Below are 55,405 nucleotides of genomic sequence, written 5' to 3' on the forward strand. Positions count from 1 at the left end.
GGGGGGCCGGGCCGGCGCGCGGCCCGCGGCGCCCGCCGGGCGGCGGGCGCTCCCCCCACCTGCCCAGTCTCCGCCCGCCCATCGGGCGGCCGGGTCATGAATCGGCAATGTCAGGCCCCGGCGGCGGCGATGACCTCCGACACCAGCGCGCCCGAGGTGACGCGGCGCACGAACTCCGACTGCCGAAGCTCGCCCCCCATGTACGGGTACGGGTTGCGGTGGACGACCGGGCTGGGCTCGTCGACGAGGGCGGCGAAGTGGATCTCCCTGGCCCCGGTCGCCTCGACGACCCTGCCGGCGTTCCTGGGGGTGATGCCGCCGCCGGGCATGACGACGAGACGGTCGCCGGCCCGCTCGACCAGCGAGGCGATCAGCGGCGCCCCCTCCAGCGCCGTGCTGTCCTGGCCCGAGGTGAGCACCCGGTCGACGCCGAGCGCGACCAGCGTCTCCAGCGCGGCGAAGGGGTCGGCGGCCATGTCGAAGGCCCGGTGGAAGGTGACCGACAGGCCCTCGGCCGCGCCGATGAGCCGCTTGGCCACCTCCTCGTCCACCTCCCCCTGGGGGGTGAGCGCCCCGATGACGACTCCGTGGGCGCCCGCCTCGCGCACGGCCTCGACGTCCCGCTCCATGGCCTCGATCTCGTACCGGTCGAAGACGAAGTCGCCGCCGCGCGGCCGGATGATGACGTGCACCCGGATCGAGGAGACGGCCGCCAGCGTGGCCTCGACCGTGCCGAGGGTCGGCGTGAGGCCGCCCTCGAACAGCGCGGCGCACAGCTCCACCCGCTGCGCCCCGGCCTGCTCGGCCGCCACGGCGCCGGCCGTGCTGTCGATGCAGATCTCGTAGGTCAGACTCATCTCATTCCCCCAAAGCGTGGATCTCGCCGACCGGGACGCCCCCGCCCAGCACCGGTACCGTCGTGAACTCCGCGGCCCCCGTCACGTCGCCCCCGGCCGCGCGGAGCGCGGCGAGCGCGACGGCCGTCGTCGCCCGCGGGCTGCCGTCGATCACCTTCACCGCGGCCGCGTGCCCCGAGGCCAGCGCGACCACGAGCACCCCCTCGGCGCCGCCCTTCGCCACGGCTCCCGGCAGCGCCCGCATGAGCCCGGTGTTCACGTGGCCGGTGCCGCCGACGTACTCGGGGTGCGCCCGCATCGCGTCGGCCACGGCCCGCGGCGCCGTCCCGGGGGCCGCCAGCACGAGGGCCTGGACGGCCCGGGCCAGCCCGGCCAGGGACAGCCCGAACAGCGGCGCGCCGCAGCCGTCGACGGCGACGTGGGCGGCCTTCTCCCCCGAGAGGTCCTCGACGACCGACCGGACCCGCCGCTGCACGGGGTGGCCGGGGTCGAGGTACGACTCCGTGGGCAGGCCGGACGCGACCGCCGCGGCCAGCATGGCGGCGTGCTTGCCCGAGCAGTTCATCCGGTCGCGCGAGGGCCCGAGGCCGGCGCGGATCAGGGCGTGCCTGGCCGGCTCGTCCTCCGGCCAGTCGGGCGGGCAGCCGAGCGCCTCGGCGGTGAGGCCCGCGCCGGCGAGCATCTCGGCCACCAGCCGGACGTGGACGTCCTGCCCCGTGTGGCTCCCGGCCGCGATGGCCAGGCTGCGGCCCTCCAGAGGGGCGCCGTCGAGCAGGCAGGCGAGCGCCTGGAACGGCTTGGCCGACGAGCGGGGCAGCACCGGCGCGGCGACCGCGCCGCGGGCCACGGCCGTGCGGCCGTCCGGCGCGAGCGCGACCGCGCTGCCGTAGTGGACGCTCTCCACGAAGCCGGACCGGACGACTTCGGCGAGCGGGACGAGATCAGCCGGCACCGGCGGTCCTCCTGCGGGGCTGGCGCGCCTCCAGCGCGCGGGCGAGCTTCGACAGCGACGCGTTGACCACCAGGTAGATCAGCGCGACGACGATGTAGGTCTGGATGAGCAGGCCGTTGTAGTTGGCCAGCACCTTGCCGCTGTACAGCAGCTCCGCGTAGCTGACGACGAAGCCGAGCGAGGTGTCCTTGAGCAGCCCGACCGACTGGCTGACGATCGACGGCAGCACGCGGCGCAGGGCCTGCGGGAGCACGACCAGGCGCATCGACTGCCCGTGGGACAGGCCGAGCGCGAGGGCCGCCTCCCCCTGGCCCCGCTCGACCGACAGCACGCCGGCCCGGAAGATCTCGGCGAACGCCGCCGCGTTGGACACCGCCAGCGGCACCACGAGCTTCCAGAACAGCGGCAGGTCGACGCCGTACCGCGGCAGCGCGAACAGCACGAGGTAGACCAGCAGCAGCGCGGGGATCGTCCGCACCACCTCGACGTACGCGCCGGCGGGCAGGCGCGCCCAGCGGCGGTGCGACAGCCGTCCGAGCGCGAGCGCGAGCCCGGCCGCCATGGCGAGCGCGGCCGACACCACGGCGGCGAGCGCCGTCGACCAGAGCCCGCCGAGCAGGTAGCGCCACATGGGCCAGGTCGCGTACGGCTGCCAGCGGTCGGCGGCGAGCTGGCCGTTCGCGGCGAACTGACGGACGGCCAGCGCCACCAGGGCGAGCGCGACCAGTGCCCCCGCGACGGTCGCCACCCGGATCCTGCGGCGGCCGCGCGGCCCCGGCTCGTCGAACAGGAGCGTGCTCGACGGGGCGCTCGCCCGGCGGCGCCCCGGCGCGGCGGTCACCGGGCCACCGCCAGCCGCCGTTCGAGCCGTCCGGTGACGAACCCCGCGACGGCCGCGACGGCCGCGTAGGCGAGGCCGGCGCCCACGAAGATCGGGATCGGCTGGGCCTCCAGCAGGTTGACCCGGTTGGCCGCGGCCGTGAGGTCCACGACGCCCACGGCGGCGACGAGCGAGGTGTTCATGGTGAGCGCGATGAAGATGTTCCCGAGGGGCTGGACGACGGTCCGCAGTGCCTGCGGCAGCACGACGTGGCGCAGCGACTGCCCGAATGTCAGCCCGAGCGCCCGAGCCGCCTCGCCCTGGCCTGCCGAGATCGCGTTGACGCCCGAGCGCAGCGCCTCGGCGATGTAGGCGCCCTCGTACAGGGCGATGACCACCATGGACGTGACGAGCAGGCCGGCCTTGATCCCGATCTCCGGCAGGCCGAAGACGGCGAGCACGAGCAGCACGAGCAGCGGCAGGTTCTGGAAGGCCTCGACGTACGCCGTGCCGGCCGCGCGCAGGACGGGCACCGGGCCGACCCGCATCGCGGTGACCACGACTCCGACGACCGCGGCGCCGGCGAACGACGCCGCGGTCAGCTCGAGCGTCACGACGAGCCCCTGCCAGAACTCGGGCAGGTGATCCAGGATCGCGGACATCAGGAGCCCGGGACCGACCCGATCGCCGGCGGCGTCGGGGCCGCGCCCTGGACGACCGTGCCGAGGGAGTTCTTCCAGATCCGCTGCCACAGGCCCTGGCCCTGGATCTTGGTGAGCCAGTCGTTGACGAACTTCTTGAACTGGTCGTCCCCGTGCTTCAGCCCGATGCCGTACGGGTCGGTGGTGAACGGGCTGCCCACCACCTGGAGCGACGGGTCCTTCTTCGCGTCGGCGACGAGCAGCGTCTCGTCCTGGACGTACGCGACGCCGCGGTCCTGCTTGAGCGCCTGGACGCACTCGGGGTCGCCGCCGAAGGTGACGATCTTCGCCTGCGGCGCGAGCTTCTGGATGGCCGGGATCGCGGGGGTGTTGGCCCCGGCGATCACGGTCTTGCCGTTGAGGTCCGCCGGCGAGGTGATCCCCGTCGTGCCCTTCTTGACCGCGATGCTCAGGCCCGAGGAGTAGTACGGCCCGGCGAAGGCCACCTGCTGCGCCCGCTCGGGGGTGATCGTGTAGGTCTGGAAGACGACGTCGACCGTGCCGTTGCTCAGCAGGGCCTCCCGGGTCTCGGACGCCGAGTTGACGATCTTCACCTTCGGCTGCCCGATGATGTACTTCGCCAGGGCCTTGCCGAGGTCGGCGTCGAAGCCCTCCACCTCGCCGGTCGACGGGTTCTGCTGGGACAGCAGCGGCGCGTCGAGCGAGCCGCCGACGATGAGCTCGCCGCGCTGCTTGATCTTCTCCATCGTCGAGCCGGGGAGGATGTCGGCGGCCGCGGCGACCGGCGCCGCGGCGAGGAGGTCGCCGCCGCCCTTGGTCGCGCCCGGCACGGCGGAGTCCGCCGAGTCCGTCCCGCCACAGGCCGAAAGGCCCACCAGGCCCGCCATCGACACGGCGGCGACGGCGGCCACCCGCTTCATGGACACCATCGTGCCCACCATCCTTTGCGATCAGTGCGTGAGTACCTTGGCCAGGAAGTCCCTGGCCCGATCGGTCGTGGGAGCGTCGAAGAAGGCGTTCGGCTCCCCGGTCTCGACGATCCGGCCGCCGTCCATGAACACCACCCGGTCGGCCGCCCGGCGGGCGAACCCCATCTCGTGGGTGACGACCACCATGGTCATGCCGTCCGCGGCGAGCCGGACCATCACGTCGAGGACCTCGCCGACCATCTCGGGGTCGAGCGCCGAGGTCGGCTCGTCGAACAGCATCACCTTGGGCCGCATGGCCAGCGCCCGGGCGATGGCGGCGCGCTGCTGCTGGCCCCCCGACAGGCGGGCCGGCAGCTTGCCGGCCTGCTCCGCGATGCCCACGCGGGCCAGCAGCTCGCGGGCGTCCCGCTCCGCCTCGGCGCGGCTGACGCCGCGCACCTTCATCGGCGCGAGCACGACGTTCTCCAGCACGGTCTTGTGCTGGAACAGGTTGAAGGACTGGAACACCATGCCCACGTCGGCCCGCAGGCGGGCGAGCGCGCGCCCCTCCGCCGGAACCGGCACGCCGTCGACGAGGATCTCGCCGTCGTCCGCCGTCTCCAGCCGGTTGAGGCAGCGGCACAGCGTGGACTTGCCCGAGCCGGACGGCCCGATCACCACCACCACCTCGCCCCGCGCCACGTCGAGATCGACGTCGTGCAGCACGTGGTGATCACCGAACCATTTGTTCAGTCCTCGTACCCGAATCATCGCCATCTTCCTTCGAAATCGAAGATAAGGCGGACCGTAATAGATGATTCTGGCCCAAGTCAACGCACTAGCGCAGAAAGTCAACTCGTGGTATTCCTCTCCTCATGTCAGGCAAAGAGAGGTTGCCGGTGCGGGGGGCCCAGGGCGACCTCCTGCGCCTGGTCGCCGCCGGCCAGGCCGAGTCGCGGGCCGAGCTCGCCCGTATCTCGGGCCTGGCCGCGTCGAGCGTCTCCCTCCGGGTCGAGGAGCTCATCGGCACCGGGCTCCTCGTGGAGGAGGGGGCCGGCACCTCGCGCGGCGGGCGGCGGCCCCGCCGGCTGCGGCTCAGCCCCAGCGCGGGCGTGCTCGCGGTCGCCGACCTGGGGGCGCACCACGCCCGGCTCGGCCTGCTCGACCTGAGCGGCACCCCGCTCGTCGTCGAGGAGCGGCCCTGCGACATCGCGCTCGGGCCCGAGGCCACGATGGACTGGATCGCGGAGTCGTTCGAGGACCTGCTGCTGCGGCACGGGCCGCCCGGCGTCCCCCTGCGCGGCGTGGGCACCGGCATCCCCGGGCCCGTCGACCCCGCGACCGGCCGCGTCGTCGCGCCCTCCCGGATGCCGGGGTGGAACAACTTCCCGGTCGCCGAGCGGCTCGGCTCGCACTTCGACCTGCCGGTCCTCGTCGAGAACGACGCCAACCTGATGGCGGCCGGCGAGGCGCGCTCCTGGCCGGGCCGCGAGACGCTGATGGTGCTCAAGGCCGGCAGCGGCATCGGCTGCGGGGTGATCGTGAACGGCGCCCTGCACCGCGGCCGGGGCGCGGCGGGCGACATCAGCCACGTCCGGGTCCGCAGTGACTCGTCCGTGACCTGCTCCTGCGGCCACCTCGACTGCCTGGAGGCGTACGCCAGCGGCGCCGCCCTGATGGCCGTCCTGGGCGAGCAGGGCATCGCGGTCGAGCGGCCCGGGGACATCGTCGCGCTGGTGGAGGACGGTGTGCCCGAGGCCACGGCGCTGGTCAGGAACGCGGGCCGGCTCATCGGCGAGGTCCTCACCGTGCTGGTGAACTTCCTGAACCCGGACGCCATCGTGGTCGGCGGCGGCCTGTCCTCGGCCGAGCCGCTGATCTCGGCGATCCGGGCCGCCGTCTACGAGCGCTGCCTGCCGCTCGCGACCCGTGATCTGGAGATCGCCGCCAGCCGCTCCGGGCCCGACGCGGCCCTGCTCGGCGCCGGGGCCCTGCTGCTCGACGCCGTGCTCACCTGAACGCCCACGTGGATTGGACAGCCGTACGTGACCCGACACTGCCTCTTCGACCTCGACGGCACCCTGACCGACCCCGAGACCGGCATCGTCGCCTCGATGCGGCACGCCCTTTCCGCGGTCGGGATGCCGGAGGTGGAGCACGGGCGGCTCCGCTCCCTGATCGGCCCGCCCCTCCAGGACGGCTTCCTCCGGCTCGGCGTCCCGCCGGAGCGTCTCGATGACGCGATGCACGCCTACCGGGAGCGCTACACCGCCGGCGGAATGTACGAGAACGAGGTCATCGCGGGAATCCCCGCCGTGCTGGAGGCTCTCCTCGCCGGCGGCCGGACGCTGGCGGTGGCGACGTCGAAACCGGCCGTCTTCGCGGAGAAGATCCTCGTGCACTTCGGGCTCGACGGCTTCTTCACGTACGTGGCCGGGGCGACGCTCGACGGGTCCCGGCGGCACAAGGCGGACGTGATCCGGCACGCGCTCGGCGTCCTCGGCGCCCCGCCCGAGGACGCCGTCATGATCGGCGACCGCAGGGAGGACGTCGCCGGCGCGGCCGCGTGCGGCGTCCGGAGCGTCGCGGTGACGTGGGGGTTCGGCGAGACGGCCGAGTTCGCCGATCCCGGCCTCATCGCCGTGGTGGACACGCCCGGACGCCTCCTCGAGGTGCTGATGCGGACGGCGGGCGCCCCTCCGGCAGGCTGATCGCCGGAGCCGCAGGGGCGGCCCCGGCGGAAAAACGGTTTCCGGCCGTGCAGACCGGGCCTCTACCGTGGACGCCGTGACGACTCAGGTGATCGTGCTCAACGGCGGATCCAGCGCGGGCAAGTCCGAGATCGTCCGGCACCTGCAGGCCGTCCTGCCGCAGCCGTGGCTCGCCTTCGGGGTCGACTCGCTCCTTGAGGCGATGCCCGAATCCATGCAGGCGTCGGCCGCGGGAATCGAGTTCGCCCCCGACGGCGGAGTGGACGTCGGGCCGCAGTTCATGGCGCTGCAATCGGCGTGGATGGAGGGGGTCGCCGCGACGGCCCGGGCCGGGGCGCCGGTCGTCATCGACGACGTCTTCCTCGGCGGAGCGGCGACCCAGCAGCGGTGGCGGCGCGTTCTCGGCGGGCTGGAGGTCCTGTGGGTCGGCGTCAGGTGTGACAGCGCGGTCGCCGCCGAGCGGGAGAGGGCCCGGGGCGACCGGATCCCGGGAATGGCCGTGACGCAGGCGGCGGTGGTCCACGAAGGCGTGATCTACGACCTGGAGGTGGACACCACGCACACCGAGGCCTCGAAGTGCGCGGAGACCATCGCCGCTCACGTCACGACGTAGGCGAGGCCGCCGTCCGGCTAAGCCACGTGCTGCGCCGGGGCGGCCGCCGCGATGCGTACGGCGTTGGCGGCGGCGTCGTCCGGCTCGCGCTGCGCCGCGAGGTCCGCCTCCACGCCGCGCCGGTAGGCGTCGATCTCGGCGCGGACCCGGTCGTCGTCCCAGCCGAGGACGGGCGCGACCAGCGCCGCCACCTCGGGGGCGGCGGCGAGGCCGCGGTCCCGCTCCTCCATGAACACGCGGGTGCGCCGGACCAGGACGTCCTCGAGGTGCAGCGCGCCCTCGTGCGACGCCGCGTAGACGGCCTCCGCCTTGAGGTAGCCCCCGGCGCCCGGGATCGGCTCGCCCAGCCGCGGATCGTCCGCCACCAGGGCGAGAAGCTCCTCGGCGCAGGAACCGTACCGGCCGAGCAGGTGGTCGACGCGCGCGACGGGCAGCCCCGAGCGCTCGGCGAGCCGCCGCCGGTTGTTCCGCAGCGCCTCGAAGCCGGCGGCGCCGAGGACCGGCACCCGCTCGGTCACCGACTCGGGGACGGCCTCGCCGAGATCGGCCACGGCCACGTCGACGGCGTCCTTGGCCATGACCCGGTAGGTGGTGTACTTGCCGCCCGCGACGATCACCAGGCCGGGCTCCGGGCGGATGACCGCGTGCTCGCGCGACAGCTTCACGGTCTGCGCGGAGCCCGAGCCGGCGAGCAGCGGGCGCAGACCGGCGTACACCCCCTCGATGTCGGCGTCGGTGAGCGGCGTCCGGAGGACGGCGTTGACGTGGTCGAGGATGTAGTCGATGTCGGCCCGGGTCGGCGCCGGCTCGACCTTGTCCAGGTTCCACGGGGTGTCGGTGGTGCCCACGATCCAGTGCGGCCCCCAGGGGATGACGAACAGCACGCTCTTCTCGGTCCGCAGGATCAGCCCGGTGTCGAGCCGGATCCGGTCGCGCGGGACCACGAGGTGCACGCCCTTGGACGCCCGCACGGTGACGCCGTGCGACGCCCCCGCGAGCCGCTGGATCTCGTCCGTCCACACGCCCGTGGCGTTGACCACCTGGCGGGCGCGGACCCGGATCTCGGTGTCGTTCTCCAGGTCGCGCACGACCGCGCCGGTGACCCGGCCGCCCTCGCGCAGGAACCCGGTGACGCGAGTCCGGGTGGTGACGCAGGCGCCGTACTGCGCGGCCGTCCTGGCCACCGTCATCGTGAAGCGGGCGTCGTCCACCTGGGCGTCGTAGTACTGGATGGCGCCGACCAGGGCGTCGCTGCGCAGGCCGGGGGCCGCGCGCAGGGCCCTGCGGTGGCTGAGCTGACGGTGCCGCGGCACCGCCCGGGCGCCGCCGAGCGTGTCGTACAGCAGCACCCCGGCCCCGACGTAGCCGCGCTCCCAGACACGGTGACGGAGCGGGAACAGGAACGGCACCGGGCGGACCAGGTGCGGGGCCAGCCGCGTCACCAGCAGGCCCCGCTCCCTGAGCGCCTCGCGGACCAGCTTGAAGTCGAGCTGCTCCAGGTAGCGCAGCCCGCCGTGGATGAGCTTGCTCGACCGGCTGGAGGTCCCGGCCGCGAGGTCGCGGGCCTCCACCAGCGCGACGGACAGGCCGCGCGAGACCGCGTCGAGCGCGACCCCCGCGCCGACCACGCCGCCGCCGACGACGAGCACGTCGAACTCGTCGTCCGACAGCCTCCGCAGCGCCGCCTCCCGGGCGCCCGGGCCCATGGCTACAGACATGTGGTGTGATCTCCCTTTGTGATCGGCGGGGGGCGCGGAGGCGCGGTCAGTCGACGTCGACCCAGTCGAGGGTCCTGGTGACGGCCTTGCGCCAGCCGGCGTAGCCGCGCTCGCGCTGATCGTCGGTCCACTGGGGCTCCCAGCGGCGGTCCTCGTTCCAGTTCTGCTTGAGGTCGTCGGTGGACTTCCAGAAGCCGACGGCGAGCCCGGCGGCGTACGCGGCGCCGAGGGCGGTGGTCTCGGCCACGACCGGCCGGGACACCGGGACGCCGAGGATGTCGGCCTGGAGCTGCATGCACAGCTCGTTGGCCGTCACGCCGCCGTCCACCCGCAGCACGTCGAGGACGACGCCGGAGTCCTGCTCCATCGCGCCCACGACGTCCTTCGTCTGGTAGCAGATCGACTCGAGCGTGGCCCGGGCCAGGTGGGCGTTGGTGTTGTAGCGGGACAGCCCGACGATCGCGCCGCGTGCGTCCGACCGCCAGTACGGCGCGAACAGCCCGGAGAACGCCGGCACGAAGTAGACGCCGCCGTTGTCCTCGACCTGACGGGCGAGGGCCTCGCTCTGCGCCGCGCCGGAGATGATGCCGAGCTGGTCGCGCAGCCACTGCACGGCCGACCCGGTGACCGCGATCGAGCCCTCCAGCGCGTACACCGGCTTCGACGAGCCGAACTGGTAGCACACCGTGGTCAGCAGGCCGTTCTGCGAGCGGACCAGCTCGGTGCCCGTGTTGAGCAGCAGGAAGTTGCCGGTGCCGTAGGTGTTCTTGGCCGTGCCGGGCTCGAAGCACACCTGGCCGACGGTCGCGGCCTGCTGGTCGCCGAGGTCGCCCGTGAGGGGCACCTCGCCGCCGAGCGGGCCCCCGGGGCGGGTCGCGCCGTACAGGTCGGGGTTGGAGGAGGGCCGGATCTCGGGGAGCATCCGTCGGGGGATGCCGAAGAACGACAGCAGCTCGTCGTCCCAGTCGAGCGTCTCCAGGTCCATCAGCATGGTGCGGCTGGCGTTGGTCGGGTCGGTCACGTGGACGCCGCCGTCGGTGCCGCCCGTGAGGTTCCACAGCAGCCAGGTGTCGGTGTTGCCGAAGATCGCGTCGCCGCGCTCGGCGGCCTCGCGGACCCCGTCGACGTTCTCCAGGATCCACTGGATCTTGCCGCCGGAGAAGTACGTGGCCGGGGGCAGCCCGGCCTTCCGGCGGATCACCTCGCCCTTGCCCTCCCGCTCCAGCGCGGAGGCGATGCGGTCGGTGCGGGTGTCCTGCCAGACGATCGCGTTGTAGTAGGGGCGGCCGGTGCGGCGGTCCCACACGACCGCGGTCTCCCGCTGGTTGGTGATGCCGAGCGCGGCCAGGTCGGACGCGGTGAGGCCCGCCGTCCGCATCGCGGTCTCGATGACGGCCCGGGTGCGCTCCCAGATCTCGGTGGGGTTGTGCTCGACCCATCCCGCCTGCGGCAGGATCTGCTGGTGCTCAAGCTGGTGGCGGGCGATCTCGTTGCCGCCGTGGTCGAAGATCATGAAGCGGGTGCTGGTCGTCCCCTGGTCGACCGCTCCGACGTAGTCAGCCATTCTCGTGTGCCTCTCGTCTCGTGTGGGTGCCGGGCTCCGGCGCGTCGTCCGCCCCGGTGGCGGCCGCCGCTGGGGCTCAGCCGGCCTGGCCGGCGGCGGGCTCGTACGTCGCAGGCTCGGGGGTGCGGCCGGGCTCGGGAGCATCCTCGCGCGGCAGGAAGCGGGCGACCAGGACCTGGTAGAGGCCCGCGCCGATCAGGCCGCCGATCAGCGGGCCGACGATCGGCACCCAGAAGTACAGCCCGCCGTACTGGTCGCGGAACGCCGTGCCGTACCCCGTGATGAAGGACGCCAGGCGGGGGCCGAAGTCGCGGGCCGGGTTGATGGCGTACCCGGCGTCGGTGCCCCACGCCATGCCGATGGCCACGACGAGCAGGCCGACGATGAACGGCGCGAGGTTGGCCAGCGGGGCGGAGTTGCGCTCGTCGGAGATGGCGAAGATCAGGAAGAGCAGGATGGCGGTGCCGATGATCTGGTCGCGCAGGGCGCCCCACTGCGTGACCGGCAGCGCCCCGTTGCCCGGCAGGGTGGAGAACACGCCCTGCGTCTTGACCGTGTGCCCGGGGTCGACCTTGGCCAGGACCTCGCTGTAGTTCCAGCGGACCAGCAGGGCCGCGACGAACGCGCCCGCCGTCTGCGCCAGCGAGTACGGCAGGACCTTCCGCCAGGAGAAGCCCTTGAAGGCGGCCAGGGCGACGGTGACCGCCGGGTTGAGGTGGGCGCCGCTCAGCCGGGCGGCCGTGTAGACGCCGAGGACCACGCCCAGTCCCCAGGCCCAGGCGATGCTGTCGTGGTCCCCGATGCCACCCGCCACCACCTGGGCCACCACACCCACGCCGAACAGGATGAGGACCGCCGTCCCCGCGAACTCGGCCGCCAGCTCGCCGAGCAACTCTCTGCGTCCTTGCGCCATCTCTCCTCCTTCGACCTCGCCCGGCCTCGCCCGTCCTCGCCGTCCCCGCACAGGCGGGACCCGTTCGCTGTGAACTCTCCGGGCTGTCCGGACGCTAAATCCGGTTTCGGATGGCGTCAACGAATGCCTGTCGGCATTGTCGAACACTGGCCACGTTAGACGGGTCGTACTAGGCTCGCGCCTGTGACGCAGGCCACTACTTTCCGCTACGATTCCCCCGTTTTACGGAAGATCTTCGCGCGGCGGCCGGGGGTCCGGTCGGTGGAGTGTCGGCATTGTCGAACACCTTCCGGCGCCGCTAGGATCCCGGTCGTGCCGGGTTCCGTCCAGTCCATCGAGCGCGCGGCCGCGATCCTGCGGCTGCTCGCGCAGGGGTCCGGGCGGCTCGGGCTCAGCGAGATCGCCAACTCCCTCGGGCTGGCCCGCGGCACCGCGCACGGCATCCTGCGCACGCTCCAGCTCGTCGGCTTCGTCGAGCAGGACGACGCGACCGGCAAGTACCAGCTCGGGGCCGCCCTGCTGCACCTCGGCACCAGCTACCTCGACGTCAACGAGCTGCGCTCACGGGCGATCAACTGGGCGGACGCGCTCGCTGCCCGCAGCGGCGAGGCCGTGCGGATCGGCACCCACCTGCAGGGGAAGGTCCTCGTCGTCCACCACGTGTTCCGGCCGGACGACAGCCTCCAGACCCTCGACGTCGGCGTGCTCCTGCCCATGCACGCCACCGCTCTCGGCAAGGTCCTGCTCGCCTACGACGCCAACGCGGCCGCCGCCGTCCAGGACGGCGAGCTGGAGCAGTTCACCCGCCGCACGATCCGTACAACCAAGGAGATGAGCCGTGCCCTCGCCGGCGTCCGCGACTGCGGGTGGGCGGCCGACGTCGACGAGATCGGCATGGGCGAGGCGGGGGTGGCCGCCCCCATCCGCGGGTACGGAGGGCTCGTGGTGGGCGCGATGGGCATCTCCGGCGCCGCCGAACGCATCTGCGACGCCCCCGGACGCCCCCGCCCCGACCTCGTGGGCTATGTGCGCGACGCCGCGCGGGCGGTGTCCCGCGACCTCGGCGCCTCCCGCTGGTAGCCCCCTCCCCCCGTCCGCCCGCATGGAGGTAGGCCACCGTGGCTGAACGCTATGTGATGTCCATCGACCAGGGAACCACCTCGACCCGGTGCATCCTGTTCGACCACCACGGCCGCCTCGTGTCGGTGACGCAGCGTGAGCACAAGCAGCACTTCCCCCGGCCGGGGTGGGTGGAGCACGACGCCGTCGAGATCTGGCGCAACCTGGAGCGGATCGGGCCCGAGGCGCTCGCCCAGGCGGGCATCGGCCCGGACGAGGTGGCGGCGGTCGGCATCGCCAACCAGCGTGAGACCACCGTCCTGTGGGACCGCCGCACCGGCCTGCCCGTCACCCCGGCCGTGGTCTGGCAGGACACCCGCACCGACACGCTGGTCGACGAGCTGTCCCGGCGCCCGGACGCCCACGTGGTGCGGGAGCGCTGCGGCCTGCCCCTGGCGACCTACTTCTCCGCGCCCACCATCCGGTGGCTGCTCGACCACACCCCCGGCCTGCGGGAGCGGGCCGAGCGCGGCGAGGTCCTGTTCGGGACCATGGAGAGCTGGCTCATCTGGAACCTCACCGGCGGCCCGGACGGCGGCGTCCACGTCACCGACGTGACCAACGCCAGCCGGACGCTCCTGATGGACCTGCGCGCCCTCGCCTGGGACGACACGCTGCTCGACTTCTTCGGCGTGCCCAGGGCCATGCTCCCCGAGATCCGCCCGTCCAGCGAGACGTACGGCGTGGCCCGGCGGGTGGTGCCCGGCGTGCGGATCGCCGCCGCCCTCGGCGACCAGCAGGCGGCGCTGTTCGGGCAGACCTGCTTCCACCGCGGCGAGGCCAAGTGCACCTACGGCACCGGCGCGTTCCTCCTGCTCAACACCGGCAACGAGCCGGTCACCTCGACCCACGGCCTGCTCACGACCGTCGGCTACCAGATCGGCGACCAGCCCGCGGTGTACGCGCTGGAGGGGTCGATCGCGATCACCGGGGCGCTCGTCCAGTGGTTCCGCGACCGGCTCGGCATCATCAGCACCGCCCCCGAGATCGAGACCCTGGCCCGGACGGTCGAGGACAACGGCGGCTGCTACATCGTGCCCGCGTTCTCCGGGCTGTTCGCGCCCCACTGGCGCAGCGAGGCCCGGGGCATCATCGTCGGCCTGACCTCCTACATCACCAAGGGGCACCTCGCCCGGGCGGTGCTGGAGGCCACCGGCTGGCAGACCCGCGAGGTGGTCGACGCGATGAACGCCGACGCCGGCATCGCGCTCACCACGCTCAAGGTCGACGGGGGCATGACGGCCGACAACCTGCTCATGCAGTTCATCGCCGACGTGCTCGACGTGCCCGTGGTGCGGCCGATGGTCGCGGAGACCGTCTCCCTCGGCGCGGCGTACGCGGCCGGGCTGGCCGTGGGTTACTGGCCCGACCTGGAGGGCCTCCGGAGCAACTGGCACCGGGCGGCGCAGTGGCTGCCGTCCATGGACGCCGGGCGGCGCGAGGAGGAGTACGACAACTGGCGCCGCGCGGTCGAGCGCACCTTCGACTGGATCAAGCCACCCGCCGGCTGACCAGGGCGCTGGCGGGCGGCCGTGTCATGAGGTGGGGCCGACGCCCGGCTCCGGGTCCGGCATGCCGGACTCGTCGTCGGGGGTCTCCACGTCGGACGGGCCGCCCAGCAGGCCGGGCAGCGCCGGCGCCCCCTTCGCCGGGCCGCCGGCCGGCTCCGGCGTCTCCGGCGCCGGGGTCTCCACGTCTCCGGGACCGCCGACCAGGCCGTCGTCGGGCTGGGGGGTGCGCGGAAGGAGCCCGCCCCCATCGGCCGTTCCGCTGTCCGCGCCGGACCTGCGGGTCACCGCGTCGCTCTCGCCCCGCACGGCGCCCTCGTCCTCCTGGCCCGCGGGCTCGCGTTCGCTCTCGTTCATCACCGTCACCTGCCCCGGCGCACGGCGTCCATCCCTCCTCGCAGAGGGCTTCCGGCGCGGCCGGGTGCGGCCCGCCGCCTGGGGGTAGACGACAGGTGACCCCGCGGGACGCGGCGGCCGTCCGGGACCGCTGTCACGGTCGCGACCTCCGGTCGCGGCGGAGGAGCGGGTCAGGCGGCGGCGCGAGCCAGACGGGAGGGACCGATGAGCCTCGTCCGCGGACCCGGCCGGGGGCCGGCGTGAACCGGCGGCGGCGCGACCTGCTCGACCGCGACCTGGAGTGCGCCGCGGCCGGCCTGATCGCCCACGACTCACGGCTGCGCCCTCTCGACGTGCGGGTCCGCTTCGACGGAGGCGTGGCCCACGTGGACGGCGAGGTGGCGGACGAGCGCCACCTCCCGCTGCTGCGCGAGACGCTCGGACGGCTGGGCGGGGTGCTCGCGGTGTGGGACCGGGTGCGGGTGGGCGGCGCCGAGCCCCGGGTGGTGGACATCGGCTGCGGCGACGTCAAGCAGCACCCCGGCAACATCGGCGTCGACGTGCGCCCGACGCCCTCGGTCGACGTGGTGGCCGACCTGGTCGACGGCGTCCCCCTGGCCGGCGAGTCGCTGGACCAGGTCTTCGCGGTCCACGTCCTGGAGCACCTGCTCGACTTCCTGCCGCTGCTGCGGGAGTGCCACCGGATCCTGCGTCCCGGCGGCGTCCTGCACGTGCTGGCCCCCTGGTGGGGCCACGTCAACGCGGTCGCCGACCCCACCCACGTCCGGCTGATCGACGTGCAGACCTTCAAGCATCTGTGCCGGCCCGACCGGGAGGGGCTGTGCTGGTACCCCCTGCTGGTCACCCGGGACGAGTCGACCGTCTTCGCCGACCTGATCCCGGTGAAGGGCCCCTGGACGCCGGCCGACGACAGGCGGCTGGCCCGCTTCTTCGACTGACGTCCCGCGTCTGTGAGAGGCTGCCGAACCCCGGGCGTCCGGAACCGCCCGGGAAGCCGGAGCGGACGGGGCTGTGGAGCGGGTGCGCAGTGAGCCGCTGTGTGCTCTTCTTCTGGAGCCCCTCTCAGCTGGTTAGCGTCTCGCGGGGGGCGAGGGCGGCCGTGATCATGTGCCCGGTGGCGCCGAGCAGCGTCGGGTCGCCCTCGGCGCGCCGGGCCGCGTTCAGCAGCGCCGTCCGCCGTTCCGGGTCGTCCAGCCACGTGTCCAGGGCCTCGTACCAGGCGAAGACCCCCTCCAGCGCGTACCGTCGCGCGCCGGGCAGCCCCGCGTCGGCGAACTCCCCGAGGGTCTCGTCCGGGTGGTGGAAGTAGGCCGTGGTGAACCCGCTGCCCGGATGCGAGCGCAGAAGCCCGTCGCCGGCGACGTCGTCGGCCACCCGGCGCACCGCCTCGTCGGCGTACGCTCCCTTGCGCACCAGGTCGTGAACGGCCGCCCACCTGCTGATGGTCGCCGCCGCCACGACCCCGCCCGGCCGTACGGCACGGCGGGCCTCGGCCAGCGCGCGGACCCGGTCGGCCCGATCCGGGAGGTGGTAGAGCGGGCCGAGCAGCAGCACGGCGTCGGCCGTCGCGTCGGCGGCGTCGAGGGCCCGGGCGTCCCCCAGCGCCGCCGTCACCCCCGGCAGCCCGGACGCCCGCTCGACGTGCGCGGGCACGGGGTCGACCAGGTCGACGGCGTACCCGTCGGCGGCCAGCCACTCCGCGTGCACCCCGGTGCCGCCGCCGACGTCGAGGACGCGGGCGGGCGGGGGCGGGAGCAACCGGCGCAGGACGTCCTGTGTCCGCCACAGTTCCAGCCGGCCCCTGCCGGACCGGAGCCGGGTGTCCTCGCCTCCCCCGAGGTAGTACTCGAGGATCTCCGGCGCGAGCTCAGGCGGTTTCCCCATGATCAGAGGGTGCCGAACCCGCCGCGCCGCGATCAACCGGATTACCCGGCGCAACCGCTCGACGGGTACCGAACGTATCCGAAATAGCGTCTGCCTCTCGTCACGCCGTGGCGTGATGGTGGAGGATCGTAGGTGGCGACAGCCCTCCGAGGAACGGGGGTGGCCATGCGTGGGCGGGAAGCACCGAACGAGACCGACGGAGGTCTGCTGAGGACCCTGACCGAGCTTCTCGAGACCAGTCACCGGGCCGCGGTCGAGGACCTTCCGGCCATGGTGGGAGCGAGCGCCCGGCGGGCCGGGCTGGGCGACGTCCAGATCTACCTCATCGACCTGCAGCAGAACGTCCTGCGACGCCTGCGGGGGCGTCACTTCGGCGGAGGAGCCCCCCTCGAGACGGCCGACGCGATCCGCGCCCTGGGGTCCGACGCCGAGCAGGACGAGATCCGCGTCGACACCACCCTGGCGGGCCGGGCCTTCCAGGAGGTCCGGACCCTGGCGAAGACCGGCCCCGGCGACCGTCCCGAGCACTGGTGGGTCCCCCTGGTCGACGGCAGCGAGCGCATCGGCGTCCTGCGCGTCGCCCCGGCCGGGGACGACGAGGGGGCGATCGAGGCGATGCAGCACCTCGCCTCCCTCCTGTCGCTGCTCCTGGTCAGCAAGGGCAGCTTCAGCGACACCTACGCCAGGATCGTCCGCAGCCGGCCGATGAACGTGGCCGCGGAGCTGCAGTGGAACCTCATGCCGCCGCTGACGTTCAGCGACAGCGTGGTGACGATCGCCGGCATGCTCGAGCCCGCGTACGAGATCGGCGGGGACGCGTTCGACTACTCGATCGCCGGCACGGTCGCACACCTCGCGATCTTCGACGCGATGGGCCACGACGTGTCGGCCGGGCTGACGGCCAACCTCGCGGTGGCCGCGTGCCGCAACAACCGGCGGCAGGGCATCGGCCTGACGGACAACAGCGAGCAGATCGAGCAGGTCCTGATCGAGGAGTTCGGCAAGGCGAACCGGTTCGTGACCGCCATCCTCGCGGACCTGGACACCACCACCGGGACCTTCACCTGGGTCAACCGGGGGCACCATCCACCGGTCGTCATCCGGCGGGGCCGCTGGATCGCCACCTTGCAGTGCCCGCCGGCCCATCCGATGGGTCTCGGGCTCGGCCTGCCCGTGACGCTCTGCCGCGAGCAGCTCGAACCGGGCGACCGCGTGCTCCTCTACACCGACGGCATCACGGAGCTGCGGACGCCGGGCGGGACGGAGTTCGGGCTGCCGCGCTTCGTCGACTTCGTGATCCGGCAGGAGGCGTCCGGGCTGCCCGTGCCCGAGACCCTCCGCCGGTTGACCCGCGCCGTCCTCGACTACCACGACCACCGGCTGGACGACGACGCCACGGTCCTGTTCGTGGAGTGGCACGGCCCGCCGCAGCGTCTGGACGACGAGGCCTGACCGGCGTCGTTCCCCCGGCCGGCACTCAAGCGGGCAGGGGGACGGGCGGTACGCCGGCCGTGCTCTCGCGCACGACGAGGCGGTGGCTCGCCCGCACCTCCCGCGGCGGGCCGCCGGGGCCCCCGTCGACACGCCGGCGCAGCAGCTCGACCGCCGTACGGGCGAGCTCGGCCTTGTCGGGGGCGACCGTGGTCAGCGTCGGCGTGCTGAACCGGCCGTCCTCGATGTCGTCGACGCCGGCCAGGGCCACGTCCTCGGGCACCCTCAGCCCCGACGACAGGACGGTCCGCATCGCGCCCAGCGCGAGCAGGTCGTTGAAGCAGAAGACGGCGTCCGGAGGATCGGGCTCCGCCAGCAGCCGGGCCATCGCGGCGGCGCCCTCCGCCCGGCTGTAGCGCTCCACGGCGGCGGTCAGCCGCGGCAGCCCACGGGCGGCCACCGCCTCGGCGTACCCGGCCAGCCGCAGGGCCGCCGTCCCGGTCGCCGGGTCGTCCTGGACGCCGAGGGCGGCCACCCTCCGCCGGCCCAGCCCGATCAGGTGCTCGGTGACCTCGCGGGCCGCCCGCACGTTGTCGATCGCCACGTGGTCGGCGGGGCCGTCGTAGATCCGCTCGCCGAGCAGCACGAGTGCGCTGTCGTCGGTGCGCGCGGCGAGCTCCTCGGCGCCGATGGCCACCGGGCTGAGGATCACGCCGTCAACCCGGTGGTCCCGTACGCCGTCGAGCACCTGGCGCTCCCGCTCCAGGCTTCCGTCGGTCTGCTCGATCACGACGATCCACCGGTGCCCGGCCGCGGCGTGGATGACGAACCGCGACAGCTCGGCGAAGTAGGGCGGGTCGAGCTCGGGCAACGCCAGCGCGATCACACCCGTGCGGCCCAGCCGGAGGTTGCGGGCCGACAGGTTGGGACGGTAGTCGAGCTGGGAGAGCGCGTACTCGACCTTGGCCCGGGTGGCGGCCGACACGTGCGCGTAGCCGTTCACCACGTTGGAGACCGTCTTCACCGACACGCCCGCCAGCAGCGCGACGTCGCGCAGACTCACTCCCATCGAGTTCAGCCCTTCGATGCCGGACGGCGTCCCCCGCCGTACCGGATCCGATCGTAACGCCGGTCGCCGGCGCCCCTCCCGGCTCTCGCACCACCCTCGTACGGTCCGGGAACGAAACGCGTGGCTCTCACCGAGGCGGGCGGCGAAGATGGGGCGATGGCGATCTCCCCCCTCGTGCTGCTGGACGTGGACGGAGTGCTCAACCCGTCGCGCCGCTCGTCCCCGCGCTTCCGGCGGCACACGTGCGTCCTCGACGGCCGGACCCACCCGCTGCTGCTCGACCCCTCCCACGGCCGGGCGCTGCTGACGCTCGCCCGCGATACGGGCGCGGAGCTCGCCTGGGCCACGACGTGGAGCGAGGACGCCAACCGGGAGATCGGGCCGCGCATCGGGCTGCCCCGCCTCCCGGTCGTCCCGTTGGACGCCAACACCCCTGTCCCGGCGAAGGTGCACCCCAAGACGGTCCACGTGGCGGAGTACGTGCGGGGACGGCCGTTCGTGTGGTTCGACGACGACCATGGCGAGGCGGACCGGGAGTACCTGCGTGCGCACGCGGACGTCGGCGACTTCCTCCTCGTCGACGTGGACTTCCGGCACGGCCTGGGGCCCGCCCATCTGGACACGGCCCGGGACTGGCTCACCGCGCGGGCGTCGACGGGCGGGTGACACGGTGGGTCACGCGGTTCAGCCCTCGGGAAGCTCGGACTCCAGCGCGCCCTCGGGTGGGATGGGACGGCGGGGCTCGCGGACGCCGCCGGGATCGCCGGGGTCGTGGCGGACCCACACTGTGACGGTCGCCCAGCGGTGGAGCCGGGTGCCGGGAGGCGGGGCCTGCGAGACGACGACGCCGTGCATCACGGGGTCCGGTCCGTCGGGGTCGGGCCCCTGGAGAAGCAGCCCATGGTCGTGACCGGCGAGCCAGGCGTTCAGCGCCTGCATGCCGCGGAAGTCCGGAACGACGATCTCGTCGGAATGGTCCAGCTCAGGTCACCCGCAGCCCAGGGTACGGCCGCCGGCCCGGCCCGGACAAGGCCGCCGTGCGTGTCCCGTCCGGATCGGCACGCCTGCGCGTGCGACGGGTACACAGAAGTGATCACGCGGGAAGCGGCACGAATGGAACTGTATGCTGTAGGCGGTCGACGAGAAACCGTGAGGTCTCCACCGTGACAACGCCCCAGCCGAGCGCGGCCGCGAAGATCCCCCGCCCCGTCCCGCTGCGGGAGAGCGTCTTCGAGGCCCTGCTCGAACTCATCATCTCCACCCAGCTCAAGCCGGGCCAGCACCTGGTCGAGAACGAGCTCGCCGAGCTGCTGGGCGTGTCCCGCCAGCCGGTGCGGGAGGCCCTGCAGTTGCTCAGCGGCGAAGGCTGGGTCGACCTCCACCCGGGCCAGGGCGCGTTCGTCCACTCCCCCAGCGCCGAGGAGGCCGACCAACTGCTCGCCGTGCGGGCGCTGCTGGAGACGGAGTCGGCCCGGCTGGCGGCGCGCAACGCGGACGAGAAGGGCGTCGCCCGCCTCCGCGACCTGTGCGCCCAGGGCCTGGCGGCGGTCGAGGCCGACGACGTCGACGCCGCGGTCGCCCTCAACTCCACGCTGCACGCCACCGTGGTGGAGCTGTCCGGGAACGCCGTGCTGGGCGACCTCGCCGCCCAGGTGTCCCGGCGCGTCCGGTGGTACCACACTCCTGTGGCCCGGCAGCGGGGCCGGACGTCCTGGGAGGAGCACGAGGCGCTGATCGATGCCATCGCCGCCCACGACGCCGACCGGGCGGCCGAGCTCATGAAGCGCCACACCGAGCAGACCCGCGACCTCTACCTGAACCAGCTCGGCGAGGAGCACCCGCCGCAGCCGCTGCCCGCCCGGCGCAGGCGCCGCCGCTCCTCGGCCTCCTTCGGCAGTTGACACGGATGTCACCTGCCGCTCGCGCCGGTGAAACACATCCCCCCGACGATGGAGTCGGGTGGATCGATCGCACGACGTCCGGCGACGCGCCGGCCTTCCGAGGACAGGGGATGCCTCATCGGGCCGGTCGCGTCGCCGAACGCCTCCCTTCGTCTCCCGGCGCGTCCCACGCCTGCTAGATCACCCCGTTCGTCTTGAGCTCGGCCAGCTCGCCGGGCGTGACGCCGAGGGCCGCGTAGATCTCCTGGTTGTGCTCGCCCAGCAGCGGCGAAGCGGTGACCTCGACCGGCGACGCCGACAGCCGCAGCGGGCTGCCGACCGTCATGAACGAGCCGCGCTCGGGGTGCTCGACGCTGACCACGACACCCTCCTCGCGGAGGCTCTCGTCCTCCATCAGCTCGCGGGCGGACAGGATCGGCCCGCAGGGGATGTCCTCCGCGTTGAGCCGGTCGAGAACGGCCCACTTGTCCTGGTGCATGCTCCACTCCTCGATGAGCTGGAACAGCTTGTCCAGCTTGGACAGGCGCGCCTCGGGCGTCGCCCACTCGGGGTCGTCGGCCAGCTCGGGACGCCCGATGATCCCGGCGAGGGCCCTCCAGCCCACCGGCTGGACGATGACGTAGACGTAGTCGTTGGGCCCTCCCGGCGCGCAGCGCACGGCCCAGCCGGGCTGGCCGCCGCCGGAGGCGTTCCCCGACCGCGGCACCTCGTCGCCGAACGTCCGGTTCGGGTACTCGCGGAGCGGCCCGTGGGCCAGCCGCTGCTGGTCGCGCAGCTTCACCCGGCACAGGTTGAGGACGGCGTGCTGCATGGCCACCTGGACCCGCTGGCCGCGACCGGTCCGCGTCCGCTGGTAGAGGGCGGCCAGGATGCCGGCGACGGCGTGCACCCCGGTGCCGGAGTCGCCGATCTGCGCGCCGGTGGCCAGCGGCGGGCCGTCCTCGAAGCCCGTGGTGCTCATCGAGCCGCCCATCGCCTGGGCGATCACCTCGTACGCCTTGTAGCCGGCGTAGCGGCCGGGCCCGAAGCCCTTGATCGAGGCGTAGACGAGGCGGGGGTTGAGCTCGCTGAGCCGGTCCCAGGTGAAGCCCATGCGGTCGACCGCCCCGGGCCCGAAGTTCTCCACCAGGACGTCCGCCGACTTCACGAGCTCCGTGAACAGCTCTCTGCCCCGCTCGCTCTTCATGTTGAGCGTGATACTGCGCTTGTTGCAGTTCAACATGGTGAAGTAGAGGCTGTCCACGTCCGGGACGTCGCGCAGCTGCCGGCGCGTGACGTCGCCGGTCGGGGCCTCCAGCTTGACCACGTCGGCACCGAGCCAGGCCAGGAGCTGGGTGCACGAGGGACCCGACTGCACGTGGGTCATGTCGAGGACGCGGACGCCTTCCAGTGCCTTCATGCCCCTCCCTACCTGTACATCGTCTGGTTCATGGTCCCGGGGGCGTAGACCTCCGGATCGACCCACACGTTGATCAGTGAGGGCTTGCCCGACGCGCGTGCCCGTTCCAGCGCCGGCCGGATCTCGGCGGGGTCGCGCACCTCCTCGCCGTGGCCGCCGAGAAGCTTCGCGAAGTCGCCGTACCGGATGTCGCCGAGCGTGTTGCCGACCCTGGCCCGCTCCTCGCCGTATTTGGCGGCCTGGCCGTACCGGATCTGGTTCATCGAGGAGTTGTTGCCGACGACGCCGACGAACGGCAGGCCGAAGCGGACCATCGTCTCGAAGTCCCATCCGGTGAGGCTGAACGCGCCGTCGCCGAACAGCGCGACGACCTCCTTGTCGGGCCGGGCGTGCTTGGCGGCCATCGCGAAGGCGACGCCGACCCCGAGGGTGCCGAGCGGTCCCGGGTCCATCCAGTGGCCGGGCGACTTCGGCTGGACGACCTGCCCGGAGAAGGTGACGATGTCGCCGCCGTCGCCGATGTAGATCGAGTCCTCGGTGAGGAACTCGTTGATCTCGTGGACCAGGCGGTAGGGGTCGATCGGCCGGGAGTCCGACAGTTGCCGGGGCAGGCGCTTCTCGTAGGCCCTGGTCTCGACCGCCCGCAGTTCCTCGATCCACTCCTTGCGCCGGGCCGAGCCGCCGTCGATCCCGCCGGAGGCCGCCTGGGCCGCCGCGCTCAGGATCAGCCCGGCGTCACCGACGATGCCGAGGTCGATGTCGCGGTTCTTCCCGACCGTCCGGTAGTCGAGGTCGATCTGGACCACGGTGGCCGTGGGCGACAGCCGCTCGCCGTACCCCATCCGGAAGTCGAACGGCGTGCCGACGACGACGATCAGGTCGGCCTCGGCGAACGCGTACCGCCGCGACAGCTGGAAGTGCAGCGGGTCGCCCGGCGGCAGCGTGCCGCGGCCGGAGCCGTTCATGTACGCCGGAACGTCGAACGCCCGGACGAAGTCGGCCGCCGCGCCGGTGGCGCGGCAGGCCCACACCTGGCTGCCGAGCAGCACGCAGGGCTTCTCGGCGTGCGCGAGCAGGCTGGCCAGCCGCTCGATCGCCTCCGGGTCGCCCGCCTGGCGGGTGGAGGCGCGGTAGCGGCCCGCCTGCGGGATCCGGGCGCGCTCGAGCGGAACCCTGGCGTCGAGCACGTCGCGCGGGATCTCCAGGAACGACGGGCCGGGGGCGCCGTGGTAGCACTCGCGGAAGGCCATGGACACGAGGTCGGCGACCCGCTCGGTAGACGGCACGGTCGCGGCGAACTTGGTTATCGGCGTCATCAGGTCGACGTGCGGCAGGTCCTGCAGCGAGCCCATCTTGTGCCGGCTGAGGGCGCCCTGCCCGCCGATGAGCAGCATGGGGCTCTCCGCGCGGAAGGCGTTGGCGACCCCGGTGACCGCGTCGGTCGTCCCGGGTCCGGCGGTGACGACCGCGCAGCCGGGCTTGCCGGTGATGCGCGAGTAGCCGTCCGCCGCGTGCGCGGCCACCTGCTCGTGCCGCACGTCGATGACGTCGATGCCCTCGTCGACACAACCGTCGTAGATGTCGATGATGTGACCCCCGCAGAGCGTGAAGATCACGTCCACGCCCTCGGCCTTCAGGGCCCTGGCCACGAGGTGACCGCCAGAGATCGTTTCCGGCTCGGACATCGCGCCGTCCTCTCGAAGAAGTTGCCTCCATACTGTATACCGAATGCAGAGTCGACGCGCCTCTTGGGGTGGGTCTATAGTCAACGCGCACGTTGATCTCGTCGATGGCCTGGGCGCGCCGCTGAAAGCGCCCTTCTCATGCACGTCGCCGGAGCCGCCCGTCCCCTCTCGTGAGCGGGCCCGCCGTACGCGTCCGGACACCCGCAGATCTGCGGGGCGAACGACGCCGCCGCCCGCTGCGCTGCCCGGATCATCTCGTCGCCGCGCCGCTGTGGCCCCTGCACGGCGCGAATCTCGGAACCCTGCTGCGCACCTGCGACGCCGTGGGCGCCTGTCTCGCCGTACCTCGCCTGCCGTGGGTGCGGGAGGCGCTGGCACGCGGGAACACGCTGCGCCGTCCCGCCTGCGTGCACTGGACCGGCGACCCGCTGACCTGGCTGGCCCGGCAGCGGGCGGGCGGCCGGCGGGTGCTCGGCGTGGAGCTCGCCGAGGAGGCGGTGCGCCTCGCCGACCTGCCGATGGCCCGCACGCCGACGGTCGCCGTGCTCGGCCACGAGCGCGAGGGCATCCCGCCCGAGGCTCTTGACCTGCTCGACGCGGTCGTGGAGATCCCCATGATCGGCGTCGGGGCGAGCCTGAACGTCGCCGTGGCCGGGTCGCTCGTCCTCTACAAGCTCGCCGGCTTCGCCTGAACGAGCCCCCGTCAGGCGGCCCGGAGGGCGGCCAGCCGCGCCGCCAGCTCGTCCACCTCGGCGTCCTCGGGAAACCACACGCGGTCCCACCACACAGGGCCGCCCTGCCCGGGGGCGCCGCCGAGCACCCCGCCGACGATGGCGGCGACGGTGTCGGTGTCCCCGCCGAGCGTCACCGCGTACGTCTGCGCCTCGACCAGGTCGGTGGACCGGCGGACGACGTGGGCGACGGCGGCGAGGGTCTGGACGGCGTCGATCGTGACGCCTCCGGGCGGCGGCCTCCAGTCCCCCTCGGCGGCCCGCCGCACGTCGTCGAACTCCGGCCGGCCGAGCCATTCGGCCTCGGAGACGGCGGCGTCGAGGATGCCGTCCGTTCCGTCCAGTCCGCGGCTCGCCATCGCGGCGACCAGGCAGGCCGCGCCGATCGCGAGCGGGCTGGGGTGGGTGCCCCGCGCCAGCTCGGCCGCGAGGTCGCGGCGGCGGTGCGGATCGGACGCGGGGACGGCCCAGCCGACCGGCGCCATCCGCATGGCCGCGCCGTTGGTCGCGCCGGTACGGGGGTCTCCGGGCGGCGGTGGAAGCACGCCGGTCGCGGCGAAGTGCCGCAGCGCCAACCGCGTCGTCGGGCCGGTGCCGCGTATCCGGTCGGCCTCGGCGCTGAGCCGGAGCATGAACTCCTCCGCGGCCGGCCGTCCTCCGGTGTCGGCGATCAGCCGGGCCACGAGCATCATCTGCGCGGTGTCGTCGGAGGTGGCCCCTCTCGGCCAGCCCCGCGAGGCCGGGACGTCGAACAGCCGCCCCCGGTCGACCTCTCCGGGCGGGGCGCCCTCCCACGGGACGCCGAGCGCGTCTCCGGCGACGAACGCCCGCATCGCGGCGGCGACGGCGCGGCGGCCCCCCGGGTCTCCCGATGGCGTGGCGGAGTGGGACACCGCTCGATGCTAGCCCGAGCCGGCGAGGGCCCCGCGTCCGTCCCGTGTGGGCAGGCCGCCGGCGTCAGACGAAGGCGGGGTTGAGGGCGGCGACGGCGATCCGGGACGGCCTGCCGGTCCCGTCGGCCGGGACCGACCACAGGTCGTCGCCGAAGTCGCCGGCCAGGCCGTAGAGCACGGTGTTCCCGCCGGCCCAGACGACCTGGTCGTCCACGCTGCGCGTCTCGGCCAGCGGCGTCTCCCGCATGGTCCGCAGGTCCAGCGCGTACAGCCGCCACGGCGCGTCCGGGCTGAGGCCGGGCACGCGCTTCTTGAACACCAGGCGGGTCCCGTCCGGCGACAGCGACGGGCACTCGACGTTGGGGCGCAGCGTGGTCACCGTGCGGGCGGCGACGTCTCCGCGGACGAGGTACGTCCGGCCCGCCGTCGCCAGTGTGGCGTAGAAGTGCCCGTCGTCGGAGAAGGTGACGCCCCACAGGTTCACGTCGGCGGCGTGGTAGGGCCGGCCGTCCTTCACGACCGCGTACGCCTCCAGGCTGGGCGTGAGCGTCCACGTGCGGGTGTCGAGGATCGAGGTCCGGGTGGAGAAGGCGCCTCCGGCGTAGGAGTCGCCGCCCACGAAGACCGTCCAGGCGGCCATGCGGCCGGAGGGCGACACCCGGGTGCGCGACGGGATGCCGGCGAGCGGGAACTCGCGCAGCGTCCGCAGGCGGGAGTCGAGGACGCTCGCCAGGTAGCTCTCCCCCACCGCCGTCTCCTCCTTGCGCAGGCACACGCCGGTTCCGGCGGCGGCGTGGAAGCGGAGGCACCGGACCGCCGCCGCCGTGCGCGGGCCACCGGGGTCGCCGGCCGGCACCGAGACGAGGTCGTCGCGGTACGGCCCCCAGGCCATGTTGCGGAACACCATCCGCCGTCCGCCGCCGTCGAGGGTCACGGCGCCGCCCGCGACGGACGGCCCGCCCTGGTGCGGGCGGTCACGCTGCTCCGCCCGGTCGGCGGCCCGCAGCACGGAGGCGGCTCCGACCGAGCCCAGCAGCGCCACCGCGGCCAGCAGCGTCACGACGCGGGCCCGGCGGGTGAGGCGCGGCGTCATCGGGTCTCCGGACCGCGCAGCGCGTACGCCGCCCATCCGGCGCAGATCGCGAGCCCGCCCGCGGCCAGGGCGAGCGCGGCCCGGTCGCCGATGACGGTCCACGCCGCCCCCACCGCCAGCGAGCAGCAGAAGCGGGCCAGCGCCTGGCCGGTCCCGATCAGCGCGAGGCCGCTCGCCCGCAGGGTGGGCGGCACGGCCCCGGCCGCCGCGGCCGGCAGCACCCCGTCGGTGGCGGCGTAGAAGGCGCCGTGCAGCGCGAGCACCACAACCGGCAGCAGTCCGCTCTGCGCGGGCACGAGCAGCAGGCCGTACGCGAACAGCAGCGCGACGTGGCCGCCGAGGAACACCCGGCGGCGCCCGACGCGGTCGGCCAGCATCCCGAGGGGCAGGGCGAGCAGCAGGAAGGCGCCCGCCGTGCCGAGCGGCAGCAGCGGGAACCAGCGCTCGGCGATGCCGAGCCGGTGCTGCAGCAGCAGGTAGACGAAGGCGTCGCTGACCGTGGTGAGCCCGAGCAGCGTCGCGCAGACGGCGAGCCGCCGCACGTCTGGGCGGCGGAGCAGCGCGAGCGCCGACCGCACGGTGACGGGCTCGGCCTTGGCCTCCTCCGCCTGGGCCTCCTCCGCCTGGGCAGCCTGTCCGGGGACGGCCCGGCCGCTCGGGACGAACAGGAGCAGGACGAGCACGCCGAGGGCGGCCACGCAGAAGCTGAGGGTGAAGACGGCGTCGTACCCGTCCGCGGCCACGCCGAGCACGAGGAACGCGACGAGGGGGCCGAGGAGCGCGCCGCCGGTGTCCATGGCGCGGTGCACGCCGAAGGCCCGTCCCCGGTTATCCGGCGTCGAGTTCAATGAGATGAGCGCGTCGCGCGGGGCCGTGCGGATGCCCTTGCCCGTACGGTCGAGGGCCAGCACCGCGCCGATGGCCGGAAGCGTCTGCGCGAGCAGCAGGAGCGGCTTGCACAGGGCGGACAGGCCGTACCCGGCCACCGCGACGGCCTTGTGCCGCCGCCCCCGGTCGGCCAGATGGCCCCCGAACAGCCGGACCAGCCCGCTGACCCCGTTGTAGACACCGTCCAGGACGCCGAACCCGAGAGGGCTCAGCCCCAGCCCTGCCACCACGTAGAGCGGCAGCACGGCGGTGACCATCTCCGAGGAGACGTCGGTGATGAGGCTCACCGCCCCGAGGGCGACGACGGTTCCGGAGATCGTGCGTGTGATCCGGCCCGGCTGAGCGGCCCGGGCCTCCCGGCCGGCGGGCGCCTCCTCGGACTCGTCGGCGGGCGCCGGGCCGCGTTCAGCCAGGTACAAGCTCAGCTCCAGATTCCGGTGATGTCGGAGGCGGAGGCCGCGTTGCCCGCGTGGGTCGTCAGGCCGGCCATGTCCTCCAGCGTGCGGAGCAGGCTGTAGTGGTTGTAGGTGGTGGACGACGAGCTGCCCGCCTTCACCGCCTGGCCGTACACCACGGCGGCGATGCGGTTGCCGGCGAGCTTGTTGTCCTCGTCGAAGGTGACGATGAGCAGGCTGTTGTTCGACTTCGCCCAGGTCGCGTACGCGCCGAGCTTGTTCTTCAGCCACGTGTCGCCGGTCGAGACCGAGCAGTCGTGCATGTCGTTGCACAGGTTCGGCACCACGAAGGAGACCTTCGGGAGCTTCGTGTAGTCGGTGGGGAACTGCGCGAACGTGTACGCCGTGGAGGTCGGCACGTTGCCGAAGCCGAACCAGGGGTTGTGCTTCTGGGCGTACTTGTTCGAGCTGTTGCTGCAGACGGTCGAGCCCTGGCTGGGCAGGCCCTCGTTGTAGCTCGCCCACGTCTTGCCGGCCGCGATCAGCTCGGAGCCGAGGTTGGCCGCGGAGCTGAAGCCGATCTTCACGCAGCTGTCGTCGGTGATGCCCTGCGTGCTGCCGGAGAACATGGCGTAGTAGTTGGGCTGGCTCGGGTGGGTCTCGGCGTAGAACTGGGTGAGGTTCGCGCCACCCGTCGCCAGCGAGTTGATGTACGGGGCGCTGGAGCTGCCGATGACCTGGGAGTAGGCGTGGTTCTCGAGGACGACGACCACCACGTGGGCGGGCGCGGGGACCGTGGCGGCGGACCCGGCCTCGGCGCCGAGGCCGATCGCGGCGGTCAGACCGAGGGCGGATGCGATCGTGATATAGGTCCTGCGGGAGCGTGCCTTTCCAGCGGATACGACCATGACCGTCCTTCTTAGGGGGGTTGAGAAGCGATGTCAGAGTAGGTCCGCTTGATCGACAAGCCAGCTGAGAAACGGTTAACACCGCCCGAACAGTAAGATCGGGATCATGACGAGCACCGTCACCCGTACCACCGCCCGGGTCCTGCTGGCGGACGCCCAGGACCGGATCCTGCTGTTCCGCTTCCCGGCGCCGGAGCACTGGACGGCCGCCCACTTCTGGGTGACCCCGGGCGGCGGCGTCGACGACGGGGAAAGCCTCCCGGCCGCGGCCGCGCGTGAGCTGGGCGAGGAGATCGGACTCGACGTGCCCGAGGCCCTCCTCGGCCCGGTCGTCGCCTGGACCTCTGGCCCGGCCGAGCTCGGCGAGGATCTCGTGGAGGCCGTCGACTGGTTCTTCTTCCTGCGGGTGGAGGCGCACACGGTCGACGGCTCCCGCCAGGAGGAGCTCGAACGGTCGCAGATCTCGGCCCACCGGTGGTGGACGCTCGACGAACTGGCCCGGACGGACGAGGAGGTCTTCCCCGTGGACCTGCCGCGCCTGCTACCCGGCCTGTTCGCCGGCGATGTGCCCGCCGAGCCCGTACGGCTCCCCTGGCGCCGCGGCGGGTGACGCGGCCCCCGGCGTACCTCGAAAGTGGGTCGACGCGGCGCCGGGCCGCGTGTCACGCTCGTGACGTGTTCGAGACGTCGGAAGTCCTGCGGGTCATGGCGCTGCTGCGCGGCGCGGGCTGCGAGGTGTGGATCGGCGGGGGCTGGGGCGTGGACGCCCTCCTCGGCCGGGTCACCCGGGAGCACCACGACCTCGACCTCGCCCACCGCGCCGACCAGGAGGCCGTGGTCGTCGCGACGCTGGAGCGGGCCGGGTACGCCGAGACGGGCGACGCCCTCCCCGGGCGGCCCGTCCGCTTCGTCATGCGCGATTCCCACGGCCGCGAGATCGACCTCCACCCGATCACGTTCGGCTCGGACGGCTCCGCCGTGCAGCCGGCCGACGAGTCGGGCGGCGTCTTCACCTACCCCGCCGACTGCTTCGTGGTCGGGGCCGTCGGCGGGGCGCGGGTCCCCTGTCTGTCGGCGGACCAGCAGGCGCGGTTCCACCAGGGGTACGAGCCGCGCGAGCGGGACCTGCACGACATGGCCCGGCTGAGCGAGGCCTACGGCGTGGCCGCGGCCTTCTGACGCGCGCCCTTCCCCTATCGGAGGAGGGACATGGCCATGCGGCGGTACGCGTGGCGGCGGCCGCGGATCGCGACGCTGTAGGCGAGGATGTTCTCCGGGACCGTGATGCCGAAGTAGCCGCAGTCGCCCAGGTGGTGGATGTCGGTCCCGGTCATCTTGGCCATCAGCGCGAGCCGCCGGACCGTGTCGGCGTCCGCGCCCTCCTGCGACGTGCCGATCGTCGTCATCGTGAGCGCTCCGGCCGCGTGGGCGGCCGCCACCTATTCCCGTACCTGTGCCTCGTGGCAGCCCGGGACCGTACCCGGCGCGGGCACCAGAACGACGTCGGCCCCGGCTGCGACGAAGCCCTCGACGGCGGCGGCGTCCACGATGCCCGCCCCGGCCTCCGACGCGCTGCCGCCGGCGTGCATCTTGCCGGCCATGACGATCAGGTCGTCGCCCGCGGCGTCCCTGGCCGCGGCCACCGCCCTGGTCAGCGACGCGTTGGTCACGCCCATCCCGGGGTTGCCGGTGAGCACGACGGCGTCGGCGCCGAGAGCGGCCAGGGCGGCGATGTTCTCCGGCGTCGCGAGCCGTCCCGCCTTCTCCCCCGGCCCGAAGTCGTCGTCGGTCACCCGCGGCGCCTCGGGGTCGACCGGTTCGAGGTTGACGGCCACGATCCGCCCGGTCAGCCGCTTGACCTCACGCACCACGTCCTTCGGGGCCGCGTCCACCGCGAAGACCACCGGCTCACGCACGTCGAGCAGGTTGAGGACGACGATGTCCGCCCCCATCCCGGCGGCGAGCTCGGGGTTGCTCACGTCGTAGACGGCGGCCATGACCGGCGCCATCACCTCCGCCGCCACCGTCCGCCCCTCGCTGCCACGGATGGCCGCCAGCTTCTCGGCCCGGCCGTACCCGGCCAGTTCCCGCGCGGTCGTGTCCAGCAGGCGTCTGACCATCGCGCTCTCCCGCCCTTCCGGTGATCCCCGCCAGGCTAGCCGCCGTCCGGCCGCCCGCGGAGCGGCAGCCGTCGGCCTCGCCGCGGCGGCCGCTCAGTCCGCGGTGAAGAAGATCACAAGGCCGATCGCGAGCACGGCGACGGCGAGTCCGAGGAGATTGGCGAGGAGGAATCCCAGAGCCGCTCCGAACCGGCCGTATCCATGGCGAAAACGCCGGGCCTGCCGCAGTCCGGTCAGGGATCCCGCGACCGGTATCGCGACGGCCACGGCCAGCACGGCGGAGGGCGGCCACGGGAACCAGTCGAGGACACTCCAGACGAACAGGGCGTGCAGCGCCGCCGCCAGGATCCCGAACATGAGCACGACCCGCTCGTACGGTGACCGCGCCACATCGGCGCCGCTCTCGTCCCGCTTCACGTCGCGAAGCATCTCATGCGCCGGCGGAGCGGGGGTGGCCTCGACGCCGGCCGGACGGACGAGCGTCAGGTCTGCTGCGAGGTGAGGGCGTCCAGCGCCGTCTGGAGGAAGAGCCGTACCGCCGCCGTCTCGCGCTCGTCGAAGCCGGGCAGCACGGCCACGGTCTTGTCGATGAGCGGGCCGAAGTAGCTCCACCCCAGGTCCTTGGCGCGGTCCTCCACCTTGAGCAGCACCCGGCGCCGGTCGTGGACGTCGCGGACCCGGCTGACCAGGCCGAGCCGTTCGAGGCGGTCGATGACCGCGGTGGTGCCCGCCGAGTTGAGGCCCAGCCCGGCCCCGAGGAAGCCGGCGGTGGCGTCGACCCCGGCCCGCTCGGCGTCCAGCAGGCGGATGAGCGCGCGCACTTCGGTGACGTGCATGCCGTGCTCGGCCGCGAACGCGGCCTGGCGCAGGCCGTACTCCACCGCGACCGCGCGCAGCAGATGGAAGATCTCCAGATCGGGATCGTGGTGCTTCCGCCTCGACCGTGCTGCCGTCACACGTCTCTCCTCACGCATTATCTCGCTGAGCGATATTATCGCTGAGCGAGCTATTTTGGGAGGCGGGTTTGACGACCACCGACGACGCGTTTCTCACGGCCTACGACGCCGTCATGAGAAGGCACTGGCCGGCGTCCACCGAGCAGGCCGAGATCAGCACCCCCTTCGGCACGACCCACGTCAACACCGCCGGCCCACCGGACGCGCCTCCCGTGGTCCTCCTGCACGGCGGCGGGACCACCTCGACCGTCTGGTACGGCACGGCGACGGCCCTCGGGGCGGCGTACCGGGTGCACGCGGTCGACCTCGTGGGCGACCCGGGGCGCAGCGTCGCCGGCGAGCGCGGCATCCGGCGCCTGGGCGACCTTATGGCCTGGCTCGACGCCGTGCTCGACGGTCTCGGCGCGGAGTCGGCGTCCCTGTGCGGCCACTCGTACGGAGGGTGGAGTGCCCTGCACTACGCGGCGCACGCGCCCGGCAGGGTCCGGGCACTGGTCCTGATCGACCCGACGAACTGCTTCACCGGGTTCTCCCGCCGCTACCTGCTGCACGCCCTGCCCATGCTGCTGCGCCCGACCGTGCGGCGGCGCCGCGCTTTCCTCGCCTGGGAGACCCGGCGGGCGGCGCTCGACGAGACGTGGCTGCGCCTGTTCGACCACGCCGCCGGCTTCCCCGCCGCCCGCCCGCTGACCGGCCCGCGGCCCGCCCCCGAGGTCCTGCGGGCGCTCCGGACCCCGGCGCTGCTGCTCCTGGCCGAACACAGCCGGGCCCACGACGCCGGCCGCGTCGCCGCCTCGGCCGCGGCAATCCTGCCCCGCCTGGAGACGGCCGTACTGCCCGGCGCCACCCACCACACCCTGCCCCTGGCGGGGCCTCCGGAGATGGACGCGCGGATCGAGAAATTCCTCGCCACCCACGGCGGCCGACCGGCCGGGCACGACCAGAGCGGCGTGCGCCGGTAACGAAGGGCCTGCCGGGCCAGATGAGGGGGGTACCGGTTCCGGACGGGAGGGGCTCCGATGGCCGCCGACGCCACCACCTGGAACAGTCTCGAGATCGCGAAACTGACCGTGGAGGCCCTCGTCCCGGTCAGCCTGGCGGTGATGGGCTTCCTGTTCACCCGGGCCACGAACCGCCTCGAGGCGAGCCAGTGGCTGAATCAGAAGCTCATCGAGAAGCGCGTCGAGTTGCTGGGCACGGCCCTTCCTCGGCTGAACGACCTGTACTGCTACTTCGCATGGGTGGGCGGCTGGAAGGAGCTGTCCCCGCCGGAGGTCATCGGCCTCAAGCGAGAGCTCGACCGCCTCTTCTTCGCCAACCGCGCCTTCTTCTCCGACTCCGTCCAGACGGACTACGAGGCGTTCTCCCGGGCCCTGTTCAAGACGTACGCCGCGCCGGGCGTCGACGCGCAGCTGCGCACATCCCTGACGTCGCACGACGGCGACCGGGCGCACAGCTACCCGAAGACCTGGCAGGCGGAGTGGACGGCGCTGTTCGCCGACGCCGACGACCGTACGAACCTGGGCTTGGTCAGGGAGCGCTACGAGGCGCTGGTACGGCGCCTCGGCGCCGAGGTGAACCCGGGCGGCGGAGGCGGACGATGATCGTGCAGTGGTGCTGCAAGGGCCTGTCGAACATGCCGTACGGTGCAATCACGGACATCCTGTACGACGAGGTGGGCCTGCGCTGCCGGGAGTGGGCGACGCTTCCCCCCGGCGCCCCCTATTTCATCGACCGGGCCCTGCGCCGGCTGACCGAGCACGACCTCGACCTGCACGTGAACAACTACAGCTACCGCGACCCCCAGACGAGGCGCCCGTTCTACGAGACGACCCCGTTCATCTCGCTGTCGGCCGGATGCGTGGAGCGCGAGACGACGACGAGGACGAACGTCACGCACACGGCGCTGCGCACCGCGCTCATGTTCGCCACCACCGACTACGCGGCGCCCGGCCGGCCTCGCTGCCCCGGCTGGGTGCTGGTCTGCTACGTGCTCGTCGCCCCGAACAAGGCGGTCGCCGTCCCGTCGGTCGCCGAGGAGATCAGGGAGCTCAACCACGCCCGCAACTACTCCGACTGGCACTGGCAGGGGGAGGTCGCGGCCAAGATCAACGTGCCGTCGACCCAGATCCTCTGCGCCATGGGATGGGAGCCGGCTCCCCAGGACCGGTACACGCTCACCCACTTCCTCGTGAACCCGCGCTTCACGCACCCCGCGGCCCTGGTCAACGAACGGAACATGCTGTGAGCCTGCCGCCGTACCTGTGGGAGGCTCTCGCGCTGGACCCGGAGGTGGTGCGCGGGCGCGCCCGGTTCTTCGCGTCCTACGCCACGATGGAGCCTCCTCCCTTCGACGTCCACGACCTGATCCGGCTCGCGCGGGACGGCGTCGCCGGGGCAGGATCGGACGAGATCGTCGATCTCGCGGTCCCGGAGACCGCGGCGGCGAGGGCGATGGTCGAGCGACTGGAGAACCGCGGATCGGCCGGCTCGCGCGAGCCGTGGGTCCGGGTCGCCGAGGAGGCCGACGCGTGGCGCGAGGCGGCCATCGCCCGGCTGCCGAACGACACGGCGAGCGGGAAGGAGGCCCTCCTTCGGGCGGCGGAGGGATACGACCGGCTGGGTCTGCCGTTCGGCGGGTTCCTCGCCGCTTCCGCTGTCGGGGATCGGGAACGTGCCGTCCCGGCCGTCGATGCGCTGTACTCGCTGCTCGGCGTCCGATCGGATGGGCCGGCAGGCGACCAGGGACTGATCGGGCGGCGAGCCGCCCTCAGCGCCGCCGCGCAGCAGATCGCCGCGTTGTTCACGGCCATGGCCGACCCCGGGCTGGTCGCCCACGAGGGCGAGGAGCTCACGGACGCCCTGGCCACGGCCTCACAGGCCACTTCGGCGACTCCCGTCGGCACCACGGGAGAGCCGCTGGCCCTGTGGTGGACGGCGGGCCGCCTGCTCGCGGCGATGATCACTGGGGCCCGGGAGCTCCGCACGGACCTCGCCGCGATTCTGGCCGAGTTGGCCGGCGCTCACGGGCGCCGGCTGCGCACCGCCCAGCTCGACGGATATCACTGGCCGAGGGGCATCGCCAGGGTGAGTCTGGTCGACCTGGACCTCGCGGGCCTCGTCGCCGTCTCCTTCCGCGCCCTGCCGCAGATCGGGAGTCCTCCCTGGGACGTCGCCGAGGACTTCGGGCACCTGCCACCCCTGGCCCGGGTGTCCCTGACGGTGGGCGTGCAGCTGGCGGAGGGAGACAACCCAGCTCCCTCATCCCCGATGCGGCCCTTTCCGCCGGACCCGCCCACCTGGCCGGTACGGCCTGAGACCAGGTGGAGGTCGGAAAGGCCACTGTTCCGGCCGGAGTGAACCCTCGCCTTCGTCGCGACGACCGTCCTCCCGGGGTCGCCGCCGTGCGCGCGTGGCGACCGGCCGGCGGGCCCTCTCCTCCCTGGCCGGCCGCGTGCCGTCGCCCATCAGGTTGACGTGCGCGATGAGCAATCGGCGTCACGCCCGGTCGCCGTTTTCGCTGTGCCTGCGAAAGCCGGCAACCGTGGCGCCGCGCTCCCTCACGTCTTCGCCCGGCGGTATAGACCAGTTGCGGGTCTACTGCCTCCTTCGACACAAATCCTGTACGGGACGGTATAGACCAAAACGATTTGGTCTGTTTAAGTTAACCCAAGATCCCGCATAAAGGATCTATCCGCCGTCCTGACCACCAATCGGTACAGACCAGTCACCCCCCGCACGAACAAGGAGGCGGCAATCGAGACGCGCGAGAGGAACGCCGGGACGGTCGCCCTCCAGGCCGCGTGACCCCCAGCATCGATCGACACCCGCACGGACGCTCCCCTGCCGTGTGGGTGGCCCGGGCATGCCATTGACGCCCGGATGCGACCTGTGCTGGAGGAATGCGGCACCCTCAGGTAAGGAGTCACGTGAAGTTCGCATTCTTATCGAAGCGCGAGCAGAGGCCTGGCGGAGGCCGTCGGTCTCAGCCCCGCGCCTTCTCCGCTTTGACAATCGGTGCGCTGCTGGCCACATCACTCTCCGGCGTCCTGGCGAACAGCGCCGCCAACGCCGACACCGCGCCGGCCGTCCCCGTCTCCCTCACGGATCCCGCGGCTTCCGACAGCGTCAACCTGGCCCTCCTGCCGGGTGCGGTCGCCTCCGCCAAGTCCCAGCGCATGACGGCGCCCGCCGCGACGTACGCGCCCGCCAACGCCACGGACGTCTTCGTCCACAACGGCTGGACCTCGAACTACGCCTCGGTCGGGAACGGCTATGACCCGACGCAGGACTGGTTCCAGGTCAAGCTGGCCCAGCCCGCCCCGGTCCACGAGGTGTTCACCCTCTGGACGTCGCCGGCGAAGCCGACGGAGTACGACCTCCAGGTCGCCACGGACGCCGACTGCCAGACGTGGTCGACGGTCGCCCACGTGGTGAATCCGAGCGACAAGGACTCCCAGGTCATCGATCGGACGGACCCGATCTCCTGCGTCCGGATGCAGGCCCTGGCCACGAACTCCACGGTCGGATACACGATCAACGAGTTCGAGCTGTGGTCCGGTCCGAAGCCGGCGACCGTCACGGGTCAGATCATCCCCGTGCCGGTGCGGCAGACGCCCGGCACCGGTCAGCCCTGGCAGCTCACGGCCAGATCGCGGATTGTGGTGTCCGACAGCGGCCTCGCCGCCACAGGCGAGGTTCTCGCGGGCTACCTGCGGCCGGCCACCGGATACGAGCTCCCCGTGGTGACGGGTTCCGCCACCGCGGCCGACATCGCCCTCAGCCTGGCGCCGGTGCCCGGCCTCCCCCAGGGGAACGAGGTCGCCGCGGCCGAGGGCTACTCCCTCACGGTGTCGAGTGCGGGCGTGAAGATCCTGGCCCCCAAGGCGCACGGCCTGTTCGACGGCTTCCAGACCCTTCGGCAGTTGCTGCCGGCCGCGAGCTACTCGCCTTCGGCCGGCGTTGGACCCTGGACGGCGCAGCCCATAACGGTCGTCGACTACCCGCGATATGAGCATCGCGGTCTCCAGCTCGACCCTGCCCGCAACTTCCTGACCGTGGCCGAGATAAAGTCCATGATCGACCAGCTGGCGGCGTTGAAGGGTGACCGGCTGCACCTGCACCTGAGCGACAGCCAGTCCTGGCGCCTTGAGATCAAGGGCTACCCCGCGCTCGACGGCACCGGGTGCAACGGAGCGAACTGTCTCGCGGGCTTCTACACCCAGGAGGACTTCAAGGGCCTTGTCGCGTACGCGGCCGACCGGTTCATCGAGATCGTCCCCGAACTGGAGGGCCCGGCCCATGCCACGGCGGCGGTGACAGCCCTCGGCGGCCGCGCGGTCATGGGTTGCCAGGGCCAGACCCAGACCGACCGGTTCTGCACCAACCCGAACGACCCGGCCAGCGCGCGGGCCCTCGCGTTCTGGAAGGACGCGATCGCGCAGCTTGCCGCGATCTCTCCCGCATCCATCATCCACATCGGCGGGGACGAGGCCATCGGCATGCCCCACGAGGACTACAAGTGGTGGATCGGCCAGATGGAGAAGATCGTCAACGACAACGGCAAGCGGATGATGGGCTGGAACCCGGCGCTGGAAGGGTACGCACCGGGCTCCACCTCCATCAACCATTACTGGTCCGACTACACGGGCGGTGGGCCCGCTCTTATCAAGCCCGAGTGGTTCAACCAGGGCCGGGACGTGATCACGACACCGGAGTGGAACGCCTATCTCGACTTCGCGTACGACGGATCCCCCGGCAGGACACCGGCGACGGAACTCCTCAAGTCCTACTCGTGGGACCCGGAATGGGTGTACGAGAAGTACCGGTCGGTCTGGGCGCAACCCGCCTACGGCGGGCCGAAGGCCGAGGACATCATCGGTATCGAGGCGCCTATCTGGGGCGAGCAGATGCGCGGGCTGGCCACGAACGAGTACATGGTCTTCCCGCGCCTGGCCGGAATCCTCGAGAAGGCCTGGTCCCCCAAGGTGCTCACCCAGGACTACGACGCGTATCGGCAGCGGCTCAGCGCGGCCGGACCCCGCTGGGCGTTCGCGAACGTGAACTTCGGCACCATATCCCAGGTCACCTGGAACACGGCGGCGATGGGGACGTTCACCCGTCTGGGCGCGGACAAGACCCTGAGCAACGTGACCCTGGCACGTATGACCGCCGGCTCGGTTCCGCCCGGTCAGTTCACGGCCGTGATCGACTGGGGCGACGGATCCGCTGCGGAGCCGGCCGGCATCGCGGCACGCGACTACGTGGCGGGCCAGCGGCAAGGTAGAAGCCTGATGGCGGTCAGCGGGAGCCACACCTATCCGACGGACGAGGTGTACCACGGCACCGTCACCTACAGCCGGCAGGACCAGACCTGGGTCGTGCCGTTCACCGCGAGCGGCGTCCCGGCCTGCACGAAGACGATCACCGGGTCGCACTCCGGCCCGTTGACCGTCTCCTCGGGCGTCACGTGCCTCGACGACGCGACGGTCACGGGACCCGTGACCGTCCGTACGGGTGCCGGGCTCTACGCGTCTGGTTCCGAGGTGCGCGGCCCGCTCACGACGTCCGGGGCCGTCGACGTCCTGCTGTGCGGCACCACGGTGTCCGGGCCGGCCACCCTGACCGGTGGGGCGCGGGTCTGGGTCGGCGACCACAAGGGCGACTGCGCAGCGGCGACGATCAAGGGCCCGCTGACCGTCACCGGCACGACCCGTCAGGTGACGATCGACGGCTCGACGGTCGGCGGCCCACTCGTCCTGCAGAACAACACGGCGGCGACGATCGTCTCCGGCAATCACATCGGCGGGCCACTGTCGTGCTCGGGGAACTCCCCCGCGCCGACCGATGCCGGCCAGCCCAACACCGCGTCCGGCCCGAAGTCGGGGCAGTGCGCCGGGCTGTAGCCGAGGACATGACCGGCTGAGGGTTGACCCCAGCAGGTGAACGCCGGTCACGGCGGCCCTCCCGATCTCGCGGATACGGGAGGGCCGCCCTGGCCGGTCCGGCACAGGCCGCCGTTCCGGTACGAGGAAGCAACAACCGCGACATTCCGCCGAGCGACATCAAAGGCGGCGTTCCCGGTTACGTGTTTCCCCTCGGTTCACGTGGACGGGAGGCCACGGAGTGCAGAAGCCAGCAGAACCCCGCCCCGGCCGCGTACCAGAACAGGTCGGGCGCGTTGAACGTGGAGCCGAGCACGAGGCGCGCGACGAAACTGTGCCGGGACAGCTCAGCGGGAACCGGGGTGAGCTGGAAGAACTCGACGGCCCAGCTGAGACCCAGCGCGAGGGAGGCCACGGTGACGGGACGCGCCCGGGGCGCGAGGACGACGAGCAGGGCGTAGATCAGGACCGTGTAGAGGGCGTCGCCGGCGTACTTGGCGACGTCTCCCTGTACGACGACCCGCAGCGCCACCCCCGCGATCAACGTCGCCGCGACGGCTGCGGACGCCGCCACACGGGTCCTCGTGACCAGCCTCCCAAGATCGGCCATGACCGGCATCCTATGGCGAAGCCGTATACACGACGCCGGGACGAAAGGATGCGAAGGCCCTGCGTCAACTCGCCCAGCAGGACAAACGCTTGTTCGCTTCCCCCAGACTCGCAGGGCTCTACTTCAGCCAGTCGGTGACGAAGTCGTGCTCTTCGCGCTCATCTTGGAGCCGGGGTGTCCATCGGAGCCAGACAACCCGGCGCACCCCGTAAAGCATCATGATGAAGCCGGCGGTAACGGCCAGGCATGAGGCGATCAGGCCAACGAACATGAGCACAGGGGCGATGAGCTGTTGGTAGGCAAAGCCGAAGAGGATGAACAGCTCGTCGGAGGACAACACGACTCCTCACCATGCAAGCGATAGCTCGATGGTAAGCCCCTTCATGAGGACGTGCGGGCGTGATTGACGAGCGAGTCAGCGGACGGGCAGGCCGGTGACGGCGCGGCCGATGATGAGGCGCTGGATCTCGGAGGTGTCCTCGAAAATGGTGTGATCTGCGGCCAGTCATTCGGCGACCTGCCTTGACCCAATAACCGAGCCCTGAACATGCAGCTCACCCGCGGCTCTCTTGCACTGCTCGTCGGCGTCTTTTACTGTCCGCGGAACAGGTACGGAACAAGGCGAACAGCCGACGTATCGGGGCGCCAGGGGCCACGTTGCTGCCGGAAGGCTCGGCAGAGCAGACAAGGTCGGCGGCAACAAAATCGATGTATGACAAGCTCAACGGCAGTTTGCGTCGCTGGACGAGTGCTGCGGCATGGCGATTCGAGTTGCATCTACCTGCAGCAGCGCGGTGATCTTCTCGCTGGTCTTCTGGCGACGTATCGCCTCCTGCTCACGCGCATGGAGTTGGCCCTATAGGAACGTTTGGATCCCCCGGCGAGATCCTCGTTCGTAGGTCACTGCACGATCTTGTTGAGCGCGGTCTCGTACGCCCGCGCGTCGCTCGGCGGAAGATCCTTGGAGATGCGCAACACGACATTGCCCGCCTGGTAGGTGTACTCGCCCATCATGGGGCTCGACTTGGCGAGGCTTTGGATGTATTTGACACGCGTCTCCGCTGCGTCGGCGTCCTGGAACACCTCCACTCCGCCGCCGAGGTTGAGGTCACCTGGTTTTCCACCTGGCCCCCCCGCCGCCGCCCGCTCATCGGTAAACGCCGCCTTGCTGATGTAGCCATTGGGGCGGCCGAGAAGCTTGTTCGGATCGTTCTCTTCGGTGTAGGTCACGGTGAGATCAGCCGGCAGGCCCTGCGCGGCCAACTCGGAGATGATGCCGGCGGCGTCCCTGTCGGTGCTGACGCCGCAGGCGGTCAGGAGGGCGGCCAGCACCAGTGCGGCGGCAGCGCGGCTGAGGTGTCGTAGGCGGATCATGACGTCATGCATGAAAGCAGGATAGGAACCGCCTGAAGAGGCTGCATGATATTCCCTGAAGTGGCAGGGGATGGCACAAGAGGCGGCGCTGGCCGCTCTTCGTCGCTTTGATGACGCGTCTTGAGGTACGACGGGTGCTGTAGTGGGGTGTGGATGTCGCATCGGTCAGATCCGATCCATACGGGATGGATCTGGGAGGAAAATAGCGTGATCGTGTCCTGCATGGATGACATCCACATCCTGCCATGGAAGCCATCCGGGGACACGTCGAAGATTATGCCCCGCTGGTCTGCTCTCTGCCCTGGGAGAGGACGAACGGGAAGCTAGGAACTCACCACCTGCTGTTCCGCTGGACAGACGACCGGTATATCAAGGCTCGCAGCTACAGCGAGGGCGTCTGGAAGCCTGCACTTGTACGGGCAGGCGTCATCCCTGCGCCAGCCGAAAGACGAGTCAGCGGACGGGGAGGCCGGTGACGGCGCGGCCGATGATGAGGCGCTGGATCTCCGAGGTGCCCTCGAAGATGGTGTAGATCTTGGCGTCCCTGTGGAAGCGCTCGACCGGGTGCTCGCGGGTGTAGCCGGCGCCGCCGAGGATCTGGATGGCCTGCTCGCTCACCCACACCGCCGTCTCACTGGCGACCAGCTTGCTCATCGAGCCCTCGGCCTGGTCGAACCGCCGGCCGTGCCGGGCCATCCAGGCGGCCCGCCAGGTCATGAGGCGGGCGACGTCCACGCGGGTGGCCATGTCGGCCAGGAGGAACGCGACGGCCTGGTTCTCCCCGATCTTGCGCCCGAACTGCTCCCGCTCGCGCGCGTAGTCCCTGGCGTACTCGTACGCGGCGCGGGCGATGCCGACGGCCATGGCGGCGACGGAAGGGCGGGTGGTCTCGAACGTCCGCATGGCGGCCTGCTCGCCGCTGCGCGCCCCCGAACGGACGCGGGCGAGCCGCTCGTCGAGCTTCTCCTTGCCGCCCAAAAGGCAGCGGCCGGGGACGCGGACGCCGTCCAGGACGACCTCGGCCGTGTGCGAGGCGCGGATGCCGTGCTTGCGGAACTTCTGGCCCTGGGAGAGGCCGGACGTGCCCGGCGGCACCACGAACGACGCCTGGCCGCGGGTGCCGAGCGACGGGTCGACGGCGGCGACGATCACATGGACGTTGGCGATGCCGCCGTTGGTGGCCCAGGTCTTCACGCCGTTCAGGACCCATTCGTCCTTCGCCTCGTCGTAGACGGCGCGGGTGCGGATGGAGCCGACGTCGCTGCCCGCGTCGGGCTCGGAGGCGCAGAACGCGCCGAGCTTGACGTCGTCCGGCGTCCCGAACATCTGGGGCAGCCACTCCCCCATCTGCTCCGGCGTGCCGTTCGCGGCGAGCGAGGCCGCGGCCAGGCCCGTCCCGACGATCGACAGCCCGATGCCCGCGTCTCCCCAGAACAGCTCCTCGAACGCCACAGGCAGCCCGAGCCCCGACTCCTCGAACCACTGCTGCGCGAAGAAGTCCAGCGAGTAGAGCCCGATCTTGGCGGCCTCCTGGATGACGGGCCAGGGCGTCTCCTCACGCTCGTCCCACTCCGCTCCCGCCGGGCGGATCACATCTCGGGCGAACTCGTGGACCCAGTCGCGCACCTCACGGACGTCGTCGCTCATCTCGGGGCAGAACGTCATCAGGCTCTCCTCTCTAGTGTTACCAACGGTAACACTTCCGTCAGGGGAGCCGCGTCGCGTACTGCGGCACGCTGAGCATCGGCGGCCGCTCGGCCACCGCGATCTCCCGCTCGACCGGGAGGTGCCCGTCGAGCCCGCGCTGGAACTGCGTGAGGCGCGGCGACGGGTCGTGCAGCGGGATCACCCTGCCCTGGCGTTCGAGCCGCGACCAGGCGGTGTGCATGATCTGCCCGGCCATGCCGCCGAGGGCCTCGGTCGACTGGTGGGAGTGCACCCGGCGGCCCAGGTCGACCTGGGCGAGCGCGTCGAGGCCGGCCAGCTCCAGCAGGTCGATGAGCAGCCCCAGCTCCACGCCGTACCCGGTCACGAACGGGACGCGCTCCAGGGCGGACCGGCGGCCGGCGTACTCCCCGGCCAGCGGCTGGACGAACCCGGCGAGCAGCGGCCAGTGCATGTTCAGCAGCGGCCGCGCGACCAGCTCGGTGACCCGCCCGCCGGCCGTGGCCGCGTCGGGCCCGTCCGGGCCGGTCGTCCCCGGTGCCCCGAGCAGCGGCCGGTCGTAGCACCCCTTGACGTACGCCACGGCGGGGTCGGCCAGCAGCGGCCCGAGCAGGCCGGTCACGAACGACGTGCGGAACTCCTGTAAGTCGGCGTCGACGAACACCACCAGGTCGCCGGTGGTCACCGCGAGGGACTTCCACAGCGCCTCGCCCTTGCCGTCGTACGCCGGGCCGTCGAGCTCGGGGAGGATCTCGTCCTGGGCGAAGACCTTCGCGCCCGCCTGGACGGCGCGGGCGGCGGTGTCGTCGGTGGACCGGGAGTCGATGACCACCAGCTCGTCCACGAGGGGGACGGCCTCGACGAGGTCGCGCCGGATGGCCGAGACGATGTCCCCCACGGTCGCGGCCTCGTCGCGCGCGGGCAGGACCACGCTGACGGTCCCTCTCTTCGCGGACAGCAGCGCGCGGGCGGACCAGTCGGACGAGGTCGTGGTGCGGCGACCGAGCCAGGCCTCCACCTCAGGCAGCACGCGCGCTCTCCCCCGTGTCGGCGATGTCCACACGCATCACCTTATGTGGCGCAGGAGATTCAGCTCTGGGCGGCGTGGCGCTCCAGGAAGGAGTAGACGTCGGCCTCGTCGACCCCGGGGAAGGACCCGGGCGGCAGCACGGTCAGCACGTGGGAGTTCGCCCGGGCGGAGGGCCAGGCGTACCCCTCCCAGCGCTGGGCCAGCTCGGCGGGCGGGCGGCGGCAGCACTCGCCGTTCGGGCAGTTGGACTTGGTCCGGTTCGTCGTCTCGCGGCCGCGGAACCAGCGCGACTCCCGGTACGGCACGCCGAGCGTGACCGCGAAGTCCTTCTCCAGCGAGGGGTCCACGTGGGCGATGCAGAAGTACGTGCCGGTGGGCGAGTCGGAGTACTGGTAGAAGAGGGAGAACCTGTCGGGCGACTGGAACACCTGCCGGCCCGACCACTGCTGGCACATCCGCTGCCCCTCGATCGCCCCCTGCTCGTCGGCGGGGAAGACGATCCCGTCGTTCTCGTACGCCTTGTAGATGATGCCGCCCGCGTCGTTGCGGACGAAGTGGCAGACCAGGTCGAGGTGCTGGGTGGCCAGGTTGGTGAAGCGGTGGGCCGCCATCTCGTAGGACACGGCGAACACGTCGCGCAGGTCCTCCACCGACAACGCCTTGTCCTGCTTCGCCTCGCGCAGGTACGGCACGGCGGCCGCCTCCGGCACCAGGACCGCGGCGGCGAAGTAGTTGGCCTCGACCCGCTGGCGCAGGAAGTCGGCGAAGTCGCGCGGCTTGTGGTGCTGCAGCGCGAAGTGCCCGAGCGTCTGCAGCAGCACGGTGCGCGGGGTGTGCATGCCGAGCTGCTCGCGCTTGAGGTAGATGCGCCGGTTGCGCAGGTCGGTGACCGAGCGGGCGGAACGCGGCAGGTCGGGCGCCGTGTGCACGGTGAACCCGTAGTGGGACACGATCGCCTGGACCGTGCTCTCCGACAGCGCGCCGGTGCGGTAGCCCACGGCGGCGAGGGCCTCGGCGGCGGCCTTCTCGATGTCCTCGAAGTAGTTGCCCAGCTCGCGCTGCTTGCGCCGCAGCTCCGCGTTGGCCGCCCGGGCCTCCTCGGGGGTCGCGGTGCCCTTGGCCTGCCGGGCCTTGAGCTCCTCGTACAGGCCGAGGATGTGCTCCAGCACGTCGTTGGGGACGCGCGCGGACACCTTCAGCCTGCTCAGCCCGAGGCTCTGGTACAGCGGGTCGCGCTGGGCCTCCTCCAGGGCGATCTCCAGCTGGGCCCGCCGGTTGGGCGCCTGCCGGCGCAGCAGCTCCTCGACCGGCACGTTCAGGGCGGCGGCCAGCGACTTCAGCAGGGACAGCTTCGGCTCGCGCTTGCCGTTCTCCAGAAGGGACAGCTGGCTGGGCGCGCGTCCCACGCGGTCGCCGAGCTCGGAGAGCGTGAGACCGCGCTGCTTGCGCAGGTGCTTGAGCCGCTGGCCGAACGCCAGCAGGTCGAGCTCCTGCGTCAAAGACAGCGGTTCTTCGCCAAGGACGGTGGGCATGGCTCATCCTAGGCGGAAAATCAGGCATTCTTCCACCCCTGAGTGATCCACACCACACGCATTGGTCTAGTCCATAGCGAAAACTCGACGTTTCTTCACTGTCAAATACCGGCGAGTATTCGCACTAGCAGAAATTTGGCCCTTCTTCGCTCACGGTCCTCCTTGTTGATCTCTTGATATCGACACAAACTCGGAAGCAAGCCCCAGGTGACGACATCGCACGCAACAAGGGAGTGACCAACATGTCGGAGCGTCTTACCGCCGCCGCCGAGGAGCTGCGGCGCGACTGGGAGACCAACCCCCGGTGGAAGAACGTCGAGCGAACCTACACCGCGGAGGACGTGATCCGGCTGCGCGGCTCCGTGCAGGAGGAGCACACCCTGGCCCGGCTGGGCGCGGAGCGGCTGTGGAAGCTCCTGACCACCGAGGACTACGTCCACGCGCTCGGCGCCCTCACCGGCAACCAGGCCGTCCAGCAGGTGAAGGCCGGCCTCAAGGCCGTCTACCTGTCCGGCTGGCAGGTCGCCGCCGACGCGAACCTGGGCGGCCAGACCTACCCCGACCAGAGCCTCTACCCGGCCAACTCGGTGCCGGCCGTGGTGCGGCGCATCAACAACGCGCTGCTGCGGGCCGACCAGATCACCTGGTCGGAGGGCGACGAGCGGGCGCCGTACTGGCTGGCGCCGATCGTCGCCGACGCCGAGGCCGGCTTCGGCGGCGTGCTCAACGCGTTCGAGCTGATGAAGGGCATGATCGCGGCCGGCGCCGCGGGAGTCCACTGGGAGGACCAGCTCGCCTCCGAGAAGAAGTGCGGCCACCTGGGCGGCAAGGTCCTGATCCCGACCGGCCAGCACATCAAGACGCTCAACGCGGCCCGCCTCGCGGCGGACGTGGCGGGCGTGCCGACCCTGGTCATCGCGCGGACCGACGCCCAGGCCGCGACGCTGCTGACCAGCGACGTCGACCCCCGCGACCGCGCCTTCACCACCGGCGACCGGACGGCCGAGGGCTTCTACCGGGTGCGCAACGGCGTCGACGCCTGCATCGCCCGCGGCCTGGCCTACGCGCCGCACTCGGACCTGCTCTGGATGGAGACGTCCACGCCGGACCTCGCCGTGGCGCGGGAGTTCGCCGAGGCGATCAAGGCCCGGTACCCCGACCAGATGCTCGCCTACAACTGCTCGCCGTCCTTCAACTGGAGGAGGCACCTGGACGACTCGACGATCGCCAAGTTCCAGCGCGAACTCGGCCACATGGGGTACAAGTTCCAGTTCATCACACTGGCCGGCTTCCACTCGCTGAACTACTCGATGTTCGACCTCGCCCAGGGGTACGCCGAGGAGGGCATGGCGGCCTACGTCGAGCTCCAGGAGGCCGAGTTCGCGGCCGAGCGCCGCGGCTACACCGCCACCCGCCACCAGCGCGAGGTCGGCACCGGATACTTCGACCTGGTCAGCACGGCCGTCGCGCCGGACTCCTCGACCACGGCCCTGAAGGGCTCCACCGAGGAGTCGCAGTTCGCCGAGGCTCACTAACCGTCGCGGACAGCGCAGGTCGAACGACGGGCCCCGCCGTGGCGCCGCAGGTCACCCCCCGGATCTGACGGCCATCGGCGGGGCCTTCCGCGTTCGGGGCCTTCCGCGTTCGGGCCGCTAGCGGGAGGCGCGGGCGTACCAGCGGCCGTCCGCGTGGTCGAGGCGCAGGCGGCGGCCGAAGCAGTCCGACAGGGCGGCCCCGGTCAGCACCTCGTGGACCGGCCCGGCCGCGAGGATCCGGGTGTCCCGCATCAGCAGGGCGTGGGTCGTGGAGCCGGGGACCTCCTCCAGGTGGTGCGTGACCAGCACGGTCGTCAGCGCCGGCCGGCTCGCGGCCAGGTCCTCCAGGGCCTCGATCAGGTCCTCCCGGGCGGGCAGGTCGAGCCCGGCGAACGGCTCGTCGAGCAGGAGGATCGCCGGGTCGGCCATCAGCGCCCTGGCCACCCGGACGCGCGCCCTCTCGCCCTGGGAGCACACCTGGAAGGGCCGGTCGGCCAGGTCCTTGCACCCGAGGTCGGCCAGCAGCCCGAGGGCCCGCTCCCGTTCGGCGTCGCCGTACCGGTCCCACAGTGGCGCGCTCGTGCCGGTGTGCCCGGTGAGGACGACGGTCAGCGCGGTGGCCGCCTCCTCCTCCAGCAGCGCCTCGTCCACCAGCCGCTGGCTGGCCGCGACCAGCCCGATCTCGCGCCGCAGCTCACGCAGGTCGACCCGGCCGAGCCGCCGCCCGAGGACGGTGGCGGTCCCGGAGCTGGGATGCCGCACCGCGGCGGCCACCGACAGCATCGTGGTCTTCCCCGCGCCGTTCGGGCCGAGGATCACCCAGTGCTGCCCGCGCTCCACGCGCCAGTCGGCGCCCGAGACGAGGGTGCGGCCCACCACCCGGACGGTCACGTCGGTCAGCTCAAGCGCAGCGTCCATGGTGACCAAGGATGCACGATCGCCGGGACGCGCGCGGCTCAGGGGGTGTCAGGCGGTGCGGCCGTCCCGGGCGGGCTGCCGACGGGGCTCGACGACGACGGGCTCGGGCTCGGCTGGGGCGACTCGCCGTCGCCCCACTGCGGCTCGGTGGTCACGCCGGACGACGGCACCGGCGACTGGGTGTGTCCCGGCGGGCAGTTCTTCGGCTTCCCCTTCCGGGTGAAGCACTGGTCGGCGGGCGGGGGCACGGCGGTCGGCGGCGCGCCCGGCGGCGGCGGGGGCTGCTCCTGCGGGCTCCCCGGGCTCTGCGGGGTGGGCACGCGCGGCGGCAGGGTGCGGGTGGCGGTGACGGTCACGGGCGGCCTGGGCACGTGGGCGCCCACCGTCGTGGGCGGCCGGGACGGCCTCGACGCGGGGGCGGGCGGCAGCGTGCTGTCCTCGCCGGGGATCACCACCGGCACGGCGGGCGGCGGCTCGGCCGTCCCCTGCATGCGGGCCGCGCCCGTCCCCGCGGCCACGACCGTCATGGCGGCGATCGTGACGGTGGCGAGCGCGGCGAAGCCGGCGTGCGAGGCGTGCCCGCCCCTGGCGGACCTGCGGCGCGCGGACCTGCCCTCCTCGGCCAGCCGCACCCGGCCTCCCCCCGCCGGGTACGGCACGGGCTGCCAGATCTCGTCGAGCACGGCGGCAACGGCCCGCCGCGGGTCGCCCGGCTCCCGGATGCCGCCCGCCGCCAGCAGGGAGGTCAGCAGGGCGGCCGCGTCCGGCCGGTCGGCCGGGTCCTTGGCGAGCGCGGCGGCGACGCTGTCCCAGAGCATCTTGGGCACCGCGGAGATCCTCGGCTCCTCCACGAGGATGCGCCGCGTGAGCACGTCGAGCTCGCCCGTCCCGAACGGGTGGAGACCGGTGGACGCGAAGGCCACGAGGCAGCCCCACGAGAAGACGTCCGAGGCGGGCAGGGCGTGCCCGCCGGTGAGCCGCTCGGGGGCGACCCAGCCGGGGCTGCCCATGATCTGGCCCGCCTGGGTGTGCGCCACCGCCACGTCCACCTCGACGTCGCGGGCGATGCCGAAGTCGATCACGAACGGCCCGCGCGGGGACAGCAGAACGTTGGCGGGCTTGAGGTCCCGGTGCACCAGGCCGGCCTCGTGGGTGGCGACGAGGGCGGCGGCGGCGCCCAGGGCCACGCCGTACGCGAGGTCGGGGGTGAGCGGCCCCCGGGCGGCGACCACCTGGGAGAGCGCGGGGCCGGGGATGTACTCCGTCACGAGGTAGGGCCGGTCGCGGTCGAGGCCGTCCTCGATCACCGCGGCCGTGCAGAAGGGCGTCACGCGGCGGGAGAACGCCACCTCCTCGGCGAACCGGGCCCGCAGCGTGGGGTCGGACAGGTGCACGGGATGCGGCGTCTTCAGCGCGACGCACCCGCCCTGGGGGTGTTCGGCGAGGTAGACGACGCCCATGCCGCCGGTGCCGAGCCTGCCCAGCAGCAGGTAGCGCCCGATGATGACCGGATCGCCCACGGTCAGCGGGCGCACGCCGGGGGGCATGCCGTTGTGGGGGCCTGTTCCGCCGCGTGCCATACGGAAGCTACCTCTCTCACGGAAGTGCCGCACTGCACACTGTCGCCGTTTGGAACGGGACACGCGGCCAAGTAGCGCCAAGCGGCATGACAGGTAAGGCCAATGGCACCTAGAGGTAAGAGAGAGCGGCGAACGCCCAGGTCACAGGCTTCTCATACGTCACATGAGGCTACTTCAGGCCGCTTCCACCCCCGACGTGGCGGATCGGGCCCCCACGGCGCCGAGGAAGCGGGAGATGTGCCGGAACAGCAGCCTCGCCTCGGGCAGCACGTCCGCCAGGATGGCGAACACGTGGGGCATCCGGTTCCACTCCTCGTACGTCACCGGGACGCCGTTCTGGCGGGCGCTCAGGGCGACCCGGCGGCCCTCGTCCCGCAGCAACTCGGTCGAGCCGGTCACGATCATCAGCGGGGGAAGGCCGGTGAAGTCGCCGTACACGGGGGAGACGAGGGGGTCGCGGCAGTCGAGGCCGTCGGTCCAGCGGCGGGCGAGCCAGTCGACGCGGCCCGCGGGGAGCATGGGGTCCGTCCAGCCCCCCACCCGGCGGCGGGTGGTGCTGAGGTCGGTCCAGGGGGACAGGCAGACGGCGGCCGCGGGCAGGGGCAGGTCCCGGTCGCGCAGGGAGAGCAGGGTGGCGAGGGTGAGGTGCCCGCCGGCGGAGTCCCCGGCGAGGATGATGTCGGCCGGCCGGTAGCCGCGGTCGAGCAGGCAGCGGTACGCGTCGAGGGCGTCCGACAGCGACTCGGCCAGCGAGTGCACCGGCCCCTGGCGGTAGTCGAGGGAGAACACCGGCCGCCGGGCGGTCATGGACAGCCGCCAGGTGATGGGGCGGTGGGTGGCCGGGGAGCAGACGAAGTACGCGCCGCCGTGGAAGTAGAGGACCGCCTTGCCCTCGTCCAGGTCGTCGCCGCCCCGTACCCACTCGCCGGAACACGGGCCGGACCGGTCTGCCACGATGGACACGTGCTTGGGCAGGATGCCGGGCACGCGCTCCCCCAGGCACATCAGACGGCTCGCCACGGCCATCCCCGCCGTGTTGCGCAGGAGGATGGTCGACATGGGCTTCATGGTCCCGCGCAGGACGCCGTTCAGCGCGGCCGCCTGCCAGCTGACGGGGTATTCCGGGCGAATGTCCACATTTAGCTCATCGTTCATGTAAACCTCCTAAAAGGGACATCCCCAGGTAGTTAACGGTTCTACCGGGTGCTTTGTTTCACCCCCCTTACAGTCGTGTTGCGGATAGGTAACGACCGGAGGTCATGCGAACCCCCATGCCTGGATATTCGGGAACCCCGCTGCCCCGGAAGCTGGGCGTCAGGCCAGGACACCGTGTGCTCCTGGTCAACGCTCCGCAAAGCCTCCCCCTCGACGGCGACGCGTGCGACGACGGCCGGCCCGAGCCGTACGACGTGATCCTGCTGTTCTGCCCCGACGCGGCGGCGCTGCGGGAGGGGTTCGCGGCGGCCCGTGAGCGCCTGGCCCGCGACGGCGGTCTGTGGGTGTGCTGGCCGAAGCGGTCGAGCGGGGTGGCCACCGACCTGTCGGAGAACCCGGTCCGCGACCACGGCCTGGCGCAGGGCCTGGTTGACAACAAGGTCTGCGCCGTGGACGAGACGTGGTCAGGACTGCGGTTCGTCTACCGCCTGCGCGACCGATGAACTACGATCACCGGGTCCCCGAGTTCGGAGGTGCGCGGCCTTCTCCCTCTACCTGCGGCTGGTCCGGTACGGCTTCCGCAAGCACGCGGCCTACTGGGGCGCGGCGGTGGCCGGCGCCTTCACCAACACCGTGTTCGGGGTGCTGCGCGCCTACGTGCTGATCGCCCTGTGGCGGTCCCGCCCGCACCTCGGGGGGTACGACCTTCCCGACGCGGTCACCTTCTGCTTCCTCACCCAGGCGTTCATCGGCCCGATGCAGGTCTTCGGCGGCGGGCTCGACCTGACCGAGCGGATCCGCAGCGGCGACATCGCCCTCGACCTGGTCCGGCCGGCGTCGCTGCAGCTGTGGCACCTGTCGGAGGACCTCGGCCGCGCCGCGTACCTCTTCCTCGTCCGCAGCGTGCCCCCGACCGTCGCCGGGGCGTTGCTGTTCGGCATCGTGCCGCCGGCCGACGCGCCCGCCTATCTGGTGAGCTTCGTCCTCGGGGTGGTGGTGAGCTTCGGCTGGCGCTACCTGGTCGCACTGGCCGCCTTCTGGATCCTCGACGACCGGGGCCTCGCGGTGGCGTCGCTGGTGCTGACCACGTTCTTCAGCGGCCTCATGCTGCCTCTGGTGATCTTCCCGGGGTGGCTCGGCGCGCTGGCCCGGGCGCTGCCGTGGGCCGCCATGGTCCAGGTGCCGGCCGACGTCTACCTCGGCACGACCGGCCCGGGACCCGCCCTCGCCTTCCAGACCCTCTGGGCCGCCGTGCTGCTGGGCCTGGGCGCGCTCGCCACCTCCGTCGCCCGCAGGAGGGTCGTGATCCAGGGTGGGTGATCGCCGTGGTTAGGATCTACGCGCTGCTCGCCTGGGCCTGGACCCGGGCCGCCGCGCAGTACCCCCTCTCGTTCGCCGTGATGACGGCCGCCGGGTTCGTGACCAGCGGCCTCGACGCGGCCGTCATCTGGGTCATCTTCGCCAACACCAGGTCGCTGGCCGGCTTCGGCGTCGCGGAGGTCATGTTCCTGTACGGCGCCTCGTCGCTGGCGTTCACGATCGCCGACCTGCTGTTCGGCAACGTCGACAGGATCAGCAGGCACATCCGGTCGGGCACCCTGGACGTGTTCCTGATCCGGCCGGTCAGCCCGTTCGTCCAGGTGGCGGTGGACCAGTTCGTCCCGCACCGGGTCGGCCGGGTCGTCCAGGGGGCCGTGATGCTCGGCCTGGCCCTGTCCCGCCTCGGCGTGCCTCCCGGGCGGGCCTGGATGATCCCCGTCATGGTCGCGTCGGGCATCGTGATCTTCGCCGCGCTCTTCGCGCTCAGCGGAGCCGTGCAGTTCCTGCTCACCGGCGCGCCCGAGGTGGCCAACGCCTTCACGTACGGCGGGGCGCAGCTCACTCAGTACCCGCTGAACGTGTACGGCGCCGACCTCGTGCGGGGCGTGACCTACGTGCTGCCTCTGGCGTTCGTCAACTGGCAGCCCGGGCTCTACGTGCTCGGCCGCGAGGACCCGCTCGGCCTGCCGCCGCTGCTGCGCTTTCTGTCCCCGGCCGCCGCGCTGGCGCTGGCGGGCGCCGCCGCGCTCGCCTGGCGCGCCGGGATCCGCCGCTACCGATCGACGGGGAGCTGAATGATCGAGGCAACGGCCGTGGGCCGGACGTTCAAGGTGCGCGGCTCGGTCGTGCACGCCGTGCGGGACCTGTCGTTCCGGATCGAGGCCGGGGAGTTCGTGGGCTGCCTCGGGCCGAACGGCGCGGGCAAGTCGACCACGATCAAAATGCTCACCGGCATCCTCGCGCCCACATCGGGGCGGGTGACCGTGGCCGGGCTCGACCCGTCACGCCGCCGGACGGGTCTCGCCCGCCGCATCGGCGTGGTGTTCGGCCAGCGGACGACGCTGTGGTGGGACCTGCCGCTCAAGGACAGCTTCGAACTGGTCCGGCTCCTGTACAAAGTAGATCGCGAGGTGTTCCGCCGGCGGCTCGGCGAGCTCGCCGAGCTGCTCGACCTGGGCGGGTTCCTCGCGACGCCGGTGCGGCAGCTCAGCCTCGGCCAGCGGATGCGGGGCGACATCGCCGCCGCCCTGCTCCACGACCCGGTCCTGCTCGTGCTGGACGAGCCGACGATCGGGCTCGACGTGGTGAGCAAGGCGGGCGTGCGCGACTTCCTGCGGCGGCTCAACGCCGAGCGCGGCACGACCGTCCTGCTGACCACGCACGACCTGGGCGACGTCGAACGGCTCTGCCGGCGGGTGCTGCTGATCGACCACGGCCGGCTCGCCTTCGACGGCACGGTGGACGACCTGCGGGCGCTGGTGCCCGGCGAGACGTCGATCGAGGACGTCGTCGCCCACCTCTACCTCAATAGCCCAGCGTCTCCTCGTACTCCTCCTGCTCCTCGTCCCTCGGGCGACCCGCCCAGCGTGACGGCATGAGGACGGGGACGAACAGGGCGATGCCCAGCAGGCCGTACACGCCGGTGGACAGGAGGGTGAGCATGCCGCGCCCGGCCTCGGCGAGGTCCTGCTGCACGGCCGTCCCGGTCGGCGCGAGACTCGCCGCCCGGGACACGTCGAGGACGTAGACGACCGTCCACGCCAGCAGGGCCATCGACGGGAGGAACGTCGCCAGCGGGGAGACCCGCGTGACCAGGACGAGCCCCACCAGCAGGCCCACGACGGCCATGACGCCGATGGCGACCAGCATCCGCGTGTCCTTGGCCGGGTCGACGTTCAGGGCGGCCCCCCTGACCGCCTCCTGGGAGGCCCATCCCCCGCCGAGGAGGACGGCCGCGCCGACCACAACGCCCAGGAGCAGCCCGAAGAAGTGCCGCATGCACACCGCCTACGTGAGAGGTCCGCGGCAACATTAGCGACAAAGACCGTCAAGTGGCACCACTTATGCCGTGATGTCCTTCGAGGTGAACCGCGACCAGGCGATCGACCCGAAGATCACGATGTACGCCAGGAAGGCCAGGAGGCCGCGTCCCATCTCGTCGGTCGCCATCGGATCGCGCAGCAGGCCGTCGAACGAACTCCACCACGACGTCAGCAGGAACGGCCGGACCACCGCGATCTGCGGGATCGCCCCGACGACCTGGCTGACCACCACGAGCACCACGCTCGCCGCGACCGCGCCGATCGCCGCCTCGGTCAGGGTGGAGACGGCCAGCGCGACCGCGCCGAGGGCGGCCATGCCGGCCGCCGAGTACAGCGCCACCAGGCCCACCCGGAGCAGCCCCTCGGCCGCGGAGACCGTGGTGCCGGACAGCAGCGTGACCGGGCCCACCGGGAACAGCGCCACCCCCACGGCCAGCGCCGACAGCGCGACCAGCGCGCACGCCGCGAGGCAGAACACCACCACGTCGGCGTACTTGACCGCGAGCAGCCGGGTCCGGCCCGCGGGCGCCACGAGCAGGTAGCGCAGCGTGCCCTGCCCGGCCTCCCCCGCGACGGCGTCGCCCGCCACCACCGCGACCGCCAGCGGCAGCACGAGCGGCAGCATCACGAGGAACGCGGCGAACGTCAGCACCAGCCCGTTGCCCGCGACCTGCCCGATCAGCGACCCTCCGTCGCCGCGGGACGCGACCCGCACGGCCACCCCGATCAGCACGGGCACGGCCGCGAGCACGCCGAGCATGGCGAGGTTGCGGGGCCGGCGGAACGTCAGCCCGATCTCGGAGGCCAGCAGCCGCGCCGTGTGAGCAGCCGTGTGCCCGGACACGTGCATGGACACGGGCATGGACACGGGCGTGGCCGTCGTGGTGTTCCCGCCGGTACGGCCGGCCGCGTCGTCCGCCACCGGCATCGCGGTCTCCTCCGTCACCGTCTCGCGCACCGTCTCACGCGCCGACATCGAACCCCTCCCCCGTCAGGCCGACGAAGACGTCCTCCAGGCTGGGCCGGACCACCCCGAACCCGCGCACCCGCACGCCCTCGGTCACCAGCAGGGCGCACAGGCGTTCCGGCACGGCGTCGCCGAGGTCGGCCGTCACCTCGCCGATCCCGTCGGCGAGCGCCGCCGAGACGCCGGTCAGGCCGGCCGACTCCAGCAGGGCCGCCGCCTCGGCCGCGTCCGCCGTCTCCACGCGCAGGCGCGGCCCGCCACCGCCCGCACGGAGGCCGGCGAGCGGGCCCTGGGCGACCAGCCGCCCGGACCGCATCACGCCCACGTGGGTGCACATCTGCTCGACCTCGGCGAGCAGATGGGAGGAGACGAACACCGTGGTGTCCTCCGCGGCGATCTCCTTGATGAGCGTCCGCACCTCCCGCGTGCCCTGCGGGTCGAGCCCGTTGGTCGGCTCGTCCAGCACGAGCAGGTCCCGGGGCGCGAGCAGCGCGGCGGCGATGGCGAGACGCTGGCGCATGCCGAGCGAGTAGGCCCGGTAGCGCTTGCCCGCGGCGGCCGACAGCCCCACCCGCTCGAGCGCCTCCCCCACCCGCCGCCGCACGGTCCGGCCGTCGGCCGCCGGGTCGGCCGCGTCGAAGCGGCGCAGGTTGGCCTCCCCCGACAGGTACGGGTAGAACGCCGGCCCCTCCACCACGGCCCCCACCCTCGGCAGGGACCGGGCGAGCCCGGCGGGCA

Annotated in this window: 55 protein-coding genes and 1 pseudogene (1 of these 56 cut by a window edge); 22 read left to right on the forward strand and 34 right to left on the reverse strand. The window is 72.4% G+C overall.

The window, feature by feature from the left end; translation table 11 throughout:
- Positions 1-110: 110 nt before the first annotated feature.
- Genes MPTA5024_RS03875 through MPTA5024_RS03900 form a run of 6 tightly spaced genes read right to left on the reverse strand, consistent with a single transcriptional unit; the run spans position 111 to position 4,970 of the window.
- Positions 111-857 carry a copper homeostasis protein CutC gene (locus MPTA5024_RS03875; RefSeq protein WP_036319915.1) on the reverse strand — a complete coding sequence of 249 codons (747 nt, stop codon included), beginning with the start codon at positions 855-857 and terminating at the stop codon, positions 111-113.
- A 1-nt stretch (position 858) separates the two neighbouring features.
- Complete coding sequence (locus tag MPTA5024_RS03880) at positions 859-1,809, reverse strand: asparaginase (RefSeq protein WP_036319917.1); 951 nt, start codon at positions 1,807-1,809, stop codon at positions 859-861.
- The gene (locus MPTA5024_RS03885; RefSeq protein ID WP_051457671.1) at positions 1,799-2,650 is read right to left on the reverse strand and encodes an amino acid ABC transporter permease; all 852 of its coding nucleotides are present in this window, start codon (positions 2,648-2,650) and stop codon (positions 1,799-1,801) included. Before MPTA5024_RS03885 ends, MPTA5024_RS03880 begins: the two co-directional genes overlap by 11 nt.
- Positions 2,647-3,291 (reverse strand): amino acid ABC transporter permease, encoded by a 645-nt coding sequence (locus MPTA5024_RS03890; RefSeq protein WP_036319918.1) that lies wholly within the window; start codon positions 3,289-3,291, stop codon positions 2,647-2,649. Before MPTA5024_RS03890 ends, MPTA5024_RS03885 begins: the two co-directional genes overlap by 4 nt.
- Positions 3,291-4,220: a glutamate ABC transporter substrate-binding protein gene (locus MPTA5024_RS03895; RefSeq protein ID WP_036323068.1), complete on the reverse strand. Its 930-nt coding sequence runs from the start codon at positions 4,218-4,220 to the stop codon at positions 3,291-3,293. The genes MPTA5024_RS03890 and MPTA5024_RS03895 overlap by 1 nt, the downstream gene beginning before the upstream one ends.
- 21 nt (positions 4,221-4,241) lie before the next feature.
- A complete protein-coding gene (locus MPTA5024_RS03900) occupies positions 4,242-4,970 on the reverse strand; it encodes an amino acid ABC transporter ATP-binding protein (RefSeq protein ID WP_036323071.1) in 729 nt (242 codons plus the stop codon).
- A 104-nt stretch (positions 4,971-5,074) separates the two neighbouring features.
- Here MPTA5024_RS03900 and MPTA5024_RS03905 point away from each other — a divergent pair, with 104 nt between their 5' ends.
- The 3 genes from MPTA5024_RS03905 to cpt all read left to right on the forward strand — a co-directional run bounded on the left by MPTA5024_RS03905 (position 5,075) and on the right by cpt (position 7,523).
- A complete protein-coding gene (locus MPTA5024_RS03905) occupies positions 5,075-6,217 on the forward strand; it encodes an ROK family protein (protein ID WP_051457672.1) in 1,143 nt (380 codons plus the stop codon).
- 27 nt (positions 6,218-6,244) lie between these two features.
- On the forward strand, positions 6,245-6,910 hold the full coding sequence (locus MPTA5024_RS03910; RefSeq protein WP_051457673.1) for an HAD hydrolase-like protein: 666 nt from the start codon (positions 6,245-6,247) through the stop codon (positions 6,908-6,910).
- A 76-nt stretch (positions 6,911-6,986) separates the two neighbouring features.
- A complete protein-coding gene (cpt, locus tag MPTA5024_RS03915) occupies positions 6,987-7,523 on the forward strand; it encodes a chloramphenicol phosphotransferase CPT (RefSeq protein WP_084369403.1) in 537 nt (178 codons plus the stop codon).
- A 17-nt stretch (positions 7,524-7,540) separates the two neighbouring features.
- On the opposite strand, the gene MPTA5024_RS03920 is transcribed toward cpt, so the two are convergent.
- From MPTA5024_RS03920 to MPTA5024_RS03930, 3 genes are all read right to left on the reverse strand, one after another.
- Complete coding sequence (locus MPTA5024_RS03920; protein ID WP_051457674.1) at positions 7,541-9,241, reverse strand: glycerol-3-phosphate dehydrogenase/oxidase; 1,701 nt, start codon at positions 9,239-9,241, stop codon at positions 7,541-7,543.
- A 46-nt stretch (positions 9,242-9,287) separates the two neighbouring features.
- A complete protein-coding gene (gene glpK / locus MPTA5024_RS03925; RefSeq protein WP_036319933.1) occupies positions 9,288-10,805 on the reverse strand; it encodes a glycerol kinase GlpK in 1,518 nt (505 codons plus the stop codon).
- 76 nt (positions 10,806-10,881) lie between these two features.
- Positions 10,882-11,718, reverse strand: coding sequence for an MIP/aquaporin family protein (locus MPTA5024_RS03930; protein ID WP_036319936.1), 837 nt, complete (start codon positions 11,716-11,718; stop codon positions 10,882-10,884).
- Between the two features lie 312 nt (positions 11,719-12,030).
- On the opposite strand from MPTA5024_RS03930, the gene MPTA5024_RS03935 reads away from it, so the two are divergent.
- Positions 12,031-12,798, forward strand: a complete 768-nt coding sequence (locus MPTA5024_RS03935) for an IclR family transcriptional regulator (RefSeq protein ID WP_036319939.1) — start codon at positions 12,031-12,033, stop codon at positions 12,796-12,798.
- A gap of 38 nt (positions 12,799-12,836) precedes the next feature.
- Complete coding sequence (gene glpK, locus MPTA5024_RS03940; protein ID WP_036319941.1) at positions 12,837-14,348, forward strand: glycerol kinase GlpK; 1,512 nt, start codon at positions 12,837-12,839, stop codon at positions 14,346-14,348.
- 24 nt (positions 14,349-14,372) lie between these two features.
- Here the strand turns inward: glpK (MPTA5024_RS03940) and MPTA5024_RS03945 are convergent, their stop codons facing one another.
- Positions 14,373-14,702: a hypothetical protein gene (locus MPTA5024_RS03945; RefSeq protein WP_157099282.1), complete on the reverse strand. Its 330-nt coding sequence runs from the start codon at positions 14,700-14,702 to the stop codon at positions 14,373-14,375.
- 239 nt (positions 14,703-14,941) lie between these two features.
- Between MPTA5024_RS03945 and MPTA5024_RS03950 the strand changes: the two genes are divergently transcribed.
- Positions 14,942-15,640 carry a methyltransferase domain-containing protein gene (locus MPTA5024_RS03950; protein WP_036319945.1) on the forward strand — a complete coding sequence of 233 codons (699 nt, stop codon included), beginning with the start codon at positions 14,942-14,944 and terminating at the stop codon, positions 15,638-15,640.
- 124 nt (positions 15,641-15,764) lie between these two features.
- Here the strand turns inward: MPTA5024_RS03950 and MPTA5024_RS03955 are convergent, their stop codons facing one another.
- Positions 15,765-16,586: a class I SAM-dependent methyltransferase gene (locus tag MPTA5024_RS03955; RefSeq protein WP_036319948.1), complete on the reverse strand. Its 822-nt coding sequence runs from the start codon at positions 16,584-16,586 to the stop codon at positions 15,765-15,767.
- A gap of 132 nt (positions 16,587-16,718) precedes the next feature.
- Between MPTA5024_RS03955 and MPTA5024_RS03960 the strand changes: the two genes are divergently transcribed.
- On the forward strand, positions 16,719-18,038 hold the full coding sequence (locus MPTA5024_RS03960; RefSeq protein ID WP_232326167.1) for a PP2C family protein-serine/threonine phosphatase: 1,320 nt from the start codon (positions 16,719-16,721) through the stop codon (positions 18,036-18,038).
- 25 nt (positions 18,039-18,063) lie between these two features.
- Here MPTA5024_RS03960 and MPTA5024_RS03965 read toward each other — a convergent pair whose 3' ends face one another.
- Complete coding sequence (locus tag MPTA5024_RS03965; RefSeq protein ID WP_036319951.1) at positions 18,064-19,086, reverse strand: LacI family DNA-binding transcriptional regulator; 1,023 nt, start codon at positions 19,084-19,086, stop codon at positions 18,064-18,066.
- Positions 19,087-19,242: 156 nt separating this feature from the next.
- On the opposite strand from MPTA5024_RS03965, the gene MPTA5024_RS03970 reads away from it, so the two are divergent.
- Positions 19,243-19,752: an HAD domain-containing protein gene (locus tag MPTA5024_RS03970; protein WP_036323076.1), complete on the forward strand. Its 510-nt coding sequence runs from the start codon at positions 19,243-19,245 to the stop codon at positions 19,750-19,752.
- A gap of 18 nt (positions 19,753-19,770) precedes the next feature.
- On the opposite strand, the gene MPTA5024_RS03975 is transcribed toward MPTA5024_RS03970, so the two are convergent.
- Positions 19,771-20,025: a PASTA domain-containing protein gene (locus tag MPTA5024_RS03975; RefSeq protein WP_051457676.1), complete on the reverse strand. Its 255-nt coding sequence runs from the start codon at positions 20,023-20,025 to the stop codon at positions 19,771-19,773.
- A gap of 224 nt (positions 20,026-20,249) precedes the next feature.
- On the opposite strand from MPTA5024_RS03975, the gene MPTA5024_RS03980 reads away from it, so the two are divergent.
- Positions 20,250-20,987 (forward strand): GntR family transcriptional regulator, encoded by a 738-nt coding sequence (locus MPTA5024_RS03980; protein ID WP_036319957.1) that lies wholly within the window; start codon positions 20,250-20,252, stop codon positions 20,985-20,987.
- A 175-nt stretch (positions 20,988-21,162) separates the two neighbouring features.
- On the opposite strand, the gene frc is transcribed toward MPTA5024_RS03980, so the two are convergent.
- Both frc and MPTA5024_RS03990 read right to left on the reverse strand, forming a co-directional pair.
- Positions 21,163-22,386 carry a formyl-CoA transferase gene (gene frc, locus MPTA5024_RS03985; protein WP_036319960.1) on the reverse strand — a complete coding sequence of 408 codons (1,224 nt, stop codon included), beginning with the start codon at positions 22,384-22,386 and terminating at the stop codon, positions 21,163-21,165.
- A gap of 8 nt (positions 22,387-22,394) precedes the next feature.
- A complete protein-coding gene (locus MPTA5024_RS03990; RefSeq protein WP_036319962.1) occupies positions 22,395-24,071 on the reverse strand; it encodes a thiamine pyrophosphate-binding protein in 1,677 nt (558 codons plus the stop codon).
- 170 nt (positions 24,072-24,241) lie between these two features.
- Between MPTA5024_RS03990 and MPTA5024_RS03995 the strand changes: the two genes are divergently transcribed.
- Positions 24,242-24,763: a TrmH family RNA methyltransferase gene (locus MPTA5024_RS03995; RefSeq protein WP_036319965.1), complete on the forward strand. Its 522-nt coding sequence runs from the start codon at positions 24,242-24,244 to the stop codon at positions 24,761-24,763.
- 11 nt (positions 24,764-24,774) lie between these two features.
- Here the strand turns inward: MPTA5024_RS03995 and MPTA5024_RS04000 are convergent, their stop codons facing one another.
- The 4 genes from MPTA5024_RS04000 to MPTA5024_RS04015 all read right to left on the reverse strand — a co-directional run bounded on the left by MPTA5024_RS04000 (position 24,775) and on the right by MPTA5024_RS04015 (position 28,979).
- Complete coding sequence (locus MPTA5024_RS04000; RefSeq protein ID WP_157099283.1) at positions 24,775-25,695, reverse strand: ADP-ribosylglycohydrolase family protein; 921 nt, start codon at positions 25,693-25,695, stop codon at positions 24,775-24,777.
- A 64-nt stretch (positions 25,696-25,759) separates the two neighbouring features.
- Positions 25,760-26,788, reverse strand: coding sequence for a PD40 domain-containing protein (locus MPTA5024_RS04005; protein ID WP_036319968.1), 1,029 nt, complete (start codon positions 26,786-26,788; stop codon positions 25,760-25,762).
- A complete protein-coding gene (locus MPTA5024_RS04010) occupies positions 26,785-28,095 on the reverse strand; it encodes an MFS transporter (protein ID WP_036319972.1) in 1,311 nt (436 codons plus the stop codon). The genes MPTA5024_RS04005 and MPTA5024_RS04010 overlap by 4 nt, the downstream gene beginning before the upstream one ends.
- A gap of 2 nt (positions 28,096-28,097) precedes the next feature.
- Positions 28,098-28,979 (reverse strand): alkaline phosphatase family protein, encoded by an 882-nt coding sequence (locus MPTA5024_RS04015; RefSeq protein ID WP_036319974.1) that lies wholly within the window; start codon positions 28,977-28,979, stop codon positions 28,098-28,100.
- 106 nt (positions 28,980-29,085) lie between these two features.
- Between MPTA5024_RS04015 and MPTA5024_RS04020 the strand changes: the two genes are divergently transcribed.
- Both MPTA5024_RS04020 and MPTA5024_RS04025 read left to right on the forward strand, forming a co-directional pair.
- Positions 29,086-29,589, forward strand: a complete 504-nt coding sequence (locus tag MPTA5024_RS04020; protein WP_036319976.1) for an NUDIX hydrolase — start codon at positions 29,086-29,088, stop codon at positions 29,587-29,589.
- A 65-nt stretch (positions 29,590-29,654) separates the two neighbouring features.
- On the forward strand, positions 29,655-30,158 hold the full coding sequence (locus MPTA5024_RS04025; protein WP_198166937.1) for a nucleotidyltransferase domain-containing protein: 504 nt from the start codon (positions 29,655-29,657) through the stop codon (positions 30,156-30,158).
- Positions 30,159-30,172: 14 nt separating this feature from the next.
- On the opposite strand, the pseudogene MPTA5024_RS04030 reads toward MPTA5024_RS04025, so the two are convergent.
- The 3 genes and pseudogenes from MPTA5024_RS04030 to MPTA5024_RS04040 form a co-directional block, all read right to left on the reverse strand.
- A pseudogene (locus MPTA5024_RS04030) lies at positions 30,173-31,099 on the reverse strand (DUF7916 family protein).
- 93 nt (positions 31,100-31,192) lie between these two features.
- On the reverse strand, positions 31,193-31,516 hold the full coding sequence (locus MPTA5024_RS04035) for a hypothetical protein (protein ID WP_157099284.1): 324 nt from the start codon (positions 31,514-31,516) through the stop codon (positions 31,193-31,195).
- 65 nt (positions 31,517-31,581) lie between these two features.
- Complete coding sequence (locus MPTA5024_RS04040) at positions 31,582-32,055, reverse strand: MarR family transcriptional regulator (protein ID WP_036319980.1); 474 nt, start codon at positions 32,053-32,055, stop codon at positions 31,582-31,584.
- Positions 32,056-32,123: 68 nt separating this feature from the next.
- Between MPTA5024_RS04040 and MPTA5024_RS04045 the strand changes: the two genes are divergently transcribed.
- The 5 genes from MPTA5024_RS04045 (at position 32,124) to MPTA5024_RS04065 (ending at position 38,960) form a co-directional block, all read left to right on the forward strand.
- On the forward strand, positions 32,124-33,017 hold the full coding sequence (locus tag MPTA5024_RS04045) for an alpha/beta fold hydrolase (protein WP_036319983.1): 894 nt from the start codon (positions 32,124-32,126) through the stop codon (positions 33,015-33,017).
- A gap of 57 nt (positions 33,018-33,074) precedes the next feature.
- On the forward strand, positions 33,075-33,659 hold the full coding sequence (locus MPTA5024_RS04050; RefSeq protein WP_036319985.1) for a hypothetical protein: 585 nt from the start codon (positions 33,075-33,077) through the stop codon (positions 33,657-33,659).
- On the forward strand, positions 33,656-34,303 hold the full coding sequence (locus MPTA5024_RS40595) for a hypothetical protein (protein ID WP_036319988.1): 648 nt from the start codon (positions 33,656-33,658) through the stop codon (positions 34,301-34,303). Before MPTA5024_RS04050 ends, MPTA5024_RS40595 begins: the two co-directional genes overlap by 4 nt.
- The gene (locus tag MPTA5024_RS04060) at positions 34,300-35,415 is read left to right on the forward strand and encodes a hypothetical protein (RefSeq protein ID WP_036319991.1); all 1,116 of its coding nucleotides are present in this window, start codon (positions 34,300-34,302) and stop codon (positions 35,413-35,415) included. Before MPTA5024_RS40595 ends, MPTA5024_RS04060 begins: the two co-directional genes overlap by 4 nt.
- 647 nt (positions 35,416-36,062) lie before the next feature.
- Complete coding sequence (locus tag MPTA5024_RS04065; protein ID WP_051457679.1) at positions 36,063-38,960, forward strand: beta-N-acetylhexosaminidase; 2,898 nt, start codon at positions 36,063-36,065, stop codon at positions 38,958-38,960.
- 178 nt (positions 38,961-39,138) lie between these two features.
- Here MPTA5024_RS04065 and MPTA5024_RS04070 read toward each other — a convergent pair whose 3' ends face one another.
- The 6 genes from MPTA5024_RS04070 to MPTA5024_RS04095 all read right to left on the reverse strand — a co-directional run bounded on the left by MPTA5024_RS04070 (position 39,139) and on the right by MPTA5024_RS04095 (position 45,150).
- A complete protein-coding gene (locus MPTA5024_RS04070) occupies positions 39,139-39,549 on the reverse strand; it encodes a ribosomal maturation YjgA family protein (protein ID WP_036319994.1) in 411 nt (136 codons plus the stop codon).
- A gap of 118 nt (positions 39,550-39,667) precedes the next feature.
- On the reverse strand, positions 39,668-39,886 hold the full coding sequence (locus MPTA5024_RS04075; protein ID WP_157099285.1) for a hypothetical protein: 219 nt from the start codon (positions 39,884-39,886) through the stop codon (positions 39,668-39,670).
- Positions 39,887-40,449: 563 nt separating this feature from the next.
- The gene (locus tag MPTA5024_RS04080; RefSeq protein WP_157099286.1) at positions 40,450-40,935 is read right to left on the reverse strand and encodes a hypothetical protein; all 486 of its coding nucleotides are present in this window, start codon (positions 40,933-40,935) and stop codon (positions 40,450-40,452) included.
- Positions 40,936-41,376: 441 nt separating this feature from the next.
- Positions 41,377-42,588 carry an acyl-CoA dehydrogenase family protein gene (locus MPTA5024_RS04085; protein WP_036320000.1) on the reverse strand — a complete coding sequence of 404 codons (1,212 nt, stop codon included), beginning with the start codon at positions 42,586-42,588 and terminating at the stop codon, positions 41,377-41,379.
- Between the two features lie 40 nt (positions 42,589-42,628).
- Positions 42,629-43,618: a glucosyl-3-phosphoglycerate synthase gene (locus tag MPTA5024_RS04090; protein WP_036320002.1), complete on the reverse strand. Its 990-nt coding sequence runs from the start codon at positions 43,616-43,618 to the stop codon at positions 42,629-42,631.
- A 59-nt stretch (positions 43,619-43,677) separates the two neighbouring features.
- Complete coding sequence (locus tag MPTA5024_RS04095; RefSeq protein ID WP_051457682.1) at positions 43,678-45,150, reverse strand: XRE family transcriptional regulator; 1,473 nt, start codon at positions 45,148-45,150, stop codon at positions 43,678-43,680.
- A gap of 242 nt (positions 45,151-45,392) precedes the next feature.
- On the opposite strand from MPTA5024_RS04095, the gene aceA reads away from it, so the two are divergent.
- The gene (gene aceA, locus MPTA5024_RS04100) at positions 45,393-46,685 is read left to right on the forward strand and encodes an isocitrate lyase (RefSeq protein WP_036323091.1); all 1,293 of its coding nucleotides are present in this window, start codon (positions 45,393-45,395) and stop codon (positions 46,683-46,685) included.
- A 117-nt stretch (positions 46,686-46,802) separates the two neighbouring features.
- On the opposite strand, the gene MPTA5024_RS04105 is transcribed toward aceA, so the two are convergent.
- The 3 genes from MPTA5024_RS04105 to MPTA5024_RS04115 form a co-directional block, all read right to left on the reverse strand.
- Positions 46,803-47,603 carry an ABC transporter ATP-binding protein gene (locus MPTA5024_RS04105; protein ID WP_036320008.1) on the reverse strand — a complete coding sequence of 267 codons (801 nt, stop codon included), beginning with the start codon at positions 47,601-47,603 and terminating at the stop codon, positions 46,803-46,805.
- Between the two features lie 38 nt (positions 47,604-47,641).
- Positions 47,642-49,183 carry a protein kinase domain-containing protein gene (locus MPTA5024_RS04110; protein ID WP_084369406.1) on the reverse strand — a complete coding sequence of 514 codons (1,542 nt, stop codon included), beginning with the start codon at positions 49,181-49,183 and terminating at the stop codon, positions 47,642-47,644.
- Between the two features lie 174 nt (positions 49,184-49,357).
- Positions 49,358-50,338 carry an alpha/beta hydrolase gene (locus MPTA5024_RS04115; protein ID WP_036320010.1) on the reverse strand — a complete coding sequence of 327 codons (981 nt, stop codon included), beginning with the start codon at positions 50,336-50,338 and terminating at the stop codon, positions 49,358-49,360.
- 176 nt (positions 50,339-50,514) lie between these two features.
- On the opposite strand from MPTA5024_RS04115, the gene MPTA5024_RS04120 reads away from it, so the two are divergent.
- From MPTA5024_RS04120 to MPTA5024_RS04135, 4 genes are all read left to right on the forward strand, one after another.
- Entirely contained in the window at positions 50,515-50,841 is a 327-nt protein-coding gene (locus MPTA5024_RS04120; protein ID WP_198166940.1) for a DUF3052 family protein, read from the forward strand.
- A gap of 106 nt (positions 50,842-50,947) precedes the next feature.
- Positions 50,948-51,658 carry an ABC transporter permease gene (locus MPTA5024_RS04125; RefSeq protein WP_232326173.1) on the forward strand — a complete coding sequence of 237 codons (711 nt, stop codon included), beginning with the start codon at positions 50,948-50,950 and terminating at the stop codon, positions 51,656-51,658.
- Between the two features lie 5 nt (positions 51,659-51,663).
- Positions 51,664-52,452, forward strand: a complete 789-nt coding sequence (locus tag MPTA5024_RS04130; protein ID WP_036323100.1) for an ABC transporter permease — start codon at positions 51,664-51,666, stop codon at positions 52,450-52,452.
- Positions 52,453-53,256, forward strand: a complete 804-nt coding sequence (locus MPTA5024_RS04135) for an ABC transporter ATP-binding protein (protein ID WP_051457684.1) — start codon at positions 52,453-52,455, stop codon at positions 53,254-53,256. It begins immediately after the preceding gene.
- Here the strand turns inward: MPTA5024_RS04135 and MPTA5024_RS04140 are convergent.
- The 3 genes from MPTA5024_RS04140 to MPTA5024_RS04150 all read right to left on the reverse strand — a co-directional run.
- Complete coding sequence (locus MPTA5024_RS04140; protein ID WP_036320014.1) at positions 53,183-53,656, reverse strand: hypothetical protein; 474 nt, start codon at positions 53,654-53,656, stop codon at positions 53,183-53,185. The genes MPTA5024_RS04135 and MPTA5024_RS04140 overlap by 74 nt on opposite strands.
- Before the next feature lie 63 nt (positions 53,657-53,719).
- Positions 53,720-54,676 carry an ABC transporter permease subunit gene (locus MPTA5024_RS04145; protein WP_063794617.1) on the reverse strand — a complete coding sequence of 319 codons (957 nt, stop codon included), beginning with the start codon at positions 54,674-54,676 and terminating at the stop codon, positions 53,720-53,722.
- Positions 54,663-55,405 carry the 3' portion of an ABC transporter ATP-binding protein gene (locus MPTA5024_RS04150; protein ID WP_036320017.1) on the reverse strand. 289 nt of this gene lie beyond the right edge of the window, so the window shows 743 of its 1,032 coding nt (coding positions 290-1,032); its start codon lies beyond the right edge, outside the window — the gene reads right to left on this strand; it ends in the stop codon at positions 54,663-54,665. Before MPTA5024_RS04150 ends, MPTA5024_RS04145 begins: the two co-directional genes overlap by 14 nt.

It is taken from the genome of Microbispora sp. ATCC PTA-5024 (assembly GCF_000511135.2).
GTDB lineage: Bacteria > Actinomycetota > Actinomycetes > Streptosporangiales > Streptosporangiaceae > Microbispora > Microbispora corallina.

Excerpts from the sequence above, each read along its gene's own strand:
- MPTA5024_RS03875 (WP_036319915.1), bottom strand. The coding sequence starts at position 857 with ATGAGTCTGACCTACGAGATCTGCATCGACAGCACGGCCGGCGCCGTG.
- MPTA5024_RS03890 (WP_036319918.1), bottom strand. The coding sequence starts at position 3,291 with ATGTCCGCGATCCTGGATCACCTGCCCGAGTTCTGGCAGGGGCTCGTC.
- MPTA5024_RS03895 (WP_036323068.1), bottom strand. The coding sequence starts at position 4,220 with ATGGTGTCCATGAAGCGGGTGGCCGCCGTCGCCGCCGTGTCGATGGCG.
- MPTA5024_RS03900 (WP_036323071.1), bottom strand. The coding sequence starts at position 4,970 with ATGATTCGGGTACGAGGACTGAACAAATGGTTCGGTGATCACCACGTG.
- MPTA5024_RS03905 (WP_051457672.1), top strand. The coding sequence starts at position 5,075 with ATGTCAGGCAAAGAGAGGTTGCCGGTGCGGGGGGCCCAGGGCGACCTC.
- MPTA5024_RS03920 (WP_051457674.1), bottom strand. The coding sequence starts at position 9,241 with ATGTCTGTAGCCATGGGCCCGGGCGCCCGGGAGGCGGCGCTGCGGAGG.
- glpK (WP_036319933.1), bottom strand. The coding sequence starts at position 10,805 with ATGGCTGACTACGTCGGAGCGGTCGACCAGGGGACGACCAGCACCCGC.
- MPTA5024_RS03930 (WP_036319936.1), bottom strand. The coding sequence starts at position 11,718 with ATGGCGCAAGGACGCAGAGAGTTGCTCGGCGAGCTGGCGGCCGAGTTC.
- MPTA5024_RS03945 (WP_157099282.1), bottom strand. The coding sequence starts at position 14,702 with ATGAACGAGAGCGAACGCGAGCCCGCGGGCCAGGAGGACGAGGGCGCC.
- MPTA5024_RS03955 (WP_036319948.1), bottom strand. The coding sequence starts at position 16,586 with ATGGGGAAACCGCCTGAGCTCGCGCCGGAGATCCTCGAGTACTACCTC.
- MPTA5024_RS03965 (WP_036319951.1), bottom strand. The coding sequence starts at position 19,086 with ATGGGAGTGAGTCTGCGCGACGTCGCGCTGCTGGCGGGCGTGTCGGTG.
- MPTA5024_RS03970 (WP_036323076.1), top strand. The coding sequence starts at position 19,243 with ATGGCGATCTCCCCCCTCGTGCTGCTGGACGTGGACGGAGTGCTCAAC.
- MPTA5024_RS03975 (WP_051457676.1), bottom strand. The coding sequence starts at position 20,025 with ATGCAGGCGCTGAACGCCTGGCTCGCCGGTCACGACCATGGGCTGCTT.
- frc (WP_036319960.1), bottom strand. The coding sequence starts at position 22,386 with ATGAAGGCACTGGAAGGCGTCCGCGTCCTCGACATGACCCACGTGCAG.
- MPTA5024_RS03990 (WP_036319962.1), bottom strand. The coding sequence starts at position 24,071 with ATGTCCGAGCCGGAAACGATCTCTGGCGGTCACCTCGTGGCCAGGGCC.
- MPTA5024_RS04005 (WP_036319968.1), bottom strand. The coding sequence starts at position 26,788 with ATGACGCCGCGCCTCACCCGCCGGGCCCGCGTCGTGACGCTGCTGGCC.
- MPTA5024_RS04015 (WP_036319974.1), bottom strand. The coding sequence starts at position 28,979 with ATGGTCGTATCCGCTGGAAAGGCACGCTCCCGCAGGACCTATATCACG.
- MPTA5024_RS04020 (WP_036319976.1), top strand. The coding sequence starts at position 29,086 with ATGACGAGCACCGTCACCCGTACCACCGCCCGGGTCCTGCTGGCGGAC.
- MPTA5024_RS04050 (WP_036319985.1), top strand. The coding sequence starts at position 33,075 with ATGGCCGCCGACGCCACCACCTGGAACAGTCTCGAGATCGCGAAACTG.
- MPTA5024_RS40595 (WP_036319988.1), top strand. The coding sequence starts at position 33,656 with ATGATCGTGCAGTGGTGCTGCAAGGGCCTGTCGAACATGCCGTACGGT.
- MPTA5024_RS04070 (WP_036319994.1), bottom strand. The coding sequence starts at position 39,549 with ATGGCCGATCTTGGGAGGCTGGTCACGAGGACCCGTGTGGCGGCGTCC.
- MPTA5024_RS04080 (WP_157099286.1), bottom strand. The coding sequence starts at position 40,935 with ATGCATGACGTCATGATCCGCCTACGACACCTCAGCCGCGCTGCCGCC.
- MPTA5024_RS04085 (WP_036320000.1), bottom strand. The coding sequence starts at position 42,588 with ATGACGTTCTGCCCCGAGATGAGCGACGACGTCCGTGAGGTGCGCGAC.
- MPTA5024_RS04095 (WP_051457682.1), bottom strand. The coding sequence starts at position 45,150 with ATGCCCACCGTCCTTGGCGAAGAACCGCTGTCTTTGACGCAGGAGCTC.
- aceA (WP_036323091.1), top strand. The coding sequence starts at position 45,393 with ATGTCGGAGCGTCTTACCGCCGCCGCCGAGGAGCTGCGGCGCGACTGG.
- MPTA5024_RS04105 (WP_036320008.1), bottom strand. The coding sequence starts at position 47,603 with ATGGACGCTGCGCTTGAGCTGACCGACGTGACCGTCCGGGTGGTGGGC.
- MPTA5024_RS04110 (WP_084369406.1), bottom strand. The coding sequence starts at position 49,183 with ATGGCACGCGGCGGAACAGGCCCCCACAACGGCATGCCCCCCGGCGTG.
- MPTA5024_RS04115 (WP_036320010.1), bottom strand. The coding sequence starts at position 50,338 with ATGAACGATGAGCTAAATGTGGACATTCGCCCGGAATACCCCGTCAGC.
- MPTA5024_RS04135 (WP_051457684.1), top strand. The coding sequence starts at position 52,453 with ATGATCGAGGCAACGGCCGTGGGCCGGACGTTCAAGGTGCGCGGCTCG.
- MPTA5024_RS04140 (WP_036320014.1), bottom strand. The coding sequence starts at position 53,656 with ATGCGGCACTTCTTCGGGCTGCTCCTGGGCGTTGTGGTCGGCGCGGCC.
- MPTA5024_RS04145 (WP_063794617.1), bottom strand. The coding sequence starts at position 54,676 with ATGTCGGCGCGTGAGACGGTGCGCGAGACGGTGACGGAGGAGACCGCG.